The 56,412-nt window shown below is 72.4% G+C and carries 53 protein-coding genes and 1 tRNA gene (1 of these 54 only partly in view); 27 read left to right on the top strand and 27 right to left on the bottom strand.

Annotated features, from left to right (window positions below):
- Positions 1-411 carry the beginning of a glycogen debranching N-terminal domain-containing protein gene (locus L2K70_RS00540; RefSeq protein WP_236397425.1) on the bottom strand. Its footprint begins 1,653 nt before the window's first position, so the window shows 411 of its 2,064 coding nt (coding positions 1-411); the start codon lies at positions 409-411; the stop codon falls past the left edge of the window.
- 177 nt (positions 412-588) lie between these two features.
- Here L2K70_RS00540 and L2K70_RS00535 point away from each other — a divergent pair, with 177 nt between their 5' ends.
- From L2K70_RS00535 to L2K70_RS00520, 4 genes are all read left to right on the top strand, one after another.
- On the top strand, positions 589-1,602 hold the full coding sequence (locus L2K70_RS00535) for a LacI family DNA-binding transcriptional regulator (RefSeq protein ID WP_236397422.1): 1,014 nt from the start codon (positions 589-591) through the stop codon (positions 1,600-1,602).
- Positions 1,603-1,678: 76 nt separating this feature from the next.
- Positions 1,679-2,968: a sugar ABC transporter substrate-binding protein gene (locus L2K70_RS00530; RefSeq protein ID WP_236397420.1), complete on the top strand. Its 1,290-nt coding sequence runs from the start codon at positions 1,679-1,681 to the stop codon at positions 2,966-2,968.
- The gene (locus tag L2K70_RS00525) at positions 2,965-4,074 is read left to right on the top strand and encodes a carbohydrate ABC transporter permease (RefSeq protein ID WP_236397417.1); all 1,110 of its coding nucleotides are present in this window, start codon (positions 2,965-2,967) and stop codon (positions 4,072-4,074) included. Before L2K70_RS00530 ends, L2K70_RS00525 begins: the two co-directional genes overlap by 4 nt.
- Positions 4,071-4,976, top strand: a complete 906-nt coding sequence (locus L2K70_RS00520; protein ID WP_236397415.1) for a carbohydrate ABC transporter permease — start codon at positions 4,071-4,073, stop codon at positions 4,974-4,976. Before L2K70_RS00525 ends, L2K70_RS00520 begins: the two co-directional genes overlap by 4 nt.
- Before the next feature lie 75 nt (positions 4,977-5,051).
- On the opposite strand, the gene L2K70_RS00515 is transcribed toward L2K70_RS00520, so the two are convergent.
- The 6 genes from L2K70_RS00515 to L2K70_RS00490 form a co-directional block, all read right to left on the bottom strand.
- The gene (locus L2K70_RS00515) at positions 5,052-5,822 is read right to left on the bottom strand and encodes a sucrase ferredoxin (protein ID WP_236397412.1); all 771 of its coding nucleotides are present in this window, start codon (positions 5,820-5,822) and stop codon (positions 5,052-5,054) included.
- A 28-nt stretch (positions 5,823-5,850) separates the two neighbouring features.
- Positions 5,851-6,915 (bottom strand): hypothetical protein, encoded by a 1,065-nt coding sequence (locus L2K70_RS00510; protein ID WP_236397410.1) that lies wholly within the window; start codon positions 6,913-6,915, stop codon positions 5,851-5,853.
- A gap of 72 nt (positions 6,916-6,987) precedes the next feature.
- Positions 6,988-9,981, bottom strand: a complete 2,994-nt coding sequence (locus L2K70_RS00505; RefSeq protein WP_236397407.1) for a helix-turn-helix transcriptional regulator — start codon at positions 9,979-9,981, stop codon at positions 6,988-6,990.
- A gap of 277 nt (positions 9,982-10,258) precedes the next feature.
- Positions 10,259-11,422, bottom strand: coding sequence for an imidazolonepropionase (hutI, locus tag L2K70_RS00500; protein WP_236397404.1), 1,164 nt, complete (start codon positions 11,420-11,422; stop codon positions 10,259-10,261).
- Complete coding sequence (locus tag L2K70_RS00495) at positions 11,419-12,744, bottom strand: formimidoylglutamate deiminase (protein WP_236397401.1); 1,326 nt, start codon at positions 12,742-12,744, stop codon at positions 11,419-11,421. The genes hutI and L2K70_RS00495 overlap by 4 nt, the downstream gene beginning before the upstream one ends.
- The gene (locus L2K70_RS00490) at positions 12,741-13,946 is read right to left on the bottom strand and encodes an allantoate amidohydrolase (protein WP_236397398.1); all 1,206 of its coding nucleotides are present in this window, start codon (positions 13,944-13,946) and stop codon (positions 12,741-12,743) included. Before L2K70_RS00490 ends, L2K70_RS00495 begins: the two co-directional genes overlap by 4 nt.
- 170 nt (positions 13,947-14,116) lie before the next feature.
- Here L2K70_RS00490 and L2K70_RS00485 point away from each other — a divergent pair, with 170 nt between their 5' ends.
- Genes L2K70_RS00485 through L2K70_RS00475 form a run of 3 tightly spaced genes read left to right on the top strand, consistent with a single transcriptional unit; the run spans position 14,117 to position 17,580 of the window.
- On the top strand, positions 14,117-14,731 hold the full coding sequence (locus tag L2K70_RS00485) for a nitroreductase family protein (protein WP_236397395.1): 615 nt from the start codon (positions 14,117-14,119) through the stop codon (positions 14,729-14,731).
- Between the two features lie 42 nt (positions 14,732-14,773).
- Positions 14,774-16,120 (top strand): M20/M25/M40 family metallo-hydrolase, encoded by a 1,347-nt coding sequence (locus L2K70_RS00480; protein ID WP_236397392.1) that lies wholly within the window; start codon positions 14,774-14,776, stop codon positions 16,118-16,120.
- Positions 16,117-17,580 carry an MFS transporter gene (locus L2K70_RS00475; RefSeq protein ID WP_236397389.1) on the top strand — a complete coding sequence of 488 codons (1,464 nt, stop codon included), beginning with the start codon at positions 16,117-16,119 and terminating at the stop codon, positions 17,578-17,580. Before L2K70_RS00480 ends, L2K70_RS00475 begins: the two co-directional genes overlap by 4 nt.
- Positions 17,581-17,660: 80 nt before the next feature.
- Here L2K70_RS00475 and L2K70_RS00470 read toward each other — a convergent pair whose 3' ends face one another.
- Together L2K70_RS00470 and L2K70_RS00465 are read right to left on the bottom strand one after the other, a co-directional pair.
- A complete protein-coding gene (locus L2K70_RS00470) occupies positions 17,661-17,912 on the bottom strand; it encodes a PspC domain-containing protein (protein ID WP_236397386.1) in 252 nt (83 codons plus the stop codon).
- Positions 17,913-17,980: 68 nt separating this feature from the next.
- Complete coding sequence (locus tag L2K70_RS00465; RefSeq protein WP_236397383.1) at positions 17,981-19,210, bottom strand: 4-alpha-glucanotransferase; 1,230 nt, start codon at positions 19,208-19,210, stop codon at positions 17,981-17,983.
- Between the two features lie 68 nt (positions 19,211-19,278).
- On the opposite strand from L2K70_RS00465, the gene L2K70_RS00460 reads away from it, so the two are divergent.
- The 4 genes from L2K70_RS00460 (at position 19,279) to L2K70_RS00445 (ending at position 22,212) form a co-directional block, all read left to right on the top strand.
- Positions 19,279-19,857 (top strand): DnaJ family domain-containing protein, encoded by a 579-nt coding sequence (locus tag L2K70_RS00460; RefSeq protein ID WP_236397379.1) that lies wholly within the window; start codon positions 19,279-19,281, stop codon positions 19,855-19,857.
- A 54-nt stretch (positions 19,858-19,911) separates the two neighbouring features.
- Positions 19,912-21,024, top strand: coding sequence for an HpcH/HpaI aldolase/citrate lyase family protein (locus tag L2K70_RS00455; protein WP_236397376.1), 1,113 nt, complete (start codon positions 19,912-19,914; stop codon positions 21,022-21,024).
- A 1-nt stretch (position 21,025) separates the two neighbouring features.
- Entirely contained in the window at positions 21,026-21,895 is an 870-nt protein-coding gene (locus L2K70_RS00450; RefSeq protein WP_236397373.1) for an HpcH/HpaI aldolase/citrate lyase family protein, read from the top strand.
- A gap of 170 nt (positions 21,896-22,065) precedes the next feature.
- Positions 22,066-22,212 carry a hypothetical protein gene (locus tag L2K70_RS00445; RefSeq protein ID WP_236397370.1) on the top strand — a complete coding sequence of 49 codons (147 nt, stop codon included), beginning with the start codon at positions 22,066-22,068 and terminating at the stop codon, positions 22,210-22,212.
- 111 nt (positions 22,213-22,323) lie between these two features.
- Here L2K70_RS00445 and L2K70_RS00440 read toward each other — a convergent pair whose 3' ends face one another.
- Positions 22,324-23,298: a methyl-accepting chemotaxis protein gene (locus L2K70_RS00440; RefSeq protein WP_236397367.1), complete on the bottom strand. Its 975-nt coding sequence runs from the start codon at positions 23,296-23,298 to the stop codon at positions 22,324-22,326.
- Positions 23,295-23,858: a PAS domain-containing protein gene (locus L2K70_RS00435; protein ID WP_236397364.1), complete on the bottom strand. Its 564-nt coding sequence runs from the start codon at positions 23,856-23,858 to the stop codon at positions 23,295-23,297. The genes L2K70_RS00440 and L2K70_RS00435 overlap by 4 nt, the downstream gene beginning before the upstream one ends.
- Positions 23,859-24,013: 155 nt before the next feature.
- Between L2K70_RS00435 and L2K70_RS00430 the strand changes: the two genes are divergently transcribed.
- Positions 24,014-25,333, top strand: coding sequence for an MFS transporter (locus L2K70_RS00430; RefSeq protein ID WP_236397361.1), 1,320 nt, complete (start codon positions 24,014-24,016; stop codon positions 25,331-25,333).
- A 4-nt stretch (positions 25,334-25,337) separates the two neighbouring features.
- Here L2K70_RS00430 and L2K70_RS00425 read toward each other — a convergent pair whose 3' ends face one another.
- Positions 25,338-26,369: a M48 family metallopeptidase gene (locus tag L2K70_RS00425; RefSeq protein WP_236397359.1), complete on the bottom strand. Its 1,032-nt coding sequence runs from the start codon at positions 26,367-26,369 to the stop codon at positions 25,338-25,340.
- A gap of 73 nt (positions 26,370-26,442) precedes the next feature.
- On the opposite strand from L2K70_RS00425, the gene L2K70_RS00420 reads away from it, so the two are divergent.
- From L2K70_RS00420 to L2K70_RS00400, 5 genes are read left to right on the top strand one after another with little or no spacing between them, the layout of a single operon-like run.
- Positions 26,443-27,084: an LbetaH domain-containing protein gene (locus L2K70_RS00420; RefSeq protein ID WP_236397355.1), complete on the top strand. Its 642-nt coding sequence runs from the start codon at positions 26,443-26,445 to the stop codon at positions 27,082-27,084.
- Positions 27,069-27,923, top strand: coding sequence for a beta-keto acid cleavage family enzyme (locus L2K70_RS00415; protein WP_236397353.1), 855 nt, complete (start codon positions 27,069-27,071; stop codon positions 27,921-27,923). Before L2K70_RS00420 ends, L2K70_RS00415 begins: the two co-directional genes overlap by 16 nt.
- Positions 27,920-29,017 carry a DegT/DnrJ/EryC1/StrS family aminotransferase gene (locus L2K70_RS00410; protein ID WP_236397349.1) on the top strand — a complete coding sequence of 366 codons (1,098 nt, stop codon included), beginning with the start codon at positions 27,920-27,922 and terminating at the stop codon, positions 29,015-29,017. Before L2K70_RS00415 ends, L2K70_RS00410 begins: the two co-directional genes overlap by 4 nt.
- Positions 29,007-29,351, top strand: a complete 345-nt coding sequence (locus tag L2K70_RS00405) for a WxcM-like domain-containing protein (RefSeq protein ID WP_236397347.1) — start codon at positions 29,007-29,009, stop codon at positions 29,349-29,351. Before L2K70_RS00410 ends, L2K70_RS00405 begins: the two co-directional genes overlap by 11 nt.
- On the top strand, positions 29,348-30,358 hold the full coding sequence (locus tag L2K70_RS00400; RefSeq protein WP_236397345.1) for a glycosyltransferase family 2 protein: 1,011 nt from the start codon (positions 29,348-29,350) through the stop codon (positions 30,356-30,358). Before L2K70_RS00405 ends, L2K70_RS00400 begins: the two co-directional genes overlap by 4 nt.
- On the opposite strand, the gene L2K70_RS00395 is transcribed toward L2K70_RS00400, so the two are convergent.
- From L2K70_RS00395 to hutH, 4 genes are all read right to left on the bottom strand, one after another.
- A complete protein-coding gene (locus tag L2K70_RS00395; RefSeq protein ID WP_236397342.1) occupies positions 30,355-30,936 on the bottom strand; it encodes a DinB family protein in 582 nt (193 codons plus the stop codon). The two genes, L2K70_RS00400 and L2K70_RS00395, sit on opposite strands and share 4 nt — an antisense overlap.
- Before the next feature lie 42 nt (positions 30,937-30,978).
- Positions 30,979-32,688 carry a urocanate hydratase gene (gene hutU / locus L2K70_RS00390; protein WP_236397339.1) on the bottom strand — a complete coding sequence of 570 codons (1,710 nt, stop codon included), beginning with the start codon at positions 32,686-32,688 and terminating at the stop codon, positions 30,979-30,981.
- 92 nt (positions 32,689-32,780) lie between these two features.
- Positions 32,781-33,077, bottom strand: a complete 297-nt coding sequence (locus L2K70_RS00385) for a hypothetical protein (RefSeq protein ID WP_236397336.1) — start codon at positions 33,075-33,077, stop codon at positions 32,781-32,783.
- Between the two features lie 81 nt (positions 33,078-33,158).
- Positions 33,159-34,712, bottom strand: coding sequence for a histidine ammonia-lyase (hutH, locus tag L2K70_RS00380; protein WP_236397333.1), 1,554 nt, complete (start codon positions 34,710-34,712; stop codon positions 33,159-33,161).
- Between the two features lie 156 nt (positions 34,713-34,868).
- On the opposite strand from hutH, the gene L2K70_RS00375 reads away from it, so the two are divergent.
- The 3 genes from L2K70_RS00375 to L2K70_RS00365 all read left to right on the top strand — a co-directional run bounded on the left by L2K70_RS00375 (position 34,869) and on the right by L2K70_RS00365 (position 38,918).
- Positions 34,869-35,480 carry a hypothetical protein gene (locus tag L2K70_RS00375; protein ID WP_236397330.1) on the top strand — a complete coding sequence of 204 codons (612 nt, stop codon included), beginning with the start codon at positions 34,869-34,871 and terminating at the stop codon, positions 35,478-35,480.
- Positions 35,481-35,501: 21 nt separating this feature from the next.
- The gene (locus L2K70_RS00370) at positions 35,502-36,269 is read left to right on the top strand and encodes an IclR family transcriptional regulator (RefSeq protein ID WP_236397326.1); all 768 of its coding nucleotides are present in this window, start codon (positions 35,502-35,504) and stop codon (positions 36,267-36,269) included.
- A 66-nt stretch (positions 36,270-36,335) separates the two neighbouring features.
- On the top strand, positions 36,336-38,918 hold the full coding sequence (locus L2K70_RS00365) for an amidohydrolase family protein (RefSeq protein ID WP_236397323.1): 2,583 nt from the start codon (positions 36,336-36,338) through the stop codon (positions 38,916-38,918).
- Between the two features lie 4 nt (positions 38,919-38,922).
- Here the strand turns inward: L2K70_RS00365 and L2K70_RS00360 are convergent, their stop codons facing one another.
- From L2K70_RS00360 to L2K70_RS00340, 5 genes are read right to left on the bottom strand one after another with little or no spacing between them, the layout of a single operon-like run.
- Entirely contained in the window at positions 38,923-40,236 is a 1,314-nt protein-coding gene (locus L2K70_RS00360; RefSeq protein WP_236397320.1) for an ADP-ribosylglycohydrolase family protein, read from the bottom strand.
- A gap of 11 nt (positions 40,237-40,247) precedes the next feature.
- Positions 40,248-40,991 (bottom strand): hypothetical protein, encoded by a 744-nt coding sequence (locus L2K70_RS00355; protein ID WP_236397318.1) that lies wholly within the window; start codon positions 40,989-40,991, stop codon positions 40,248-40,250.
- Positions 40,984-41,709 (bottom strand): hypothetical protein, encoded by a 726-nt coding sequence (locus L2K70_RS00350; protein WP_236397316.1) that lies wholly within the window; start codon positions 41,707-41,709, stop codon positions 40,984-40,986. Before L2K70_RS00350 ends, L2K70_RS00355 begins: the two co-directional genes overlap by 8 nt.
- Positions 41,706-43,358, bottom strand: coding sequence for a putative T7SS-secreted protein (locus L2K70_RS00345; protein WP_236397314.1), 1,653 nt, complete (start codon positions 43,356-43,358; stop codon positions 41,706-41,708). Before L2K70_RS00345 ends, L2K70_RS00350 begins: the two co-directional genes overlap by 4 nt.
- A gap of 1 nt (position 43,359) precedes the next feature.
- Entirely contained in the window at positions 43,360-43,683 is a 324-nt protein-coding gene (locus tag L2K70_RS00340; protein ID WP_236397312.1) for a hypothetical protein, read from the bottom strand.
- Between the two features lie 128 nt (positions 43,684-43,811).
- Here L2K70_RS00340 and L2K70_RS00335 point away from each other — a divergent pair, with 128 nt between their 5' ends.
- From L2K70_RS00335 to L2K70_RS00315, 5 genes are all read left to right on the top strand, one after another.
- Positions 43,812-44,132, top strand: coding sequence for a WXG100 family type VII secretion target (locus L2K70_RS00335; RefSeq protein ID WP_236397310.1), 321 nt, complete (start codon positions 43,812-43,814; stop codon positions 44,130-44,132).
- Positions 44,129-44,428 (top strand): hypothetical protein, encoded by a 300-nt coding sequence (locus L2K70_RS00330; protein WP_236397308.1) that lies wholly within the window; start codon positions 44,129-44,131, stop codon positions 44,426-44,428. The genes L2K70_RS00335 and L2K70_RS00330 overlap by 4 nt, the downstream gene beginning before the upstream one ends.
- Positions 44,429-44,554: 126 nt before the next feature.
- Positions 44,555-48,076, top strand: a complete 3,522-nt coding sequence (locus tag L2K70_RS00325; RefSeq protein ID WP_236397306.1) for a (Fe-S)-binding protein — start codon at positions 44,555-44,557, stop codon at positions 48,074-48,076.
- A 109-nt stretch (positions 48,077-48,185) separates the two neighbouring features.
- Complete coding sequence (locus L2K70_RS00320) at positions 48,186-48,734, top strand: toxin-antitoxin system HicB family antitoxin (protein WP_236397303.1); 549 nt, start codon at positions 48,186-48,188, stop codon at positions 48,732-48,734.
- A 125-nt stretch (positions 48,735-48,859) separates the two neighbouring features.
- Positions 48,860-49,699, top strand: coding sequence for a DUF4097 family beta strand repeat-containing protein (locus tag L2K70_RS00315; RefSeq protein ID WP_236397300.1), 840 nt, complete (start codon positions 48,860-48,862; stop codon positions 49,697-49,699).
- A gap of 131 nt (positions 49,700-49,830) precedes the next feature.
- Here L2K70_RS00315 and L2K70_RS00310 read toward each other — a convergent pair whose 3' ends face one another.
- The 6 genes from L2K70_RS00310 to dcd all read right to left on the bottom strand — a co-directional run bounded on the left by L2K70_RS00310 (position 49,831) and on the right by dcd (position 55,454).
- Positions 49,831-50,778, bottom strand: a complete 948-nt coding sequence (locus tag L2K70_RS00310; RefSeq protein WP_236397297.1) for a siderophore-interacting protein — start codon at positions 50,776-50,778, stop codon at positions 49,831-49,833.
- A complete protein-coding gene (locus L2K70_RS00305) occupies positions 50,775-51,608 on the bottom strand; it encodes an ABC transporter ATP-binding protein (protein ID WP_236397294.1) in 834 nt (277 codons plus the stop codon). Before L2K70_RS00305 ends, L2K70_RS00310 begins: the two co-directional genes overlap by 4 nt.
- The gene (locus L2K70_RS00300; protein WP_236397291.1) at positions 51,605-52,663 is read right to left on the bottom strand and encodes a FecCD family ABC transporter permease; all 1,059 of its coding nucleotides are present in this window, start codon (positions 52,661-52,663) and stop codon (positions 51,605-51,607) included. Before L2K70_RS00300 ends, L2K70_RS00305 begins: the two co-directional genes overlap by 4 nt.
- Before the next feature lie 5 nt (positions 52,664-52,668).
- Positions 52,669-53,694: a FecCD family ABC transporter permease gene (locus L2K70_RS00295; protein ID WP_236397288.1), complete on the bottom strand. Its 1,026-nt coding sequence runs from the start codon at positions 53,692-53,694 to the stop codon at positions 52,669-52,671.
- A 21-nt stretch (positions 53,695-53,715) separates the two neighbouring features.
- Positions 53,716-54,768, bottom strand: coding sequence for an iron-siderophore ABC transporter substrate-binding protein (locus tag L2K70_RS00290; protein WP_236397285.1), 1,053 nt, complete (start codon positions 54,766-54,768; stop codon positions 53,716-53,718).
- 110 nt (positions 54,769-54,878) lie between these two features.
- Positions 54,879-55,454 (bottom strand): dCTP deaminase, encoded by a 576-nt coding sequence (gene dcd / locus L2K70_RS00285; protein ID WP_236397283.1) that lies wholly within the window; start codon positions 55,452-55,454, stop codon positions 54,879-54,881.
- Positions 55,455-55,530: 76 nt separating this feature from the next.
- Between dcd and L2K70_RS00280 the strand changes: the two genes are divergently transcribed.
- The gene (locus tag L2K70_RS00280; RefSeq protein WP_236397280.1) at positions 55,531-56,292 is read left to right on the top strand and encodes an SGNH/GDSL hydrolase family protein; all 762 of its coding nucleotides are present in this window, start codon (positions 55,531-55,533) and stop codon (positions 56,290-56,292) included.
- Positions 56,293-56,332: 40 nt separating this feature from the next.
- Positions 56,333-56,408, top strand: a tRNA-Gly gene (locus tag L2K70_RS00275).
- The last annotated feature ends 4 nt before the right edge of the window (positions 56,409-56,412 follow it).

The following is a 56,412-nucleotide window of genomic DNA, read 5'->3' as shown; positions in this document are numbered from 1 at the left end:
GGGGGCGAGGTCCGCGCCGACGAGCAGGCCGAGGGTGCACGCCACCGGCTCGGCCGCGGTGCTCGAGATGATGTAGCGCTCGCGGACCAGCCCGGGCTCGACGTGGCGCTGCCGCTCGACGCGCACGGTCGGGTCGGGACCGGGGTCGCCGAGGTGGCGCGGCACGGCGACGTAGGTCGTGGAGTCCCCGCGCACGCTGTGCGAGGCGACGGCCGCGGGCTCCCGTCCGTCCACGTCGAGCCGCAGCACGGAGATCACCCGCCTCTCGCCGTGGAGCACCCCCTCGAGGCCGCTCCGGGCGCCCGGACCGCCCACCTGCCCGTCCGCAGCCGACCACACCTGAGTCGGCGCGGCCAGGGTGAGCGACAGGTCGTGCAGCCACGGCTGCTGCTGGACGTCGTCGTGCTCCATCGAGGGACCCTTCGGTTCGGAGGTGCAGCCCGTCACACGTTCGGGGGGTGACAGCCAGTGTGACGTGGGTTACGGTTTGAGCGCTCAAACATTTGAGCGCTCAAACACAGTAGTGGTCCGCAGCCCCACCCGCCACCACCCCTGTCACGGATCGACCACCAGCCGAGGAGGACCGCGATGGCATCCCACGAGCCCGCCACGCTCGACTCGGTCGCTGCCCGCGCGGGCGTCTCGCGCCAGACGGTCTCCAACGTGCTGCGCCACCCGGCGCGCGTCGCCGACGCGACCCGCGAGCGGGTGCTGGCCGCGATCCGGGAGAGCGGCTACCGGCCCTCGCTGCCGGCCCGCCAGCTCGCCACCCGCCGCGCCCACGCGATCGCCGTACGCGCCGAGCGGCAGCAGGACGGCATCTCGGGCCTCGTGCTCGACGCGTTCTACCACGGGCTCGCGGAGGCCGGGCAGGACAACGGCCTGCGGGTGGTGCTCTACGCCCAGCCCGCCGACGAGGCCACCGAGCTCGAGGTCATCGACGACCTCGTGCAGACCGGCGCTGCCGACGCCGTGGTGCTCACCGCGACGAGCGCCGACGACCAGCGACCGGCCTACCTCTCGGGCAGCGGTACGACGTTCTGCGCCTTCGGCCGGCCCTGGGGCCACGACGACGACCCGCACGACTGGGTCGACGTCGACGGCGCGGTCGGGACCGGTCTCGCGGTCGAGCACCTGCTCGGCCTGGGTCGCCGCTCGATCGCCTACCTCGGCTGGCCCGGCGACGGTGCCGAGCCGAGCACCGGCAGCGACCGCCGCCGGGGCTGGCTCGAGGCGATCAGCGCCGCCGGGACCGGAACGCCCCTGGAGGTCCACAGCGTGAACGACGTCGCCGCCGCCGAGACCGCGGTCGCCTCCCTCCTCTCCGGCGCCGACGCCCCGGACGCGATCGTGTGCGCCAGCGACACCCTCGCGCTCGGCGCGCACCGGGCCGCGCTCGCCGCGGCCGGCGTCGGGATCCCGGCGACGGTCGTCGGGTTCGACGCCACCCCCGTCGCGGCGGCCCTCGGTCTCGCCAGCGTCGCGCAGCCGATCGACCAGGCCGCCCACCTCTGCATCGACCTGCTGACCGGTCGTTTCGAGTCTCCGGACCGACCGGCTCGCGGCGTCCTCGTGCCGCCCGTCCTCCGCCTCCCCACCTGAGAGCCCCGAACCGCCCCCGTCCACGCCCGCACCATCCCTCCCCCGCACCTCCGATCCACCCATGAAGGAGCACCACATGTCCGCCACCTCCCGCACCACCCGCACTGGCCGCACCGGCCGCACCGGCCGCCGCCGTACGTCCCTCGTGGCGCTGGCGCTCGGCTCGTCGATCGCGCTCGCCGCCTGCGGTGGCGGCGGGTTCGAGGACGACTCCGCCGACGAGCCGGCATCCTCGGGCGACGGTCCCGCCGAGCTGCAGGTCCTCATCGCCAGCAGCGGTGACGCCGAGACCAAGGCGGTCGAGGACGCCGCGAACGCGTGGGCCGAGGAGAGCGGCAACGAGGTCGAGGTCGTGGTGGCCAACGACATCGGCCAGCAGCTCTCGCAGGGCTTCGCGGGCGGCAACCCGCCCGACGTCTTCTACGTGGATGCCAGTGTGTTCGGCGACTACGCCGAGGCCGGGAACCTCTACCCCTACATGGACCAGCTCGAGGGCGCCGATGACTTCTACCCCAACCTCGTCGACACCTTCACCCTCGACGACCAGGCCTACTGCGCCCCGAAGGACTTCTCCACCCTCGCGCTCGAGATCAACACCGCGTCGTGGAAGAAGGCCGGCCTCACCGACGCCGACATCCCCACCACGTGGGACGAGCTGTCCGACGTCGCGCAGAAGCTGACCACGCCCGACCAGGCCGGCCTCGTGCTGGGCATCGGACGCGACCGCGTCGGCGCCTTCCTCGTGCAGAACGGCGGTTGGTGGGTCGACGCCGACAGCGGCGAGGCGACCGCGACCGAGCCGTCCAACGTCGAGGCGCTCGAGTACGTCCAGGGCCTCCTGAAGGACGGCTCGGCCGTCCTCGCCCCCGACGTCGACGCCGGCTGGGGCGGCGAGGGCTTCGGCACCGAGAAGGCCGCGATGACGATCGAGGGCAACTGGATCCGCGGCGCCATGGAGAACGACTACCCGGACGTCGACTACACCGTCGCGGAGCTCCCGGAGGGCCCGGCCGGCAAGGGCACGCTGCTGTTCACCCAGTGCTACGGCATCGCCGCCGACTCCCCCAACCAGGAGGCCGCCGTGTCGCTCGTGGAGGCGCTCACCACCCCTGAGCAGCAGCTGAAGAACGCCGACGCCTTCGGTGTCATGCCGAGCCGCGAGTCCGCCCAGGCCGACTACGTCGACCAGTTCCCGGAGGACGCGCCGTTCATCGCCGGTGGTGACTACGGCCAGGGCCCGGTCAACCTCCCCGGTCTCGGCCCGGTCGTCGCCGACCTCGACTCGCAGCTCGAGCAGCTCAAGACCGCCGACGTCACCGGCATCCTCGAGTCCTTCCAGAAGAACGCCGACGCGGAGCTGCAGTGAGCCGCTCCTCGAGCATCCGCACGGGCCAGGCCAGGGCGGGGTGGGCATTCGTCTCCCCCACCCTGGTGGTCCTGGGGCTGTTCCTCGCGGTCCCGGTGCTGATGGCTCTGTGGGTCTCCTTCACCGACTGGAACGGCCGGGGCAGCCCGTTCGCGTCCGGCACCGGCTTCGTCGGGCTCGACAACTACCGCGAGCTCGTCGGTGAGCAGGGCGGCCTGACGCGGTCGGACTTCATGACCTCGCTGCGCAACAACTTCTTCTACGTGCTGCTGGTCGTCCCGCTGCAGACGGCGTTCGCACTGTTCCTCGCGCTGGTGCTCAACCAGCGGATGCTCAAGGGGGTCGGCTTCTTCCGCACCGCCTTCTACTTCCCGTCGGTGGTCAGCTCGGTCGCGATCAGCCTGGTGTTCCTGTTCCTCTTCAGCGGCGGCGGCGTCATCAACACGCTGCTGGACGCGATCGGCATCGACGGGCCCACGTGGTTCAACGACTCGCGCGGCCTGCTGCACCTGCTCGGCGACGGGCTGGGGCTGTGGAACGCCTCGGCCCCGCCGTCCGGGCTGACCGACGGAGGAGTCCTGGGCCTGACGTGGTGGGACTGGCTCGCCGGCCCCAGCGTCGCGCTGTCGGTCATCATCATGCTCGTCGTCTGGACGACCGCTGGCACCTTCATGCTGATGTTCCTCGCCGCGCTGCAGGACCTCCCGCTCGAGGTCGAGGAGGCCGCGCGCATCGACGGCGCCGGGCGCTGGGGCGTGTTCCGCAACGTCACGCTGCCCCACCTGCGGCCCACGATGCTGCTCGTCACGACGCTCGGACTGATCGGCACGTGGCAGGTCTTCGACCAGGTGTACGTCATGACGAAGGGCGGGCCGGGCAAGACGACCCTCACCCCCGCCTACCTGTCGTACTCCTATGCCTTCGACAACCAGAAGTGGGGCATTGCAGCGGCCATGGCGTTCGTGCTGTTCCTCATCATCTTCGCGATGACGACCTTCCAGCGGTTCCTCTTCCGCGACAAGGACGCCATCGAGACCAAGCGGCAGGAGCGTCGTACGCGCAGGCTCCGCGCGCGCAGCGCCGCCGAGGGAGGTACGGCGTCGTGAGCACGCAGACCACCGAGACCGCCACCGCGGTGGCGGCCACCGGCAAGCCGCCGGAGACCAAGCCGATGGTCGGTGACCGCACGGCGCTGTGGCTGTTCCTGGGCTACGTCGTGCTGGTCTTCTTCTCCGTCGTCTACCTCTACCCCTTCGTGGTCCAGGTGACGACGTCGTTCAAGACCAACCCCGATGCCGTGGCCAGCCCGCTGTCGCCGGTCGCCCACCCGTTCACGCTCCAGGCGTTCCGGCGGCTCTTCGACACCGACTTCCCGCTCTGGTCGCTCAACTCGATCATCGTCACCCTGCTCGTCACAGCCGGGCGGGTGTTCTTCTGCTCGCTCGCCGGCTACGCGCTCGCGCGCATCAAGTTCCGCGGGCGGCAGGCGGTCTTCACCTCGATCCTCGCGGTGATGGCGGTGCCCGGGGTCGTGCTGCTGATCCCGAAGTTCCTGGTGCTGCGCTACCTCGGCCTCTACGACACGTTCCCGGCGCTCTTCCTGCCCCTGCTGGTCGACGCCGCGGGCGTCTTCATCATGAAGCAGTTCTTCGAGACCATCCCCGAGTCGGTCGAGGAGGCGGCCCGCATCGACGGAGCCAGCACGTTCCGGATCTTCTGGTCGGTCGTGCTGCCGATGGCGAGGCCGGCGCTCATCACGCTCACGATCCTGTCCTTCCAGGGCTCGTGGAACGAGCTGCCGCACTTCCTGATCGCCTCACGCGACCCGGACCTGTTCACCCTCACCAAGGGTGTCGCGACGCTCACCAGCGGCCAGCTCGGCTCGGGCAACCAGTACCCGATCTCGATGGCCGCGGCGCTGCTGATGACCATCCCGGTCGCGATCGTCTTCTTCGTCTTCCAGAAGTACCTCGTGCGTGGAGGTACGGCAGGGGCGGAGAAGGGCTGACCCACCGACTCCGGCGCCGGGCGGGTCCGCCTCCTAGCACCGCCCGGCGCCGGCACACCTCGTCGGAACGGTCGATCAGGCGAGCGCGCGTACCTCGTAGCGCATGGTCCCCTTGAGCTTGTCGTCGCCGCACGACTGCCGTCGCGGCGGGCCGGGCACGGCGACGAGCTCGTCGGCCGGGTCGCCGCCGGCGAGCACGTGCAGCTCGTGCGCCTGCTCCACACCGGACCGGCCCGCACGGCCGCGGACGTGGTCGAGCGGCACCTCGCCGCGTGCGACGGCCTCGCAGGCGGCGAGCGCGGTCGCGGTGTCGAGACGACCCAGCGTCAGCCCGCTCGGCAGGGCGAGCAGCGTGCCCGAGAAGCGGTGGCCGCCGAGGTGGGTGGTCTCCCACGTGCCGTCGGGCCACTCCTCGCTCAGGAGGCCGGCGATGGGCCGGCCGATCTCCGCGCAGCAGCGGTCGCGCTTGCCGTTGGTGCAGACCAGCCAGAGCGGGTCGTCGTACGGCGTCAGGGTGGCCGAGCCGGGCCCGAGGTCGAGCCCGACGAGGTCCTCGGGGCGGTCGAGCACAGCGCGGCGGACGTCGTAGCCGTCGGCGGTGGCACTCGCGTGGAAGACGTGGGTGCCGGGTCCGGCGCTGCCGTCGTACCGCCGCAGCAGGAAGACCTTCAGGTCGAGCCCGGCGAGGTGGTCGCGCACGACCTCGGGGAGGCGGTTGTCGGTGACCGCCTCGCGTCCCCACGGGCCGGGGCACTCGACGAGCAGGATCTCGGGGTCGGTCGGTGCGGTGCCGATGATGGGCTCGGCGTCCTCGACGCTCGCGACGGAGCAGCGGAAGTCAGGCACCGCACCAGTCTCGCCGACGGGGCACCGCTCAGTACTTCTGCCCCTGCCAGAGCAGACCCGCGGCGGCCGACTCGGTCGGGTTGCACCAGCCGCCGTAGGTGCGCTGGGCACCCGAGGTGACGAGGAAGGTCGCGCAGTCGGCTGCGTGCTCGAGCGGCGCCCAGTCGGGCTGCATCGGAGCGGTCGGGCCGCTGGGGTTCGTGTCGGCGACGAAGACCTCGCCGGACCGCTTCTCCATCGCCCGGAAGCCCTTGAGCGTGCCACCCCAGTTGTAGAACTGGCGCCAGTGCGCGCACTCGTGGATGGCCACGGCGAGCTTGGACGCCTCCGTCTCCGAGGTGACGGCGTTGATCTCGGCGACGTCGATGGCGATGCCGTACTGGAAGTCGAAGACCGCGTCGCGCTTCTGCGCGATGGTGTGCCCGGTGTCGAGGGTGATGCTCGCGCTGGGGCAGAGGTCCTTGATCGGCGCGTAGAAGCGGGCCTGGTCACCGGTGTACATCGACTGGTTCTCGAAACGCACCGACACCGGATCGGAGACGATGCTGCGGCGCGCCTTGCGCGGTCCGGAGGTGATCCTCTTGGTCTTGAGCCGGTAGTCGACGGTCTGCACCGGCACGCCGGCCGGGACGACGTGGGCGGGCACGGCGGCCAGCACGAAGCCCGACTTCCTGATCCTGCCGCGGGCGCCGGGCACCGTGGTCCACGTCCCGCCGTCGACACGGGACTGGACGAACACCTTCTTCGGGAGGATCGGCCTGACGCCGCGGTAGGTCTTCCACGCCACGCCGAGCTGGATGCCCGTCCCGGAACCGCGGACCGCGGCCTGGAAGGTGAAGCCGTCGATCCGGTTGTACTTCTGCCCCCAGAAGGCGAACAGCGGGCGGCGGGCGGCGCGCAGCGAGGTCGCCCGGGGCTCGAGCGTCCTGGGTGACGCGGGTCGGAGCAGGGTGTCGCGCGTCACGAGGGGCGCGTCCGCGACGCGGTCGTCACCCCCCGACGGGGTGGCCGACGCCACGGGCGCCACCAGGACCGGGGTGAGGGCCACCGCGGCTGCGGCGACTGCGACGGTCAGGCGACGACGTACGTGCATGGGGGCTCCCCGGGTCTCGAGATCGGTCCCGCCCACCTACCCGCTGGGCGCGGACCGAAACGCTCCCGCCCCTCAGATCAGGCCGCGGCGGCGGGCGACGGCGGCTGCCTCGGTGCGCGACGCGGCGTCGAGCTTGGCCAGGATGTTGGACACGTGCACCGACACCGTCTTGGTGCTGATGAAGAGCTGCTTGCCGATCTCGCCGTTGCTGCGGCCCTCGGCGACGAGGGCCAGGATCTCGGACTCGCGCGGCGTCAGGGCCACCTCGCCCGACGCGGGCTCCGGGGCGGGCGCCGACCCCTGCGCCACCAGCTCGTCGAGGAGCGGCCGGGCGCGCAGCTCGTGCGCCGCCCGTCGGGCGAGGTCGGCGACCTCGCGGGCACCGGCGGGGTCGCCGGTCGCGCGCAGCACGCCCGCGAGGCGCACCCGCGCCTGCGCGATCTCGGGCACGCTGCCGTAGGTCACGGCCGCCTCCTCGGCGGCCCGCCAGGCCGCGACCAGCTCGTCGCCGGACGGCGGGTCGACCTGGGCGAGCCAGCGCCATCGCAGGTGCTCCGCGCTGCGGCGGGCCACCCACATGCGGTACTCCGGGCCGTGGCTGTCGTCGTAGGGCGCGTAGAAGTCGATGACCCGTCCGCCGTCGGAGAGCATCCGCTCGACCTCGGCGCGGGCCGACTCGCGCTCGTCGACCGACTGGCGAGCTGCGGCGGTGGCGAGGGCGGCGATGACCAGCGTCGCGAGCCGCAACCGCGCTTGGAACCAGTCGTGCCACAGCGGCACGACGGTCGCTACGACCTGGTCGTAGACCTCGATCGCGGTCTCGGCGTCGCCTGCGGCGTTGGCGCGTAGGAGCTCCGCGCTGGCGGACGTGACGGCGGTGAGCCCGTCGGTGCCCCAGTAGTCGCGCAGCCGCTCGAGCGCCTGGGGCTTGGGCTCGCCGCGGATGCCGATGAGGATCAGCATCTGGTGGGCGAAGAACAGCCACTCGAAGACCATCGGCGGGTTCTGGCCGCTCACGTCGAGCAGGTCCCACGCCTCGTCGAGCCTGCCCTGGTGGGTGAGGGCGACGGCGAGCAGCAGCCGCGCCTCGGCCGGGTAGGGCGACCAGACCAGGCCGCCGACCTCGCTGCGCTCGATCGTCTCGCGGTAGACCGCGATCGCCGTGTCGAGGTCGCCCTCGTCGTGGTGCAGGCGGCCCAGCAGGTAGAGCGCGCGCAGCTCGGGCTCGAGGAGCCCGGCGTGACGGGCCCGCTCGGCCGCGGCGCGCCACCCGGCACTGGCGCTCGAGCCGCCGGCCGGGTCGAGGCCCGCGACGGTGGTGTGCAGCTCGACGGCCAGGCTGGTGAGGTCGTGGCGCTCGGCGAGCTCGAGGGCGTCGAGGGCGATCGCCCGCGCCTCGTCCTGGTGCCACCCGGCGAGGCTCTGGGCCTGGACGAGCAGCGCGCGCACGAGCAGCTTGGGCGGGGCGTTGTGGAGCAGGTCGACCGCCTGGGCGGCGATCTCGCGGGGCGAGTCGGGCGTGTCGGTGAGCATCAGCGCGGACGCCAGGGCGGTGAGCAGCTGGCCCCGGTCGACGTCCGCGCCGTCGGCCGGGAGCGTCGCCAGCCGCGCCCTCAGCACCTTCACGGCCTTGTAGACGCGCCCGGACGCGATCAGCGCCTCCGCGCAGCGACGGGCGAGGACGGACGCGTCGACCTCGCCGACCGGCGTGCGGGAGGTGTCGATGAGCTCGAGCGCGTCGAGGAAGTGGGTGGCGGCCTCGGACGGGCCGCCGACGGCGAGCGCCTCCTCGCCGGCCTCGATGGAGGCGCGGACGGCGACCGGACGGTCGTCGGCCCGGCGGGCGTGCTGCGCCAGCTCGGCCGCCGTACCGACGACGCGGCCCTCGCCGAGCGCCGACACGAAGTCGGCGTGCAGCCGGATCCGCTCGCCGGGCAGCAGGTCGTCGTAGACCGCCTCCCCGAGCAGGGCGTGGCGGAAGGCGTAGGTGCCGCCGCGCGAGGCGACGAGCACGTGGGACTCGACGGCGTTGCGCAGCGCCGTCTCCAGCTCGGCGGCGCCGAGGTCGGACACCGTGGCGAGCAGCTCGTGGCTGACCTGGCGACCGGCGACCGAGACCAGACGCACGACCTGGCGGGTGGTGTCGTCGAGGCGGTCGAGGTGGACGAGCAGGACGTCGGCGAGCTCGCCGGGGACCTGGCCGGACCACGCGGCGCCCACCAGCTCCTCGATGAAGAACGGGTTGCCCTCGGCGCGGTCGACGATCGAGGTGTACTCCGCCTCCGACATCGTCGAGGGGTGCAGCGCCCGGACGAGGAGGCGTACGTCGTCGTCGTGGAGGGGCTCGACCTGGAGCCGGTCGACGCCGCGCAGGCGCATCCACTCGGCCACCTGGCGCCGCAGCGGGTGGCGGCGGTGGAGGTCGTCGGATCGGTAGGAGACGACGAGCGAGACGCCCGGGGCCGGGCGGGAGAAGAGGAAGCTGAGCATGTCGCGGGTCGACTCGTCGGCCCAGTGCGCGTCCTCGACCATGACGAGGACGGGAGCATCGTGCGCGACGGCGGAGAGGAGGTCGCCGAACGCGTCGTAGATGTTGCCGCGGTCGAGGGCCTGGTCGCCCGACGCGGTCTCACTGGTGCGGATCCGCCGGCCCGGCTGGAGGCGGGCGAGGGTGGGGTGGGCGTCGAGGACGCGGGTGGCGACGTCGGGCTGGTCGGTCATCAGCCGGCCGAGGATCTCGGAGAAGGGGAGGTAGGGCAGCGAGCTGTCCGCGAGGTCGAGGCAGTGACCGGCGACCACGTGCCAGCCCGCCTCGATCGCGACGTCGCGCAGCGCCATCAGGACCCGGGTCTTGCCGACCCCGGCGTCCCCGGCGACGAGCATCGCGCGGACCGTCTGCTCCACCCCCGACGTCGTACCGCCTCCGGACGCACGAATGCCGAGCTGGGAGCTCAGCTGCTCCAGCTCGGCATCGCGTCCGATCAGATCGGTGGTCCTCAGCGCCGGCACGGACGACATCATGTCGTGCCGCTCCGACACCTCGGCGCCGATCGCGCCGCGCGTCACTTCTCGTTCGTCGTGACGACGTTGCGGCGGACCCATCGGCGGGCCCTGTAGTCCTGGCGGACCTTGTCCTGTCGGTACTTGACCTCAGCACCCAGGAAGCTGTCGGTGGTGAACATGTGCTTCTCCTCTTCTCGTCCGGCCCCGTGGTGGGCCGGTGGGAAGAGATTCGTCCGCTGAGGTAGGGGCGGGCATCGGGCACGTGCCCTATCTCCGCGTGATCGCCTACCTCAGACGGGTGCGCGGGCGGGGTACGAGCGTCGTCTGAGGTAGGTGCGGACTACCCCAGTCCGGGGCGGCCGCCCTGCCAGACGCCCGCGACGAGCGGGACGCCGGGGCGGTAGGCGAGGTGGACGTAGGACGGTGCCTCGAGGAGCACGAGGTCGGCGGCCTTGCCCGGGGCGAGCACGCCGACGTCGTCGCGGTCGAGGGCTGCGGCGCCGGTCGCGGTGGCGGCGTGCAGCGCCTCGGCCGGGCTCATCCGCATCTCCCGGACCGCGAGCGCAATGCAGAGCGCCATCGAGGAGGTGAAGCACGAGCCGGGGTTGCAGTCGCTGGCGAGCGCGACCCGTACGCCGGCGTCGATGAGGCCGCGCGCGTCCGGGTAGGGCTGGCGGGTGGAGAACTCGACGCCCGGCAGGAGCGTCGCGATGGTGCCCGACTCGCTGAGCGCCGCGACGTCGGCGTCGCTGAGGAAGGTGCAGTGGTCGACGGCGACCAGGCCGAGCTCGCAGGCCAGCCGGACCCCGCCGCCGTACGTCAGCTGGTTGGCGTGGAGCCGTCCACGCAGGCCGCTGTCGGCCCCCGCCGCGAGGACGGCCCGCGCCTGGTCGACGTCGAAGGCGCCGTCCTCGCAGAAGACGTCGATCCAGCGGGCGTGCGGCGCCGCCGCCTCCAGCATCGGACCGGTGACCAGCTCGACGTAGTCCTCCGGGGAGGTGTCGGCCGGTACGACGTGGGCGCCGAGGAACGTCGTCTCCTCGGTGAACTGCCGAGCGACCGCGAGGCTGCGCGCCTCGTCGTGGACCGACAGGCCGTAGCCGCTCTTGATCTCCAGCGTCGTGGTGCCCTGGGCGCGCATCTCGGCGACGAGCCGGGCGACGTGGGAGGTGAGCTGGTCGTCGGAGGCCGCCCGCGTGCGCGCGACCGTCGTGCGGATCCCACCCGCGGTGTAGGGCTGCCCCGTCATCCGCGCCTCGAACTCCGCCGAGCGGTCACCGGCGAAGACGAGGTGGCTGTGGCTGTCGACGAAGCCCGGGATGACGGCCCGACCGCCGGCGTCGACCTGCGCGTCGGCGGCGGGCGCGTCGGCAGCGGGCCCGACCCACGCGACCGTGGCGCCGTCGAGCACGACGGCCGCGTCGTGGACGAGGCCGAGAAGGCCCTCACGCTCCGGGTCGTTGGTGACGAGCTCGCCGATGCGGGTGATGACTGTGGTCGTCACGTGTGATCCCTCCAGATGCGCTCGACGACCTCGTCCAGCTCGCGCCCGATCGCCGCCCGGTCGCCGTCGTCGACGATCCACCGGCCGTCGGCCATGACCCGTCGTACGTCCTCGGCGGTGGCCGCGAAGACGACGCTGTTCTCGTCGCGGCCGGTGCCCGCAGTACGCGGCGACGCCGGGTCGAGGACGACCAGGTCGGCCCGCTGCCCGACGGCGATCTCGCCCGCGTCGTCCCAGCCGAGGGATGCATGGCCGTCGGCGGTGGCAGCCGTGAGCAGCTCGCGCGCCGTCCAGTGACCGCGCTGCTGCGAGGCGAGGCGCTCGTCGAGCTCGACCGCGCGCATCTCCTCGAAGGGGTCGATCACCGCGTGGCTGTCGGAGCCGAGCGTCAGCCGGGCACCGGCGTCGCGCAAGCGTCGCGAGGGGCCGATGCCGTCACCGAGGTCGCGCTCCGTGGTCGGGCAGAACGACGCGTAGCACCCGGCCCCGCCGATCAGCGCGACGTCGTCGTCACCGAGGTGGGTGGCGTGCACGAGCGACGTCGTCGGGCGGAGCAGGCCGTGGTCGGCGAGCAGCCGCGCCGGGGTGACGCCGTACGCCTCGAGGCAGGCGTCGTTCTCGGCGACCTGCTCGGAGAGGTGCACGTGCAGCGGGCGGTCGCCGACCCAGCCGGCCACGACGTCGAGGGCGTCCTGGGGGACCGCGCGCACGGAGTGGACCGCCGCACCCACCGTGCTGCCGCCGATCGGCGCGAGCGCGTCCACCCGCTCGGCCCACGCGTCCGCCGATCCGTCGCTGTAGCGGACCTGCGCGCCCTCGGGCGCAGCGCCGAAGCCCGAGGAGAGGTAGAGCGTGTCGAGCAGCGTGATCCGGATGCCGGCCTCGTGTGCCGCGTGCACGAGTGCGAGACCCATCTCGTTGGGGTCGGCGTAGGGGGTGCCGTCGGACTGGTGGTGCAGGTAGTGGAACTCCCCGACGCTGGTGATCCCGGCGGCCGCCATCTCGCGGTACGTCGCCCGCGCGAGGGCGAGGTAGGTGTCCGGGTCGAGCCGCGCGGCGACGTCGTACATCTGGTCGCGCCAGGTCCAGAACGTCCCGCGCTCGCGCTGGGTGCGCCCGCGCAGTGCGCGGTGGAAGGCGTGGCTGTGGGTGTTGGCCAGGCCGGGCACGACCAGCCCGCGAACGGGGACGGCGCGCGGCGGGTCGGCGTCGGGCGTCACCGCCGTGAAGCGACCGCCCTCGACCTCGACCAGCACGTCGTCGGCGAAGCGACCCCCCGTCTCCGACGGCAGCCAGGCGTGCTCGAGGAGGTACGCCGTCATGGCTGGGCGGGCCCGGTCAGCTCCGCGAGCACGTCGGCGAGGGCCTCCACGCCGGCGAGGCAGTCGGCGGTCTCGGCGTGCTCGTCGGGCGAGTGCGAGACGCCGGTCGGGTTGCGGACGAAGACCATCGCGGTCGGGATGCCGGCGTCGGACAGGATGCCCGCGTCGTGGCCCGCCTGCGTCGGGACGACCGGCCAGTCCCCGAGCCCGGCGAGGCGGGCGGCGAGGTCGGGGGCGAAGGCGACCGATCCGGACACCGACTCGGGGGTCACCACGAGCGACGTCCCGTCGCGACCGGCGCGGTCGGTGCCCTGCCGCTCGACCTGGTCGACGAGCGCGGCGAGCTCGTCGTCGGAGGACGCGCGCGCGTCGAGCCAGGCGGTCACCAGCGACGGGACCGCGTTGGTGCCGTTGGGCTCGACCTGCACCCGGCCGAAGGTGGCGCGCTGGCCGGAGAGGCGGGCCTGCTTGTTGGCGGCGAGCGCGGTCATCGCGAAGGTGAGCATCGGGTCGTGCCGGTCCTCCATGCGCGTGGTGCCGGCGTGGTTGGCCTGGCCGGCGAAGTCGAAGCGCCAGCGACCGTGCGGCCAGATCTCGCTCGCCAGGCCGACCGCGACGCCGCGGTCGACCAGGTCGCGGCCCTGCTCGACGTGCAGCTCGACGAACGTCCCGACCCGCTCGAGGTCCAGCAGTCCGCGCGACGGGTCGAGCCCCGAGGCGGCGACGGCGTCGGCGAGGAAGACGCCGTCGCGGTCGCGCAGCCCGCGCGCGTCGTCCCACGTGGTCGCGCCGGTCACCAGCCGCGACCCCAGGCAGGCCCGGCCGAACCGCGAGCCCTCCTCCTCCACGAACACGCCGATCCCGATCGGCCGGTCCGCGACGACGCCGCGGGCGCGCAGGGTGTCGAGGGCCGCCAGGGCGGACACGACGCCCAGCGGGCCGTCGTACGCACCGCCGTCGAGGACCGAGTCGAGGTGCGAGCCGGTGAGCACCCCCTGGTCACCATCGCCCCACCAGGCGACCTGGTTGCCGATGCCGTCGGTCTCGACGGTCAGCCCCCGGGCGGCGCACTGCTCGGCGAACCACGTCCGCAGCTCGACCTCGGCGGCCCCCCAGGGCTGGCGGAAGTAGCCGCCGGACGAGGCCGACCGGCCCACCGGCACGAGGTCGCGCCACATCGCCTCGAAGTCGTCGGCCGCCATGCCCGCAGTCCATCGAAGTCCCACCACGCGGTCAACGCACGCGCCCGGCAAGTCGTCTCGGATCCCAGACCCTCGCCCGACGTCCTCGCGGGTTGCTCGACCGGCGATCAAGACCGAATCTTCGGTCCCCGTCAGGGAAACGCGTGAGGAACACCCGTGATGATGGCCCGATGGAGTTCCGTGACGTCGTACGCCGTCGGCGGATGGTGCGCCGCTACTCGTCCGAGCCGGTGGACCCCGCCGCCGTCGACCGGATGGTCGAGCACGCCCAGCGCGCGCCCAACGCGGGCTTCAGCCAGGGATGGGCGTTCCTCGTCCTGGACACGCCGACCGACGTGGACCTCTTCTGGTGGGCGACCGGCGCTCGGTCCAACGGCGCCCACTCCCGGCCCAACGCGTGGCTGGAGGGCATGCGGACCGCTCCGGTGATCATCGTCCCGCTCGCCTGCAAGGACGCCTACCTCGACCGCTACGCCGAGCCGGACAAGGGCTGGACCGACCGCAGCGAGGACAGGTGGGCCGTGCCGTACTGGTACGTCGACACCGGCATGGCGTCCCTGCTGATCCTGCAGACGGCCGTCGACGAGGGCCTGGGCGCCTGCTTCTTCGGTGTGCCGGCGGACTACGTCGACGACCTCCGGGCCGCCTTCAGCATCCCCGCGGACCACACGCCGGTCGGCGCGATCACCGTGGGCCACCGTGCCGAGGACACCGGATCCGCCGGCTCCCCGGCCCGGCGCGCCCGACGTCACGACGTGGTGCACCGGGGACGCTGGGAAGCCTGACGCCCGCCTGACGAGAGTCCCTCGAGGCACTACGGTCAGCGCATGACCGACCACGCCTCCGACCGGGTGGTCACCGCGCTGCAGGCCCTCGTCCGCATCCCGACCGTCTCCGACCGCGACCCGAGCCGGGTCGACGCGGAGGCGTTCGACCGGCTGCTCGCCGAGCTGAAGGACCACTTCCCCCTCCTCCACGAGCGCCTGACGCTCACGGTCGTCGGGACCCACGGGCTGCTCCTCAACTGGCCGGGCGCCAGCGCCGACCGGCCGGTCGTGCTGATGGCCCACCTCGACGTCGTACCCGTCGACGCGGAGGCTCCGTGGCAGCACGACGCCTTCGGCGGGGAGATCCACGACTCCCCCAGCGGACCGGCGATCTGGGGGCGCGGCACCCTCGACGACAAGGGGTGCGTGGCCGCGATCTGCGAGGCGGTCGAGTCGTTGCTCGAGGCCGGCCACGTCCCGGCCCAGGACGTGTGGCTGTCGTTCGGCTGCGACGAGGAGGTCAGCGGCACCGCCGCCCCGGAGGCGGTGGAGGTGCTCCGCGAGCGCGGCGTCACCCCGTGGCTCGTCGTCGACGAGGGCGGCGCGATCGCCGGCGGCGCCTTCCCCGGCGTGAAGCCGCCGCTCGGCGTCATCGGGGTCACCGAGAAGGGCACCACCTCCCTCGAGCTCGTCGCGGAGGGCCGCGGCGGACATGCCTCCACCCCGGCGAGGAACGGCCCGACCGCGCGGATCGCCCGGGCCATCCTGCGGATCGAGAAGTCGCCGTTCCCTGCCTCGGCCCCCGCTCCGACCCTCGAGCTGATGCGCCGGATCGCACCGCACGTGCCCCTCCCCCTGCGACCGCTGCTGGGCCGCGCCGACCAGCTCGCGCCGGTCGTCACCCGCGCCCTCCTCGCGGCCGGCCCGGAGGCCGCAGCCATGACGCGTACGACGGTCGCGGCCACCACGCTCAGCGGATCACCTGCGCTCAACGTGATCGCCTCGACCGCGAAGGCCGGGCTCAACATCCGCGTGATGGTGGGCGACACGGTCGCCGGGGTCGTCGAGCACGTCCGCAAGGCGATCGCCGACGACTCGGTCCGCATCGACGTCATCGAGTCCGGCGAGCCGTCCCCGATCTCGCCGATGGACGAAGCCTTCGAGCTGCTCGAGTCGTGCATCTCCGAAGTCTTCCCCGACGCGGTCTCCACGCCCTACGTGATGATGGCGGCCACCGACTCGCGCCACTTCACCGCCATCAGCGAGCACGTCTACCGCTTCGCGCCCTTCCGGATGACCAAGGCCCAGCGCCAGGCGATCCACTCCTACGACGAGCACATCGGCGTCGCCGACCTCGTCGACGGAGCCCGCTGGTACCAGCTGCTGATCGAGAGGCTTCCCTCATGAGCACCACTGCCAGGCCCGCAGCCCCGACCGCGGTGAAGGGGCTCGCGGCCATCGTCGGCTTCCTCGTCCTCGTCGAGTTCGCCAGCGGCATCCTGCAGGGCTACTACACGCCGATCTACCCGCAGATCGCCGAGCACCTCTCGATCCACGAGGGCGACACCAACTGGTTCGAGGCCGCTCAGCTGATCGTCAGCGCGCTCTGCATCCCGCTGCTCGCGCGGCTCGGTGACCTCATCGGCCACAAGAAGGTGCTGCTGATCTCGACCGCCGTCACCGCGCTCGGCTCGTGGTGGCTGGCCTTCGCGCCGGGCTTCACCAGCTTCCTCGTCGGGTGGGCGATCCAGGGCGCGTACGTCGTCTGGCTGCCGCTGGAGATCGCGATCATCCACCGCCGCACGCGCGACTCGGGGCGCCAGGAGCTGCTGACCCGTCGCGGGGCCGCGATCCTGGTCGGCTCGCTCGAGCTGGCGGTCATCGTGGGCGCGCTGACCAGCGGACTGCTCGTCGACTCACTGGACATGAACGTCCTGCTCGCGCTGCCCGCCGTCGTCGTCACGGCCGTCTTCTTCGTCATCCTGGTCGGCATCGAGCAGGCTCCCGGCGACGACACCGGCGGCATCGACTGGGGTGGCCTCGGGCTCATCACCGTCGCGCTCGGCGTGCTGATGGGCGGACTGGTGTGGCTGCGCCTCGACGGTGGCGGCAACGTGCTCGGCTGGCTGACCATCCTGGTCTCGTTCGCCGTCTTCGCCGCCTTCTGGCGCTTCGAGCAGCGCCACCCCGAGCCGATCGTCGACGTGCGGCTGTTCTCCAGCTCGGCCCAGTGGCCGGTGCAGCTCACGGCCTTCCTCTTCGGCGTCCCCGTGCTCGGCGGTCAGATCCCGCTGTCCACCTACGCCCAGGCCGACCCGGCCGTGCGCGGCTACGGCCTCGGTGCCGACTCGGCCTTCATCTCCACCCTCATCGGGCTCTACGTCGTCACGCTCGCGATCGGCGCCTTCACCCTGCCGCTGACGACGCGGCTCCTCGGCGGCGTACGACGTGCGCTCGTCGTCGCCTGCTGCCTGGTCGGCGTCGGCTACCTGCTGTGGCTGCCGTTCCACGACCACACCTGGCAGGCGCTGGTCAACATGGCGATCGCCGGCCTGGGCTCGGGCGCCCTCGTCGCCGCGCTGCCTGCGGCGGCGGCCGCCGCCGCTCCGCCCGAGCGCACCGGGATCGCCACCGGGATGACCAACGGCACCAAGACGGTCGGCGGCGCGATCGCGTCGGCGATCTTCGCCATCGCCCTGACGGCGACCGGCTCGCTCGAGGCCACCGCCAAGAAGGTGGCGCCACTCAGCGGCTACCTCACGGTGTGGGCCGTCTGCGCCGGGGCGTCGTTCCTCGCCGCGCTCGCGCTGCTGGCCGCGCCGAAGCACGCCTTCAGCGACGCCCCGCGCGCGACCGTCGGCCCCTGATCGGCACGGACCCACCGGGACGTCATACGGACGGGGCCACCGCTCGTCCCGGACGTATGACGTCCGGGGCGGCACCAGCGTCAGCGGGCGCCGTACGGCGCGTGGGTGGCGGTCACGGTGCTGTCCTCGGACGGCATCACGAACCACAGCAGCGGGTAGACCAGGACCTGGCTGCCGGGGACCACGACGAGCGTCACCAGGAACAGCAGCCGGGTCACCCACGGGCTGAGGCCGAGCCGGCGACCGACGCCGGCGCAGACACCGCCGATGATCGCGCGGTCGGTCGAGCGGACGAGGCCCTGGCGGGCGAGGGCGGTGCGGATCTTCTCCATGCCTCCAGCATGCGCCGCACGGCCGTGCCGCACCATCCGGGTCACCCCCGGTCGGACCCCGAAACCCGTCAGCGCAGGCGGTCGGTCTCCTTCGTCGCCTCGCGGAGACGAGCGGCGAGCCCGTCGGTCAGCATCCCGGGCTCCAGCTGCCACGACCACGTGGCGGCCGTGCCGGGCGTGTTCATCCGCGCCTCGGAGCCGAGAGAGAGCACGTCCTGCGCCTGGACCATCGCGAGCCGGCACGGCGTGGAGTGCGCCAGCCTCACCATCGCCCACGCCGGGTCGGCCTCCTCGATGCCGGCCGCCCGCCACGCCCGCTGCGCCTCGCGTCGACGCCGGGCGGGCAGCGTCGCCCACCACCCGACGACGGTGTCGTTGTCGTGCGTGCCGGTGTAGACGACCTGGTCGCGACGGAGGTTCTCCGGCTCGTGGCGCCGGTCGTCACCGTCCGGGTCGAAGGCGAACTGCAGGACGGCCATCCCGGGGAAGCCCAGCGCGTCGCGGAGCCGCTCGACCGGGGCGTCGATGACGCCCAGGTCCTCCGCGACGACAGGCATCGGACCGAGCTCCGCGGTCGCGGCGTCGAACACCGCTCGACCGGGCCCCCGCTCCCACCGTCCGTGCTCGGCCGTCGCGTGGCCGGCGGGAACGGCCCAGAACGCGGCGAAGCCCCGGAAGTGGTCGATGCGGACCAGGTCGTAGAGGGAGAGGCTGCGGCGGAGGCGCTCGACCCACCAGCGGTAGCCGTCGGTGGCCAGCGCGTCCCAGTCGTAGAGCGGGTTGCCCCACAGCTGACCGGTCTCGGTGAAGGCGTCCGGCGGGACGCCGGCGACGGCGTCGTCCCTGAAGTACTGCGGCCAGGCGACCGCGTCGGCGCTCCCCGCGGAGACGTAGATCGGCACGTCCCCCATCACCTGCACCCCGTGGTCCGCGGCGAACGTCCGGAGCGCCCGCCACTCCCGCTCGAAGCGCACCTGGTCGGCGAGGTCGCCGCCGTGGGCCGCCCACGACCCGGCCCAGTACCCGTGCTCCTCGGCGAAGGCGGCCACCTCGTCGTCCTCGACCGGCGCGTCCGGGTCCTCCAGCAGCCCGGGCCACGCCGCGAACGCGGACGGCGAGGCGTACGGCGATCCGTGGGCGTCCGGGACCGCGACGGGCAGCACCTGCCACACCGACTGACCGGCATCGGCCAGCCAGCGCACGAAGTCGCGCGCCGGCTCGCCGAGACGGCCGCCGGGCAGCGAGGTGACATGCAGCTGGACGCCGGCGACCCGGTCCGAGATGCCTGTGGTGACCATGCCGCCAGCGTGTCACGCGTCCAGCCTCACCCAGCAGGTCCCGACGGGCGGGCTCGTACAGTGGACGCATGCCGGACACAGGCCGGGACGACGAGTTCACCACCGCGGACGCCGAGTCCGTGCGCCGCGAGGTCGAGCGTGACGAGCGCACCGGCCGGTCGGCGGCCGCCGCGCGCATCCAGCACCAGGCGAGCTGGGTCGACCAGCAGATCCGGATCGCGATGGAGCGCGGCGACTTCGACGACCTCGCCGGCTACGGCAAGCCGATCGAGGACCTCGGCGTGGAGCACGACCCCGACTGGTGGATCAAGAAGCTCGTCGAGCGCGAGAACATCGCGATCCTCCCGCCCGCCCTCGCCCTGCGGAAGGAGGACGCCGAGCTCGACGAGCGGCTCGACCGGATCAACGTCGAGTCGGAGGTACGACGCGAGGTCGAGGACTTCAACGCCCGCGTCCGCAAGGCGATCTACACGCCACCGACGGGACCGTCCGGCCCGCCAGTGATCACCCGGCAGCGCGACGTCGACGACGAGGTCGCCGCCTGGCGCGAGCGTCGTACGGCCCGGATCGAGGCGCAGCGTGCGGCCCGTGCAGCAGCCGAGGCGGCCGAGCCGGCGAAGCGCCGCTGGTGGCAGCGCCGCTCCTGATCCGCGAGAGATCCGTCATATCGACAGCCGCCCGCCCGACGGTAGTTTGCGCGCATGACGCGTACCGCCAAGGACTTCTTCGCCCCGCTGGCCGTCGGGGCGCCCGCACCGCTGCGCGAGATCCCGGCCAGGCCGAGCCGCGCGATCCACTTCTTCGACCCGGGCAACGAGAAGATGGCGGCCAAGGTGCCGGACATGGTCGGCACCGTCGACGTCCTCCTCGGCAACCTCGAGGACGCGGTCAAGGCGGAGAACAAGGAGAAGTCACGCCAGGGCCTGGTCGACATCGGCAGGGCCACCGCCAATCTCGGCGGCACAGTCGGACCGACCCAGCTCTGGACCCGCGTCAACTCCCTGGACAGCCCGTGGGGCCTCGACGACCTCGTCACCCTCGTGACCGAGATCGGCGACAAGCTCGACGTGGTCATGGTGCCGAAGGTGCAGGGCGCCGAGGACATCCACTACGTCGACCGCCTGCTCGCCCAGCTCGAGGCCAAGGCCGGCCTCGACCGGCCGATCCTCGTGCACGCGATCCTCGAGACGGCGCGTGGCGTGGCCAACATCGAGGAGATCTGCGCGGCCAGCCCGCGCATGCAGGGCCTCTCGCTCGGCCCGGCGGACCTCGCCGCCGACCGGCGGATGAAGACCACCCGCGTCGGTGGCGGCCATCCCGGCTACCTCGTGCGTCAGGACCCCGAGCGCGACGACCTCGGCGTCCCGCAGTACGACGGTCCGCGCACGACGTACCAGCAGGACCTGTGGCACTACACGATCGCCCGGATGGTCGACGCGTGCGCGATGCACGGGATCTACCCCTACTACGGGCCGTTCGGGGACATCAAGGACACCGTCGCCTGCGAGGACCAGTTCCGCAACGCGTTCCTGCTCGGCTGCGTCGGCGCCTGGTCGCTGCACCCGGCCCAGATCGCGATCGCGAACAAGGTCTTCTCCCCCAGCGTCGAGGACGTCGCACACGCGCGACGGGTCATCGCCGCGATGGGCGACGGCACGGGCGCGGTGATGATCGACGGCAAGATGGAGGACGACGCGTCGGTGAAGCAGTGCCAGGTGATGGTCGCCCTCGCCGACGAGCTGGCCGCCATCGACCCCGAGCTCAAGAAGCAGTACGACGCCATCCCCGACCAGCACAGCGGCACGGAGGCCTGAGATGAGTGACTTCACTCCGCTCCGCTCCGTGCTCTACATGCCCGGCTCCAACGAGCGGGCGCTGGAGAAGGCCGAGGCCATCCCCTGCGACGCGCTGATCCTCGACCTCGAGGACTCGGTCGCACCCGACGCGAAGCCCGCCGCGCGCGAGGCCGCGGCCGCCGCGGCCGCCAGCGGCGACTACGGTCGTCGTACGGTCACCATCCGCGTCAACGGCATCGGCACCGAGTGGCACGAGGCCGACATCACCGCGGCGGCACAGGCCGGACCGGCCGCGGTCGTCGTGCCCAAGGTCGAGAGCCCCGAGCAGGTGGCCCGGCTCGTCGACCTGCTCGAGGCGGCCGGTGCGCCCGACCACACCCGGCTCTGGGCGATGGTGGAGACCCCCGTGGCCGTCCTCGACGCCCTCGCGATCGCCAGGTCCTCCGAGCGGCTCGGCGCCTTCGTCCTCGGTACCAACGACCTGGTCAAGGAGCTGTACGCCGAGCACGTCCCGGGTCGCGCTCCCCTCCTGCCCAGCCTGCACACAGCCCTGCTCGCCGGCCGCGCCGCGGGGATCGCGGTCATCGACGGCGTCTACAACGACGTGAAGGACGCCGAGGGCTTCCTCGCGGAGTGCGAGCAAGGACGGCAGATGGGCTTCGACGGCAAGACCCTCATCCACCCCGGCCAGGTCGAGGGCGCGAACACGACCTTCGCGCCGAGCGAGGAGGCCGTCGAGGACGCCCGCGGGCTCATCGCGGCCTTCGAGGACGGGAGGGGGTCGGGAGTGGTGACCTACCGCGGCCGGATGGTGGAGAACCTGCACGTGGAGTCCGCGCGCCGCACGCTCTCCATCCACGAGGCGATCCGGGCACTCGACGCCTCGTGAGGGCTCTCCGGCCCGATTGGTCCGACCCCGGGTCCGACTTGTGTCTGACCATGGACAAACTGTGGACAAAATTCACCCGCAGGGAGGGTCGTCGGCTTTCCAAACGCCCCGGCACGCGGCAGAGTGCAGGCGCCGCCCACACCTGGGCGCTTCACTAGGAGGCGAAACACATGGTTGTCCTCGGACTGATCCTGCTCATCATCGGCCTGCTCGTCGCATCGGCGAAGATCCTGGTCACGATCGGCCTGATCCTCATCGTCGTGGGCCTCGTGCTCAACCTCGTGCCGATCGGCGGCACCCGCCGACGGGTGTTCTGACACCTCAGACTCCAGGCCCCGGACACCTCGGTGTCCGGGGCCTGCTGTGTCTGGGGCCACGTCCGGGCGCGGACCGAGGGGAACCGGTGCTCGCCCTTCGAGGAGGTGGCCTCAGGCGGCGCCACTCCGCATGACCCCGAGGAACGACACGACCTCCTCGCGCAGCAGCTCGGCCATCTGCGCCAGGCCCTGGGCCGGGGCGTCGAGGCCCTCGACGGCGCCACGGAACTGTCCGTCCACCGCCGTCCGCACGGCGTCGACCATGGGGGACATCTCGCGCACGGTGCCCTCCACGCTGGTCATCGCCGCGGTACTGGAGGTCACCACCTGCTGCATCGACTGGACCTGGCCCACGATGCGCTCGGTGGACTTCGCGGTGGTGTCGGCGAGCGTCTTGACCTCGCTGGCGACCACGGCGAACCCGCGACCCGCCTCGCCGGCGCGAGCCGCCTCGATCGTGGCGTTGAGCGCGAGCAGCTGGGTCTGGGCGGCGATCTGGGAGATCACGCGGACCACGTCCTGGATCTCCTGGGCGGCACCGTCCAGGCTCTCGCCGGTGGTGCTCGCAAGGTCGGCCTGACCGACGGCGTGGTGGGCGGCGTCGGAGAGCCCGGCGGCCGTCGCGCTGAGCTCGGTGGCGGCAGCGGCCACCTGCTCCGACACCGACATGACGGTGTCCTCGAGGCGGTTGGCCAGCTCCTGCCGAGCGCCCTCGGCGAGGTCGATCTCCCGCTGGGAGGCGGCCATCTGCGCGCTCGCCCCGTTGATGGTCGTGGCACCGCTGCGGAACGAGCCGCTCATGCCGCTGGTCAGGAAGGTGCGGTGGAAGCGTCCCTCGCTGGCCGCCTCCAGCGAGGCGGCCGACTCACGGACGTAGGCGTCGGTCCGGTCGAGCAGCAGGTTGAGGGCCGCTCGCAGCTCGGCGACGTCCTCCATCCCCTCGCTCCCCGGCACGGCCATCGCCCGCGCCTCGAAGTCACCCGAGGCGGCGTCGCGGCAGGTGGCGAGCCACTGCTGGACGACCGCGCGGTAGACCTCTGCCTCGTCGACGACCGGCGCGCGGCCGACACCGCGCAGCCTGCTCATGCCGCCACCCCGTTCGCCAGCGACCACACGAACTCGTCGTAGGAGGTGCCGCGCTCGGAGAGCAGGTCGTGCAACAGCGCCTCGCCGGCCCGGGCGGCGTCGGTGGAGCGCGAGTGCCGGCTCTCCTCCGCCACCAGGCGGCGATAGATCGGCTCGACCTCGCGGATCGCTCGCGGGTCCGGCAGCCGGCGGTTGGAGTGGTAGCCGACCAGGTTGCCGGCCGGCCCGAGGCTCGGGGTGACGTGGGCGAGGACCCAGTAGTGGGCGCCGTCGCCGGCGAGGTTCACGACGTACGCGAACAGCTCCTGCTTGCTGCCGAGGGTGTCCCACAGCAGCTTGAAGACCGCCTTCGGCATCTCCGGGTGCCGGATGATGCTGTGCGGTTGGCCGAGCAGGTCGGTCTCGGCCATCGCCGAGACGCGGCAGAACACGTCGTTGGCGTAGGTGATCCGGCCCTTGAGGTCGGTCTTGGTGACGATGACCTCGTCACGACCGAACGACCGCTCCACCCCGGTGGGGCGGACCCCTCGCAGGAGCGGGGTCTCCGTTGTCGTTGTCACGTGTGCACCTCCAGCTGCGCCGGGCTCCGTGCCCCGGTCGACGGGGTTATCGGCCCCGACAGCCCCGGGTTGAGGAGTCCGACCGAAGTCGTACGCCACCGGTGAGGTCCGAAACCCGCGTGCGGACTGTCGGTGCCCGGCGACAGAATCGTCCGGTGAGCTCATCGGTGACCCTGCGGCAGTTCTGGGCCCAGCTGGCGCCCGAAGGACGCTGGCTGCTCTCGACGGTCGCGGTCCAGACGCTCGGGCGCGGGCTGACCCTGCCCTTCACGGTGATCTACCTCCACGAGGTCCGCGGGTTCTCCCTCGACCTCGCCGGCACCCTGATGGCATTCATCGCTGTCGTCGCGCTGCTGGTCACGGGACCGGGCGGCGCCCTCACCGACCGCCTCGGGGCGCGGCGGGTGCTCCTCGCCTCGACCACGTGCCAGCTGGTCGGGTGCGCCGTGCTGGCCTTCGCGACCACGCCCGTCGTCGCGGTGGTGGCGATGGCGTTCCTCGGCATCAACTTCGGGATGTCGTGGCCGGCGTTCAACGCGCTCATCGCCGCGGTCACCACCGGCGAGCAGCGCCAGCAGTACTTCGGCATCAACTTCGCGCTGGTCAACCTCGGCATCGGGGTCGGCGGCATCATCGGTGGCCTCTACGCCGACGTGTCGCAGCCGCACACCTTCACGGTGATCTTCCTCGCCGACGCCGCCAGCATGCTGGTCCCGATCGCGCTGCTGCTCGGCCCCCTGCGCCACGTCACCGGCCAGCACGCGGCACCCGAGGACGACGACGCGACGAGCGGGTCCTACCTCGCCATCCTGCGCACCCCGGCAGTGATCGGGATGACGGGCCTGACCTTCATCGCGGTCTTCCTCGGCTACGGCCAGCTGGAGGCGGGGTTCCCGGCCTTCGCGCGCCAGGTCGGTGACGTCTCGACGGGGGTCATCGGGGTCGCCTTCGCGATCAACACCGCCGTGATCGTGCTGCTGCAGTTCCTCGTGCTGCGTCGCATCGCCGGTCACCGCCGCACGCGCGTCATGCTGGTGATGTGCGCGATCTGGGCGCTGTCCTACGTCGTGCTCGGCGCGACGGGGCTGGTCCCGGACCGGTTCGCCGCCGTCGGCGTGCTGACCTTCATGGCCCTGTTCGCCCTCGGCGAGACGATGATGCAGCCGACCATCCCCGCCATCACCAACGACATGGCGCCCGACCACCTCCGCGGGCGTTACAACGCGGTCAACGCGGGCGCCTTCCAGGCGGGAGCGATCGGCGGGCCACTGTTCGCCGGGTTCGTGCTCGACCGCGGGTGGGCGACGGCCTACGTCGCGGTGCTCGTCGCGGGCTGCGCGCTGATCGCCGTGCTCGCCCTCGTCGTCGAGCGGCTGGTCAGCCCGGCGGTCAACGGGGTGCCCGACGAGCAGGTCCCCACCGCCGACCCCGCGACGGGCGAGCCGGCTCCGCAGGCCCGGACCGGTCGGGACTGAACCGTCAGGCGCTCTCGTTGCCGCGGCGGAAGCGGTCGTTGAGCCAGGTGCTCGCCGTGCCCATCCAGCCGGCGAGGTCGTGGACGAGCCGGCCGAGCGTGTCCTGGGTCCGCTCGAAGGCAACGGCGTAGCTGGCTGCGGCCTCCTGCGCGGCCTCGCTGACCGAGGCGTCGTCGTCACCCTCGCGGCGCGGGTAGGCGCCGCCGAGGATCGCGGTGTAGGCACCGGAGTCGATCCACCGGCGCAGCTCGGTGGCCCGGACCACGGCGAACGGGTGGGTCTGCTGCTGCAGCAGCGACAGCTTGATGAGCGACTCGCGCACGTCGCCGCCCTCGTCGTACTCAGCCCCCTGCGCGAGGAACGACGTCACGTCGAGCTCGTCGAGGGTGCCGCCGCTGGCGAGCTTCATGTGGGTGCGCAGCGCGGCGGTCGGGTCCTGGCTGGCGAGGAGACCGGCACGGTCGGCCGACAGCTCGGCCTTGCGCGACCACTCGAGCAGCCCGACGGTCACCATCCGGATGCCGAGCGCGCCGCCGGGCACGGCGTTGAGCAGACCCCCGAGGCCGAGGAGTCGCAACAGCAGCGTGCGGTAGACCGCATGGCCGCTGATGGCGTGCCCGAGCTCGTGGCCGATGACGAAGCGCAGCTCGTCGTCGTCGAGGTGGTGCACGAGGCCGGACGACAGCACGATGACCGGCTTGTCCATGCCGACCGTCTGGGCGCCGAGCGTCGGGTCGGCCTGGACGTACATCTCGGGCAGCACGGTCGCGTCGAGGCTCTGGCCGACCTCGGCCAGGAGCCGGTGCAGCCGGGCGAACTGCCGCTCGTCGACGCGAACCGCCGAGCCGAGCAGCGTCAGCCGCCACGCGCGCTCGCGGAACACCCCCGACATCGTCTTGAGCAGGACGTCGAAGCCCTTGAGCTTGCGCAGCGCGACGAGCGCGCCCTTGTCGGCGGGGTGCTCCCACGCCCGTGAGCTGATGTCCGTCAGGACGACGCGCGCACGCGCCGGCTTCTTCCTGTCCCCCGATGCCATGGGGGGATCCTGCCCCATCGAAGGGGTGGTGCGGCAGGTGTTCGGCCATGTTCGCACCCACTACTGTCTGGCCATGCCACAGCCGCTCTCCGTGTTCGGTGTCGCCTCGCCGTACGCCTTCGACGTGGTGGAGTCTGCTCGCCGGTCAGGTCGTGACGTCGTCTGCGTCGACAACCACGGCGGCGCGGACGACCGGCTGCCGCGGCTCACCACCCTCGGCGACGACACCGCGCGTACGCCGTTCACGCTCGGCCTGTCCTCGGCCGCCGGCCGGTCGGGCGCGGCCCACGCGGCGCGGGACGGGGGGTGGGACCGGCCCGAAGCCATGGTCGACCCCACGGCGATCCTTCCGTCGACCGCCGAGGTCGCGCACGGGGCGTACGTCAACGCCGGGGTCGTCATCGGGTCGTGGGCCTCGATCGGCTGCCACGCGAACGTCAACAGGGCCAGCACGATCGGTCACGACGCCCGGCTCGGCTTCGCCGCCGCGACCGGACCGGGTGTGGTCCTCGCCGGCGGCGTCGTGGTCGAGGCGGGCGCGTTCGTGGGCTCGGGCGCGACGGTCCTGCCCGAGGTGACCATCGGGACCGGCGCCACCGTGGGGGCCGGAGCGGTCGTGACGCGCGACGTCGCCCCCGGCGACGTCGTCGTCGGCAACCCGGCCCGCGTGCTCAGGTCGCACACCGTGGAGGAGCTGACGTGTCCGCACTGCTGAGTGCCCTGGACGAGCCGGCACCGATCGTGCTGGCGCCGACCGGGATGGTGCCGACCAGGGCCATGACACCCCACGTGCCGCTCACGCCGGCCGAGATCGCCTCCGACGTCGCGGCGGCCGCGGCGATCGGGATCACATCGGTGCACCTCCACGCCCGCGGGGAGGACGAGGCGCCCACGTGGGAGCGCGAGGTCTACCGCCGGATCGTGGGAGCGGTCCGCGAGGCGGCCCCGGACGTCGTCATCAACGTCAGCACGAGCGGACGCACCTGGTCGGAGGTCGAGCGACGGGCGGACTGCCTGGCGCTCGAGGGCGACCTCAAGCCCGACCTCGCCTCGCTCACCCTGTCGTCGCTGAACTTCCTGACCCAGGCCTCGGTGAACAGCCCCGACACGATCCACGCCCTGGCGCAGATCATGCTCGAGCGCGGCATCGTGCCGGAGCTCGAGCTCTTCGACTTCGGGATGGTCAACTACGTCCACGTCCTGCGGCGCAAGGGCCTGCTCCCCGGGCCGGTCGTCGCCAACGTCTTCTTCGGCAACGTCGCCGGCATGCAGGCCTCGCTCGCCGAGATGGGTCTCGCCCTCGACCGGCTCCCCGACGGCACGATCTGGTCGGGCGCCGGGTTGGGCGACTTCGGGCTGCCGGTCCAGTCGCACTCGATCGCTGCCGGTGGCGGCGTACGGGTCGGGCTCGAGGACGGGATCTGGTTCGACCGCGGCCGCACGCGGCTGGCGACCAACCCGATGCTCGTCGAGCGGGTCCACGAGCTGCTGGCCCTGCACGACCGGGCGATGATGACGCCGGCGGAGCTGCGGGAAAGGCTGACTGCCCGATGAGGGTGCCGGCAGCCGCGCCGGCCCGGCTCGGCGACGCCGAGGCCCGAGCCGTCCGCGAGGCCGTCGAGCGCGTGCTGCGCGACGGGCCGTGGATCCTCGGCCCCGAGGTCGAGGGTTTCGAGGAGGCGTTCGCGCGCTACACCGGTCTGCGGCACGCCGTCGGCGTCGGCAACGGGACCGATGCCCTCGTCGTGGCGTTCACGGCGCTCGGCCTGTCGCCCGGCGCGGGCGTGCTGGTCGCTGCCGACGAGGGCGGGTACGCCGCGACGGCAGCGCGCATCGCCGGGCTGGTCCCCGTCGTGATGGACCTCGACCCCGCCTCCCTGACCGTCACGGCCTCGACCGCGGAGCACGCGCACCGGCCGGACGTCGAGGCCGTAGTGGTCACCCACCTGCACGGCGACGCCGTACCGCTGGACGGGATCGATGCCTGGCGCCGGCGCCGCGGGCTCGCGCTCGTGGAGGACTGCGCGCAGGCCCACGGCCTGCGCGTCGACGGTCGCCACGTGGGCGGCACCGGCGACGCGGCGACCTTCAGCTTCTACCCGACGAAGAACCTCGGCGCGATCGGTGACGGAGGGCTCGTGGCGTTCGCCGACGAGGAGGTCGCGGAACGCGCCCGCGCCCTGCGGCAGTACGGCTGGGCCGAGGAGCGGTTCCGCGTCGACCTCCCCCACGGCCGCAACACCCGGCTCGACCCGCTCCAGGCCGCCGTCCTGTCGGCCCGGCTGCCCCACCTCGACGAGCGCAACGCGCGTCGGCGGGCGATCGCCGACCGCTGGCGTCACGCGCTCTCCGGACGGGCCGCGCTGTGGGGCGACCCGCTGACGACGGTGGCCCACCACGCCGTCGTGGTGACGGTCGACCGCGACGACCTCGCCCGCCACCTGGCCGGTCACGGTGTCGAGACCGCGGTCCACTACCCGCACCTGGTCGGCGACATGCCGGGCCTGCGTGTCGAAGGACGTGGGACGCCGGTGGCCGCCGACACCTCCCGGCGGATCCTGAGCCTGCCCTGCTTCCCCGAGCTCACCGACGAGGAGGTGCACCATGTCGAGACAGCCCTCCGCGAGTGGGAGCCCGGTGCGCAGTAGGCGGTTCCCCTCCCACCGCGACGCGCGAGGCGAGCTGGTCGTCGTCGAGGGTGACGACCTCGGCTTCCCGGTGCGCCGGGTCTTCACCGTCACCGGCGTCGACGGCGGCGGACCGCGCGGTGGCCACCACGCGGTCTGCACCGAGCTCGTGGTCCTGGTGGCGGGCTCGGCCGACCTCACGCTCGGCACGCCACGAGGGACCGAGCACCACGAGCTCAGGACGCCCGGGGACTCCGTCACGATCACTGCCGGCGACCACGTCGACTACCAGCTCGACGGGTCCGGGTCCGTCGTCGTCGTGCTGTGCGACGAGCCCTTCGAGGTGCGCGGATGACCCGGGCGTCGGTGCTGATCCCGATCCACGACAAGGAGACGACGCTCCCGCTCGCCGTCGACACCGTGCTGCGCCAGAGCGTCGAGGACGTCGAGGTGCTGCTCATCGGCGACGGCGTCACCGACGGCGTACGTCGAGTGGCGGGCAACCTCGTCGCCGCCGATCGGCGGGTGCGGTTCCTCGACTTCCCCAAGGGGCCGTTCCACGGCGAGCGCTACCGCCACGACGCGATCCAGGCCGCGGACAGCGACGCGATCTTCTACCTCTGCGACGACGACCTGCTGCTGCCGGACCACGTCGCCGACCTGCTCGAGCTGCTCGAGGACCACGACCTCGCGCAGTGCCTCAACGGCTACCTCACGCCCGCCGGCGAGGTCCGTCTCTTCGCCTCGGACCTGTCCGACCCGCACGTGGCCGCGCTGCACCTGCGCGACGACCTCGACTACAACGCGATCTCGATCACGGGGACCGCCCACACCCGGTCGGCGTACGAGCGCGTCTCGCGCTGGGACACCACTCCGACGGGCTTCTGGCCGGACCGGTGGCAGTTCCGCAAGATGCTGGCGCCGGGCTTCCGCGCCGCGACCTCGGCGCGGATGACGGCCCTCCAGTTCCCCACCAGCAGCGGTGGACGGGACACGTGGGAGCCGCAGGCGCGCACCGACGAGATCGTCCCGTGGCACACGCTCGTCACGTCGCCGGGCGCCCAGGACGACATCGACAGGCGCGTCCGCGAGGGCATGCTCCGCCAGCTGATCGAGGACCGCGAGGAGCTGGCCACCCTGCACGCCTCGCTGGCCTCGACCCGGGAGTACTTCACCGTCCAGCTCGAGTCGAAGGAGACCTACTTCGGCGAGCTGGTCGCCGCCCTGCGCGCCGAGCCGGCGGCGCTGCGCGAGGAGCTGGACACCCTGCGCGGACACGTGGACCGCCTGCAGGAGATCCGGGCGGCCCAGGAGGCCAAGATCGAGGCGCTCCGCGAGCGCCTGCGCGCCCGGCGGGGCTAGCGACCGGCGGCGCGAGCCGCTGCCTCGATCCGCTCCCGCCGCTCGACCCAGAAGGCCGGGTCGTGGCCGGCGGCGGCCATCGCCTCGGCATCGGTGCCCACCGCACCGTCGAGCTCCTCGCGCAGGATGTCGGCGTGGCCGGCGTGCCGGCTCGTCTCGGCGAGCACGTGGACGAGCACGTTGAACAGGGGTACGTCGTCCGCGCCCCACCACTCGACCCGACCCGTGTCGCCCAGCGCGAGCGCCTCGATCGTCGCGTCGCTGTGCGACCACACCCGCTGGTAGCGCTCGACCACCTCGGCGCGGGACTCGTCCTCGGTCGCCCACAGGTCGGCCAGCCGCTCCTCCTCGACGTCCCAGCGCGGCAGCGGCTCGGGGAACGGGCGGCCGAAGACCTCACCGAGGTACCGCGCCTCCCATGTCGCGAGGTGCTTCACCAGCCCGAGCAGGTTGGTGCCGGTCGTGGTCATCGGGCGGCGGACGTCGTACTCCGACAGCCCGTCGAGCTTGGCGAGCACCGCAGCCCGCTCGTGCCGGAGGTAGGAGTGGAGGTTGGTCTTGGCCGCCGAGTCGTCCATGCCGCCACCCTGCCAGCAACCGTCCACACGCGCGGCAGGCGGTCAGTCCCGCCGGTGCGGCTCGACCGGCACCCGGACGTCGCGCTCCTCGGCGACCTCGATCGCGCGGCCGTAGCCCGCGTCGACGTGGCGGATGACGCCCATGCCCGGGTCGTTGGTCAGCACCCGCTGGATCTTCTCCGCGGCGAGCTCGGTGCCGTCGGCGACGGTGACCTGGCCGGCGTGGAGCGACCGGCCGATGCCGACGCCGCCGCCGTGGTGGAACGACACCCAGGTGGCGCCGGAGGCGGTGTTGACCAGGGCGTTGAGGATCGCCCAGTCGCCGATGGCGTCGGAGCCGTCGAGCATCGCCTCGGTCTCGCGGTAGGGCGACGCGACCGACCCGCAGTCGAGGTGGTCGCGGCCGATCACGACCGGCGCCTTGAGCTCGCCACTGGCGACCATCTCGTTGAACTTCGCGCCGGCCTTCGCGCGGTCGCCGTACCCGAGCCAGCAGATGCGGGCGGGCAGGCCCTGGAACTGGACGCGCTCGGCAGCCATGTCGAGCCAGGCGTGGAGGCGGGCGTACTCCGGCTTCTCGTCGGCGGGGAACAGCTCCTTGATCGCGCGGTCGGTGGCGAAGATGTCCTCGGGGTCGCCGGAGAGCGCGGCCCAGCGGAAGGGGCCCTTGCCCTCGCAGAAGAGCGGCCGGATGTAGGCCGGGACGAAGCCCGGGAACTCGAAGGCCCGGTCGTAGCCGCCCTTGCGGGCCTCGTCGCGGATCGAGTTGCCGTAGTCGAAGACCTCGGCACCGGCGTCCTGGAGCTCGACCATCGCGCGGACGTGGCGGGCCATCGACTCCTGGCTGCGCTTGGTGAAGCCTCGCGGATCCTCGGTGCGCTCGCGCTCCCAGTCGTCGTACGACGTCCCGGCGGGCAGGTAGAACAGCGGGTCGTGCGCGGACGTCTGGTCGGTCGCGATGTCGACGCGCACCGAGCCGTCGAGGTGCCGCTCGAGGATCTCCGGCAGCAGCTCGGCGGCGTTGCCCAGCACGCCGATCGACAGGCCGCGACGCGCGTCACGCGCCTCGAGCGCGAGCTCGATCGCGTGGTCGAGGTCGCGCGCCTGCGCGTCGAGGTAGCGGGTCTCGAGGCGGCGGTCGATGCGGTGCTGGTCGCACTCGATGCAGATGGCGACGCCGTCGTTCATCGTCACGGCCAGCGGCTGCGCGCCGCCCATCCCGCCGAGGCCGGCGGTGACGGTGATCGTGCCGGCGAGCGTCCCGCCGAACCTCTTGTCCGCGATCGCGGCGAAGGTCTCGAACGTGCCCTGCAGGATGCCCTGGGTGCCGATGTAGATCCACGAGCCCGCCGTCATCTGGCCGTACATCGTCAGGCCGAGGTCCTCGAGCCGACGGAACTCCTCCCAGTTCGCCCAGTCGCCGACGAGGTTGGAGTTGGCGATCAGCACGCGCGGCGCCCACTCGTGCGTGCGCATCACGCCGACCGGCTTGCCCGACTGCACGAGCAGCGTCTCGTCGGCCTCGAGGTCGCGCAGCGTCCGCACCAGCGCGTCGTACGACGGCCAGTCCCGCGCCGCCTTGCCGGTGCCGCCGTAGACGACCAGGTCCTCGGGCCGCTCGGCGTTGTCGGGGTCGAGGTTGTTCATCAACATCCGCAGCGGCGCCTCGGTCTGCCACGACTTCGCGGTCAGCTCGGTGCCGCGGGCGGCGTGGATCGGCAAGCGGGGGTTCGCGGCGACGTCCGGGTTCATGTCCTCATGGAACTGCGGTGGCGACCCGACGCGATAGTGGCCGGAGCGCTCAGCAGTCTGTGATCCGAGACTGCTCGCTCGACCCTGGCGCTTCAGTGGTGGTGGTTGCGGGCACGCGCCCACGCCCGCGCCGACGCCATCAGCTCGTCACGGGTGATGTAGCTGTCGTGGGGCCGCAGGTAGGGACGCACCTGCTTCACGCCGTTCGAGCAGAGGGCGTCGTTGTGCCAGTCCTGGTCCATGGTCGGTGCCCAGCGGCACGTCCACAGGCCTGCCGACGACCCGGCGAACCGCCCGGCCGTCGAGCCCGGGTGGGCATGGGCCGCAGGCACGATTCCGGCGACCGCGAGGACGCCCAGCAGGACGCTTGCGCAGACATTCCTTCTCATGCGTCGCAGGCTAGGCGTCCGAAGTGGGCCGCGTCCGCGGAACGGTGACAGTCACGGCCCGAGCAGGCCGGCGTGAAGGGCTCAGGAGAGAGCGCCGATCACGGACTCGGCCGCGGCGAGGACCGCGCCGGACTGGACGAGACCGACGGCGGTCTCGATCTCGGGCGAGAGGTGGCGGTCGGGACCGGGTCCCTCGACGCCGGACCGGCGCATCAGCGCGACCACCGCGGCGGTCGCTGGCGACGGCGTGAGCGGTGCGCGCAGGTCGAGCGCACGAGCCGCCGTGAGCACCTCGACGGCGATGACACGGGAGAGTCCGTCGACGGCGGTGCGCAGCTTGCGGGCAGCGTTCCACCCCATCGACACGTGGTCCTCCTGCATCGCACTGGAGGGGATCGAGTCGACGGAGGCCGGGACAGCGAGCCGCTTGAGCTCGGAGACGATCGCCGCCTGGGTGTACTGCGCGATCATGTGGCCGCTGTCGACGCCCGGGTCGGAGGCGAGGAACGGCGGCAGGTCGTGGCTGCGGGCCCGGTCGAGGAAGCGGTCCGTACGACGCTCGCTGATCGAGGCGACGTCCGCGGCGACGATCGCGAGGAAGTCGAGCACGTAGGCCACCGGGGCGCCGTGGAAGTTGCCGTTGGACTCGACCCGGTCACCGATCACGACCGGGTTGTCGATCGCGCTCGCGAGCTCGCGGCCGGCCACGCTCGCGGCGTGCTCGACCGTGTCCCGGGCAGCACCGTGCACCTGCGGCGAGCAGCGCAGGGAGTAGGCGTCCTGCACCCGGTTGCACTGGGCCCCACCTTCTGGCCCGGTGCGGTGCGACGCCACGATCGCGGAGTCGGCCATGAGGGCGGTCAGGTTGGCGGCGGACAGCGCCTGGCCGGGGTGCGGCCTGATCGCCTGGAGCTCGGGGGCGAACACGCGATCGGTGCCGAGCTGGCCCTCGACGCTCATCGCGGCCGCGACGTCGGCGGTGCGCAGCAGCATGCGCAGGTCGGTGATCGCCAGGACGAGCATGCCGAGCATGCCGTCGGTCCCGTTGATGAGGGCCAGGCCCTCCTTGGCCGCGAGCTCCACGGGCTCGAGCCCGGCGGCGGCGAGGGCATCTGCGGCCGGCATCAGCGTGCCGTCGGGGTCGCGCACCTCGCCCTCCCCCATCAGCGCGAGCGCGCAGTGGGACAGGGGCGCGAGGTCGCCCGAGCAGCCGAGCGACCCGTACTCCCGCACGACGGGGGTGATCCCGTGGGACAGCAACCCGGCGAGCAGCTGCGCGGTCTCGCGACGTACGCCGGTGTGCCCCGTCGCCAGCGTCGAGAGGCGCAGCAGCATCAGGCCCCGCACCACCTCGCGCTCGACCTCCGGGCCGGAGCCGGCGGCGTGCGAGCGGACCAGCGAGCGCTGGAGCTGGGCGCGCATCTCGGTCGGGATGTGACGGGTGGCGAGCGCGCCGAACCCGGTGCTGACGCCGTAGGTGGGCGTCTCGGCCGCGGCGAGGTCCTCGACGACCTGCCGGGCCCGGTCGATGGCGCCGAGCGCCTCGTCGGTCAGCGCGACGGGCGCCCCGTCGCGTGCGACGTGGACGAGGTCGTCGAAGGAGACGGGGCCGACCCCGACCTGGACGGTGTGCATGGCCACATCGTGCTCCCGGCGCTCACCGCGCCACCACCGCTTGGGAGCCGCCAGGGTCTGACATACGAGACTCACCCGCGCGGGTGTCGATCCGCTGGACAGGACGCCCGGGGCTGCCAGACTGGCAGTCCCCTGTCGAAGTGAAGAAGGAATCCCGTGACCACCCTGATCATCGTCATCGTCGTCGTCCTGGTCGTCGCCGCCGTGGCGGCCTTCCTCGTCAACAAGCGCAACAAGGACGCCAAGATCGCCCGGGCCGAGGAGCTGCGCAGCCAGGCCGCCACCCAGGCCCAGAGCACCATCGCGCCCGCCCAGCAGGACGCCGCCGAGGCGGAGCGCCGCGCCGAGGAGGCCCGCGCCCAGGCACAGCGCGCGGAGGCCGAGGCCCGCGAGGCGCAGGTCGCCGCCCAGCAGGTCGAGGCCGAGCACGAGGCCCAGGTCCGCGAGGCCGACCAGCTCGACCCCCGCGTCGACACCAGGGCCGACGACTACTCGCCGCAGGTCCCGGGCGGCGTCGACCAGCAGCCCACCCCGCCGTCCGAGGTCAACCGCACTCCCGACCCCGCCACGACCGACTCGACCGACTCGACCGACTCGACCGGGACGACGGCCACAGCCACCCCCGCCGACGAGCACGCCGCCGCACCCGGTCTCCCGCAGCGCACCCGGGGTGCCCAGGAGATGCCCGGCCAGCCGATCGAGAAGACCGACGACGGCGGCGGCTGGTTCACCAAGAGGGACTCCTCGAGCGACCCCGACAAGGCCTGACGACCAGCTCCGGAGACAACCGTGAGCCAGGTCCCGGCGGCGACCCGTACCCTGCGGGTGCTGCGGTTCCTGGCCACGCAGGCCGACCCGGTGCCGCTCGACCGGGTGATGCGGGCGTGCGACCTGCCGCGCAGCACGGCGTACCACCTGCTCAACGCGATGATCGACGAGGGCTTCGTCGTGCACCTGCCCGACGAGCACCGCTACGGACTCGGGGTCGCGGCCTTCGAGGTGGGCAGCGGCTTCACCCGGCAGGAGCCGCTGGCCCGCCTCGCCCGGCGGCCGCTCGCCGAGCTCGTCGACCGCACCGGCCACGGTGCCCACCTCGCCGTGCTGCACGGTCGCGACGTCCTCTACGTCATCGAGGAGCGGGCGCCGGGCCGACCACCGCTGGTCACCGACGTCGGCGTACGCCTGCCGGCCCACCTCACCGCGTCGGGCCGCACGATCCTGGCCGCGCTGCCGCCGAGCCAGGTGCGCGCCCTCTACCCCGACCGCAGTGCGTTCGTGGACCGCCACGGCAAGGGCCCGACGTCGTTGAGCGCCCTGCGCACCGTCCTGGCCGAGACACGCCAGCGCGGGCACGCCACGGAGGACGGGGAGGTGACCCCCGGCCTGCAGAGCGTCGCTGCACCCGTGCTCGACCACAACGCCCACCCGGTGGCGGGGGTGGCGGTGACCTTCCCCAGCGGCGTGACGGCCCACGTCGCCGCGATCGCGGCCGCGGTCACCGAGACGGCACGGCGCCTGACGAGGAGGGTCAGCGGCGGCCGAGCGCCTGCCACGTGACCCGCCGCGGGCGAATGTCGTTGCACCCCCGACGCATCCTGCCGCCGACGTGACTCGAGGACCGCCGTGACCCAGACGCCCCGCCACCCGCGCCGGATCCTCCTCTCGCTGCTCACCGCCGGTGGGCTCGTGGTCGGCGGCGTGGTGTCGGCCGAGCCGGACGGCTTCCCCTCCCCCGACCTCTTCTCGATCTACGACGCCGAGGTGGGCGCCCGCGCCGACGCCCTGGCCGGCCCGCCGCCGATCACCGACGCCGGCGCCGCCGCGATCGCCCAGGTGGCGGGCACCGCCACCCTCGACGGGCACGGGCACGTGCACAACGACCCGACCACGAAGAACGCCCTCAGCCGCAGCGGTGAGGCCACGGCCGCCCCGGACCGGACCACTCCCGCCGAGCGCGCTGCGAGCCGCGCCCGGGTCGCCGCGCAGCGCACCCAGCGCGAGCCCCGCCTGGTCGGGGTACCTCTGCGCAGCGCGAGGAAGCGGGTGCCCGAGGACGTCTACGCGATGGCCGGCGGCTGTTACTCCCTCGGCGGCCAGCCGCTCACCTTCCAGGCCACCGGCCTCGGCCGCTATCTCCTCTACGCGCCCGACCGCACGTTCCTCGCCGCGTCGGCGTCCGGGACGGGCGGAGCCGTGTGGGCGGCGTCCCCGTCACCCGACGCGGACTGGACGGTCCGCCGGACCGGCCGCGGCTCGTTCACCTTCACCCTCGCCGACGGCCGCGCGCTCCGCACGACGGGTGGGGCCTTCGCCACCGGGTCCGCCGAGCCGTTCGCGGTGCGCCGCACGACCGGCTGCGCCCCGTTCCCCGAGGTCGAGACCAACGTCAGTGGCCGGCCCTTCGGCGGCGTCACCGGCTACCAGGAGGTCCGTGGGTGGGTCGACCCGCACGTCCACGGGCAGACCCACGAGTTCCTCGGCGGCCGGGTCATCTGCAGCCCGCCGTTCCACAGGTACGGCGCCCCCGCAGCGCTCGTGGACTGCCCCGACCACCAGCTCGCGGACGGCCGCGGCGCCGCCCTCGAGGACGTGCTGGCGGGGAAGGCCCCGGGCAGCGGCCACGACCCCGTGGGCTGGCCGACGTTCTCCTACTGGCCCAACCCGCACTCGCTGACCCACCAGCAGGTCTACTACAAGTGGCTCGAGCGCTCCTGGCGCGCGGGGCTGCGCATCCACACCAGCCTGCTCACCGAGAACCACGTCCTCTGCACGGTCTACCCGCTCAAGAAGAACTCCTGCGACGACCGCGACTCCGTGCGCCTGCAGGCCGCGGACATGCGGGCGATGCAGGACTACATCGACGCGCAGTACGGCGGCCCCGGCCGTGGCTGGTACCGCATCGTCACCGACCCCTTCGAGGCGCGCGAGGTCATCAACGCCGGCAAGCTCGCGGTGGTGATGGGGATGGAGACGTCCGTACCGCTCGGCTGCAACGTCCAGCTCGGCCGGCCGACGTGCACCGAGGAGCAGATGCTCGCCGAGCTCGCCGAGATGAGGAAGCTCGGGGTCAGCCAGATGGAGCTGACCAACAAGTTCGACAACGCCTTCACCGGCGTCGCGGGCGACGCCGGCTCGACGGGCACGCTGACCAACAGCGCCAACTTCCTCAGCACCGGGTCGTTCCTGCGGATGCAGACCTGCCCGTCGACCTACGCCCCCGGCACCGAGGACCGGCTGCAGTCGCCCAACCTGGGCGACCTCGGGTCCCCTCCGCAGGGAACGCCCGACCAGGACGCCATCTTCGGGGCGATCTGGAAGCTCTTCGGCGACCTCGGCGTGCAGCCCGCGCCGATCTACCCGAGGGGCCCGCACTGCAACCAGCTCGGCCTCAGCCCGCTCGGGCAGAAGCTGCTCTCGGCGATGATCGACCAGAAGATCCTCTTCGACCCCGACCACATGAGCGTCGCCGGCCGCAACGCCGCGCTCGACTACATGGAGCAGCAGCAGGCCGCGGGCCGCCCGGTCGGTGTCGTGTCGTCGCACTCGTGGTCCACCCCCGACGCCTACCCGCGGATCTACCGCCTCGGCGGCTTCGTGGCGCCGTACGCCGGCGACTCGACGGGGTTCGTCGAGAAGTGGCGCCAGCACCTCGGCTGGACCGACGAGCGGTTCTACTTCGGCTTCGGCTTCGGCTCGGACATGAACGGCTTCGGCGCGCAGGGCGACCCGCGCGGCGCCGACGCGCCGGCCCCGGTGACGTACCCCTTCACGGGGCTCAACGGCGTGACCGTCAGCCGGCAGCGCAGCGGCGAGCGGGTCTTCGACATCAACCGCGACGGGGTCGCCCACTACGGGATGTACGCCGACTGGGTGGAGGACGTCCAGCACGTGGCGGGTGCCGATGGGGCGGCGCTCGGCGCCGACCTGAGCCGGGGCGCCGAGGCCTACCTCCAGACGTGGGAGCGGGCGTGGGGCATCGCGCCCGACTCGTGCCGCAACCCCGGCCTGCGGAAGTCGGTGCGCGCCTTCACCCGCGCGGCCGACGAGGGACTCCGGGCCAAGGCGCTGATGCAGCGCGTCGGCCAGCCCTGGCAGAGGCTGGGCCAGGAGTTCACCTACTGCGCGAGGAAGCCGGGCACGAAGCGGGTCCTGATGACCGTCGAGCTGTCCCGCGCGGGCAAGGTGGTCGGCGTACGACGCGGGTGAGCCGTCAGCGACGCTTCCACCGGTGCCGTCGTGGTGCCTTCCAGTCACCGCGCGACGCACCGAGGAGCTCCACCTCGTCGACGAACCGCTGGCGCGCGACGGCCCAGTCAGGGGTCTCGACGTAGGTGCGCGGCGTGCCCCGGTCGCCGGAGTACCAGACCCGGTAGGAACCGTCGTCGAGGACCCGGAGACCGATGTACTCGCTGGACCGGCCCCCCCGCACCGGGCGCCCGTGGACCACGAAGTGGTGGCCCTCTCCGAGTCCACGCGAGACCAGGTGCTCCGCGACCTCGTCGAGCTCGTCCGAGACCTGGAGGTCGACCGCGGCCGGGTCTCCGCGATCAGCCACGCGGCGGGCGAGGTCACGCAGGTCGTCGGCTCGGAGACCCGGCCAGCCGTGCACGGCATCGAGCCACTCAGCGGAGAGGGCCGAGGCACCGTGGGCAGCGCCGAGCAGCGAGCCCGCGATGGCGGCCACCGTGTCGGTGTCGTCCCCGGCATGCACGGCGGCCGACAGCGACGCCACGACCAGCGGCCCGTCGCCGAGCGGGTGGCAGATCGCCGACCAGGCGGCCTGGAGCGCGGTGACGACGTACCCGTTGGGCGCGAACGCGGACGGCGTGCGTCGCTCGGCGTCGGCGATCCACCCAGCCCACTGGTCGCGCCGGGCGTGAGGCAGCTCGACGACGTGCTCCGCCAGGTCGGGCACGTCTCCGTCGAGCACAGCGCGGCGGATCGCGTGGCACCACAGCACGCACGCGTCGCCGGCGAGCGGATCCGCGTGCGTGAGACCCGAGATCGCGCGCGCCTGCTCGCCCAGCGCTGCCGGGTCGTCGAGGAGGGCGAGCGCCACCGGCGCGGTGCGCATCAGCGATCCGTTGCCGGCAGTGCGACCGGTCTGCGCGTGCAGGGCGTACGACGCCAGGCGGGCCCGCTCGGCCGCGCGCGCTCCGTCGACATCGGCTGCCACCTCGCCTAGCACCTGCCGGGTCTGGGTGCCGACGTCGGAGGCGCCGGAGGCCAGCCAGTCGACCCACCCGGTGACGACGGCGTCGAGCGCATCGACCGTGCGCAGCCCGTGCTCAGCAGCTGCTCGGGCGATCACCACTGCCATCTGGGTGTCGTCGCTCCACTCGCCGGGTGCGTACGGCCCGAGCCCGCCACCGATCATCCGCGGCACCTCACCGGCAGCGAGCGGTGCCGAGCCGAGCTCGTACGGCACCCCGAGCGCATCGCCGCACGCGCCGCCGAGGAGGGTTCCCTCGACCCGGTCCTCCCGGGCGTCGGATGCCCGCGCCCTCGGGTCGGCGTCGCTCATCACGCAGCCGGTCAGTCGAGGACGAGGCCGTGAGCGGGCACGTCGACCAGCTCGGCCAGCTGCACCGGGCGGTTTTCGATGAGCAGCACGATCGGCACCGCCGCGGCGCGCTGCACCGCATCGCTGAGGACCATCGGGTCCTGGACGGTCCCGGTCACGGAGTAGACGGGCCACGTCCGGCCGCCGATGCCCGCGAGCCTCGCTGCCGCGCGCATGATCCGCGCCGCGGGGTTCGCGTCGACGACGACCCTCTTGACCCGCTGGTCCAGGTCGGTCACTTCGTCCGGGCCCGTCTCGACGACGAGCTCCTCGCCCTCCCCCGGCGTGAGGGCGGCACGGACCGGCAGGCCCGCGGCGACGGACAGCACCTCGGTCGCCATGTCAGGCGGAACGACCTGCTCCGACGCCAGGCCGGGGTCGATGCGGATGCCGAGGCGGCCGCCCGCCTGGTTGACCAGGTCGGCGACGAACACCTCCTGGATGGTCAGCTCCTCGACGTCGACGGCCAGGCCCGCGGTGAGTCGCAGCGGTGAGGAGTAGACGTGGACGTACTCCTCTTCGTCGGCCCGCGACGTCTCCACCCGGCCACCCTCGGCCACCCGCAGGTAGACCGGTGTGACGACGAGGGCACGCACGAGGATGGGCCACGGGGAGGTGGCGTCGGCGACGGTGCGCACGACGTCCAGGACGGAGGCGGTGTCGGACGACGTCGCCGCTTGCTGCCAGCGGGCATGGGCACCGGTCTCGTCAGCCACGTGGTCCTCCTCTGGCGGCGAAGGCCAGCGACGACAGCCGCCAGGCGAGCGGGTGCACGGCATGGCGGTGGAGCTCCTCGACAGGGACGAGGGCCTGCCACTCCTCGTCGGAGAATCGATGCTCCTGGACCGATCGCTGCACGGCGGCGAGACCGAGCGGGTCGGAGTAGCCGATGAAGGTCCGGGTGTCACAGCCCGGGTACCAGCGGACCTGGCCCAGGGCGCGGTCGGGGTCGAGCTGCACGGCCCGCCACGGCTGCACGCGTGCCGCCGCCGTACGCCACACCTGCTCGGCCTCGCGGTGGCGCTGGTCCCGCTCCGGGAGCGCGGCGATCGCGGCCGGGTCCCGCAAGACCGCCTGGACCGTCGCCCGCCAGCTCTCGCGGGTGGAGTCGGACAGCACCCCGAGGCGACGACCCGCCAGGCCGGCCTCCGCCGCGAGGAGCGGCTCGGTCCTCGCAGGGTCCTCACCGAGCGCGCCGAGCAGGTCGGCGAGACCGCTGGCCGTCGGCTCGTGACCGAACCACGGCGAGGACGGCGGGTCGGCCAGGGACTCGCCGAGGACCGCGACGACCAACCGGCCAGCGGGGCCGAGGTCGGCGCAGGCCTGCAGGGCGGTGACCACCCACTGCTCGAGCCCGTCGTCGACGGGCGGCGGGTCGGCTGCCGGCGGTGGCGGGTCGGACGACCGGCCCAGCAGGCGGTCGAGCAGGCTCACTGACCGTCCTCGGCGGCCGCGCCGACGACCATGCTGCCGCCGAGACCGGTGGCGAAACCCTGCCCGAAGCCCGACCAGGCGCCGTCCGGGACCGCGCTGACCCAGGGCGAGGGCCCCGTCCACTGCGAGGCCGCGCCCTGCGAGTAGAAGGGTTCGTCGAGGCCCATCACGTGCTGGGTCGCGCCGCCGCCGGTCGTCGGCTGCGGACCGATGGTGCCCTCCTGGACGCGCATGCCGTCTCCCTGGGTGAAGTCGCGCACGGTGATCTCGTCGCGGGGACGGTAGGTCCCGTCGCCATTGTCGTACCAGCTCTTCTCGAGCGCGAGACGGTCCATGCCCTGCGTCTCCGTGCGGAGCGCTGCGGCCTCACGGGTGTCGGTCCAGAACGTCCCGGTGCCGGGATCGCCCTTGCCGTGCAGGTTGACCAACGTCTCCGAGCGCGGCACGGAGCCGTGCTCGGTGTGCCCGCCGGCCCACGAGTTCGCGATGTCGGGCCGGTTGTAGTCCGCATCGAACCGGTGCGGCCCGAACACGTCCTCGAAGGTGCCCAGCTCGGGCTCTGCCCCGCGGCGCAGGAGGCGCGCCTGGTCGGCGGGCGACAGTCCGTCGAGGTGCCGGCCGAGGGCCAGGTCGTCCATCTTGGACAGCCCGGTGAGGTCGCCGAGGTCGAGGCCGCGCAACGACTTGAGGCCGTGGAGCGGGCGGGCGAGGAGCGAGATGTCGTGCAGGCCGTTGAGCCCGCGCAGCGCCTTCAGGCTGGCGCCGGCGCCACCGGTCGCGATCGCCGCGACGGCGTCGGGCACGAGGTGACCGATGGCGCGCGCCGGGTCGTCGGCCCACGTGTCCCAGTCGAGCAGGCTCTTGCCGAGGTTCTTTCCGAAGCCGATCGGGTCGGTCGTCAGCCCGGTGTAGATGCCGGTCGCCATGTCCCAGGCGTTCTCGGCGGACAGCTCGTACTTCTTCATCAGCTCCTCGGGCGTGATGTCGCCCGTCGCGAGCTTGTAGGAGTCGATGACCATGTTGACGGGGCTGAACGGCACCATCGTCAGCAGGTCCCAGACCGCCTCGCCGGCGCCCTCGAGGATCCCGCCGACGAACTTGAGCCCGGACTCGAGCCAGTTGGGCTCCTCCGGGGCGTCGGCGCAGCCCGCCTTGATCTCGCCCGCACAGACGTGGGCGGCGTTGTCGAGGTCGGACCGGGCGGATGCGAGCTCCTCCAGGGCACCCTGCTGGATCGGGTTGCCCGAGTCGACGAACGGCTCGGCCTGGTCGGTCCCGCCGTTGGCCCAGTACGTCCGCATCCGGCCCATGTAGGAGTCGTACCGGGTGCGCGCGTCGGCGGACTCCTGCTGCCCGCGCTCGTACTCCTTGCGCGCCCACTCGGCCCGCGACTGCGCGTTCTCCAGCGCACCGGCGTACGTCGTCAGCCCGGCGGCCGCCCGCTTGAAACCGTTGCCGGACTTGTACCAGCGCTCCGGCTCGAGGTCGTGGGCCTCGCGGAACTCGTCGGCCGCGCGTCCGGTCCAGCCGGACACGTCGATCTTCGACAACGCGTCGCCCGTGTCGTAGAAGAGCTGTCCCTTCTGCTCCATGGTGACGGCCTTGGACCGGATGTTGCCCGGGTTGCCCTCGATCTCGAAGTCCGGCATCTCACAGCACCTTCACCGAGGCGATGGTGCCCTTGAGCGCCGAGAGGGCGTCGTACCCCGCCTTGTCGGTCTCGAAGTAGTTCATCGCGATCTTGCCGAGGCGGCCGGCCATCTCCTCGACGTCCTGGCAGAGGTTGTTGACGCCTTCTTCCCAACGCCCCTTGAACTCGTCGAGCGCGTCCCAGACCACGTCGTGACCGACGTCGCCCTTGGACGGCACGAGGTCCTCGACGTCCTTGTCCTTGAAGAGCTGCAGCGTCTCGTTGAGCCCTTCGGCGGCCTTGCCCATGCTCTGGAGATCGACTTCGTAGTCGTACGACGGCATGGCTCCTCGATTCCCCGTCGGCCGGTCCCTCAAACCGTACGATCTCGCGCGCCGGTCGCGGGTGTGAAGATGGCGTGACGGGGGTAGGAGGCCTGCCAGCACCCGAGTCATCGCGAGAGGAGGCGGCCGTGGCCGTCGGACTTGTCTACGCCGAGATGCAGGCAGCCGCCCAGGCCGTCGCCGAGGCGGTCGAGCCGCTGCAGCAGACGTTGAGCGACCTCGGCTCTACCATCGAGACCGAGGCAGGCTCGGGCTTCAAGGGCCAGGCGGCCGCCGGCTTCGGCGAGGCGATCAACGAGTGGTTCACCGTCGCCGTCACGCTCGGCCCGATCCTCGACGGCTACGCCCAGAACCTGATGTACGTCGCCCAGGAGCACCAGACCAACGACGTCGCCCAGGCCCAGCGCGCAGGCCAGCTCGCCGACCGGCTCGGTGGAGGTGCCCAGTGAGCGAGCGAGGACTGGTCGTGCACCAGGGGTCGCTGTCAGCGATGGAGACCGCGCTCGCGGACGCAACGACGGCCATCACCACACAGATCACCGAGCTCCTCGAGCAGGTCGAGAAGGCCACCCCCGGCTGGGACGAGACGAGCGACTCCCACGCCGCCCACCTCGAGTACCAGCAGAAGCTGCGCGACGGCGTCCAGAAGCTGACCGAGGCGCTCGACCAGGTGAGGTCCAAGCTGTCGACCTACCGCGAGGACGCCCGAGAGATCGAGGTCGAGAACATCGCCATCGTGAACTGACCCACGTCTCCTCGCCCCGCCAAGTTACCTGCGGGTAGGCTCAGCGTCACCCGGACGGCCCTGCCGTCGGCCCTGAGTCGGTCCTATGCTCCGGCTCAGTACGCCCGATCCGAGGAGCAGCCCTTCATGCAGATGTTCGCGATCGTCGTCTCGTTCGCCCTCACCGTCGCCGCCGTCGCGATGCTGGTGCCGGCCGTACGACGCATGCTGGGCGTGATCCGCAGCGGCCAGCCCGATGCGAGCCGGGGCGAGAACCCGTCGGGGCGCGCCGTCACGATGCTCAAGGAGACGTTCCTCCACACCCGGATGCTCCAGTGGCACTGGGTCGGCATCATGCACTGGTTCGTCTACGCGGCGTTCCTCTTCCTCAGCACGGCCGTGCTGGCGGCGTACTTCCAGCTGTTCTCGCCGTCGTTCGCCTGGCCGCTCGTCGGCCACTGGTACCCCTACGAGTGGTTCAGCGAGCTCATCGGCCTGCTCAGCACGATCGGCATCGCCTACCTCATCGTCTACCGCCAGAAGCACCACCCGCGGTCCGAGGGGCGCCGGAGCCGGTTCTTCGGCTCGACCTTCTGGCAGGCCTACTTCGTGGAGGCGCTCGCCCTCCTCGAGGGCTCCGCGATCCTCTTCGTCCGCGCCGCCGAGTGGAAGCTCGACGAGGACGCCGGACGCAGCCACTACCCGATCGCGTCGTGGATCGGTGACGCCTTCTACTCCAACGACGCCTCGACCCTCGAGAACACGATCTACGCGATCGCGGCCTTCAAGATCGCGCTGGCGATGATCTGGCTGATGGTGATCGCGCGCAACATCACCATGGGCATCGCGTGGCACCGGTTCACCGCGTGGTTCAACATCTACTTCAAGCGCGAGCCCGACGGCCGTACGGCGCTGGGCGCGATGAAGCCGCTGACGTCGGCCGGCAAGCCGATCACCCTCGACGACATCGACGACCTCGACGAGGAGTCGGTGCTCGGCGTCGGCAAGGCCGAGGACTTCTCGTGGAAGGGGATCCTCGACTTCACGACCTGCACCGAGTGCGGCCGCTGCCAGTCGCAGTGCCCGGCGTGGAACACCGAGAAGCCGCTGTCGCCCAAGCTGCTCATCACCTCGCTGCGCGACCACACCTACCTCAAGCACGACGGTGACGAGTCGCACGCCTCGCGCGAGCTCGTGGGCGCCGGGTCCAAGGGCGAGTCGGCCGGCAGCGGCACGGACGTCCTCGACTACTTCTACAACCCGGCCGACGGCGACTTCGTCATCGACGAGGACGTCCTGTGGAGCTGCACCTCGTGCGGCGCCTGCGTCCAGCAGTGCCCCGTCGACATCGAGCACGTCGACCACATCATGGACATGCGGCGCTACCAGCTGCTCGTCGAGTCGAACTTCCCCGCCGAGCTCAACCAGCTCTTCAAGGGCCTGGAGAACAAGGGCAACCCGTGGAACATGTCGGCCTCGGCCCGCATGGACTGGGCGAAGGGCCTGGACTTCGATGTGCCGGTCGTCGGGGAGGACCTGGAGTCCCTCGAGTCGGTCGACTGGCTGTTCTGGGTCGGGTGCGCGGGCGCGTACGAGGACCGCGCGAAGAAGACCACCCGCGCGGTCGCCGAGCTGCTGGACATGGCCGGCATCTCCTTCGGCGTCCTCGGCAACGGCGAGACCTGCACCGGTGACCCGGCCCGGCGCGCCGGCAACGAGTTCGTCTTCCAGGGACTCGCCCAGCAGAACGTCGAGACCTTCAAGGAGTACAAGGTCAAGAAGGTCGTCTCGACCTGCGCCCACTGCTTCAACACGCTGAAGAACGAGTACAAGGACTTCGGCATCGAGCTCGAGGTCGTGCACCACACGCAGCTGCTCAACCGCCTCGTGCGCGAGGGAAAGCTGACGCCGGTCAAGGACGGCGCGGGCGCGGCCAAGCGGTCGATCACCTACCACGACCCGTGCTACCTCGGCCGCCACAACCAGGTCTACTCGCCGCCGCGCGAGCTGCTCGAGATCCTCCCCGGCGCCGAGTTCGTCGAGATGGAGCGCAACTCCGAGCGGTCCTTCTGCTGCGGCGCCGGCGGTGCCCGGATGTGGATGGAGGAGAACCTCGGCGAGCGGATCAACATGAACCGCACCCGCGAGGCCGTCGGCACCGGTGCCGACCAGATCGCCGTCGGCTGCCCCTTCTGCCGGGTGATGCTCTCCGACGGCCTCACCGCGCAGCAGGCGGCCGGCGAGGCCCGAGAGGAGGTCGAGGTCCTCGACGTCGCGCAGATGCTGCTCGCATCGGTGAAGGGTGAGCAGGCGACCAAGGCCGCGCCCTCGTCCGCTCGCGCAGCCGCCCCCGCTCCGGCCGCGTCCTCCGGGACCGACGTCGCGACGAAGGACGAGCCCGAGGCCGGCGACGTGACGGTCACCGACGACACCGTCACCGAGACGGCCGACGCCGGTCCTGCCGCCAAGGCCTCCGGCGGTACGTCGCTCTTCGACACGCCCGCGCCCGAGGAGCAGGCCCCGTCGTCCGACGCCGGCGGGTCGCTCTTCGACACGCCCGCACCCGAGGAGCAGGCCCCGTCGTCCGACGCCGGCGGGTCGCTCTTCGACACGCCCGCACCTGGGGCCGAGCCGACTCCCGCCGCGGCGTCCTCCGACTCGGCGCCCGCCTCCACCGACCTCGGCGCCGGCGGGTCGCTCTTCGACGTGGGCGGCTCCGACGCCGACCCTGCCCCCGCTCCCGCGGCGGCGCAGGGTGAGACGCCTGCTCCTGCCGAGGCCGCTGAACCGAAGCCCGCGCAGGCGGACCTCGGCGCCGGTGGGTCGCTCTTCGACCTGGGGACGCCCGAGCCCGCGCCCGCCGCGCCCTCCGCACCGGCCCCCTCGGCCGAGCACGAGACCGCGGCCGCCGAGCCACCCGCGGAGCCCGCCGCCGACCTCGGCGGCGGGGGCTCGCTCTTCGACATCGCGGCACCCGACCCGGTGCCGGCGGCCTCCGAGGCGACCCCCGAGGCGACCCCCGAGCCCGCACTGGCCGTTGAGTCTCCCAGCGACTCAGCTCCCAGCGAGGCCGGGACGAGTGACGAACCGGCTGCCCCGACGACCGAGTCGTCACACGCTGCGGCGTCGAGCGGTGCGACGTCGACCCCCGCGACCGACGTCGACCTCTCCAGCGGCGGGTCGCTGTTCGACATCCAGGCACCCGCGGTCGCCGCTGAGTCTCCCAACGACTCAACGCCGACCGAGCCCGAGGCCGAGCCCGCCGAGGAGGTCGAGTCTCCCAGCGACTCAACGCCGAGTGAGTCCGGAGCCGAGCCCGCCGAGGAGGTCGAGTCTCCCAGCGACTCATCCGCCACCGCGCCGCCGAGCGGGGCGGACCTCAGCCGCGCTGCCCTGTTCACCGACCCCGACGAGGGAGCGACGGACGAGGCGGACGACCCGGACACCATCCTCGACGCCGACGACCAGGCCGACGACGAGGCCGACGACGAGGCCGACGACGAGGCCGACGACGAAGCCGACACCGAAGTCGAGGCCGCCGCGAAGGCGGACCCCGCAACGGACGCCGGGGAGAAGCCCACCGCCAGGCCAGCGTCGACAGCGGGCGACAGCCCCGCCCCGCGCACGGACGTCGACATCAGCAGCTCGGGCTCGCTGTTCGACCTCTGACCTTGTCAGGCATTCCCTAGGGGTGTGACGTCACACGACACCAATTGTGACATCGAGTGACGTCACTCTGCTGTTGACATGACGTCATAGTGATGTCAGAGTGGTGCACATGGACATCACCCCCTACGTCGAGACCCTGCGCCGCGACCTGGTGGCCGCGGCCCAGGCGGGGAGCGACGACCTCAAGCAGGCGGCGGAGCGGCTGGCGTTCGCGCTCGACCCCAGCGCCCGGCTCGCGCTGATGGAGGCGATCTCCCACGCCGCGGCCGAGATCACCGCCGAGCTGCCCGACGGCAGCGTCGACGTACGGCTCAGCGGGCGTGAGCTCGACTTCGTCGTCGAGGTCGCGCCACGGGTCGAGCTGCCCGCACCCCCTCCTCCGCCGGCGCCGCCCGCGCCGACCGACGAGGAGGACGGCGACCTGGCCCGTGTGACGCTGCGCATCCCCGAGGCCGTCAAGGCACGGGCCGAGGAGAAGGCCGCAGCGGCCGGCCAGAGCCTCAACACGTGGCTGGTCGGCATCGTGCGCAGCGCGACCAACGAGCACGCCATCAACGTCGACATCGACCTCAGCAGCGTGCCCTTCGTGGGTTACGACCCCTTCGCCGCCAACCGCAAGGGCCAGGGCAACAACCGCCGGATGACCGGCTGGCTCTGACCCACCCACGCCGTCACGGCTGACGGCCCGACCCACCGCACCAGCGGACCGGCACCTCGCCGGCCCGGCGGGCGAGCACACCCTCGACCCGGTCACCGATCCCACCATCCAGAGCTGGAGAGACCATGCACACCTCGATCGACCACACCTTCGACACCCCCGAGCCGGTCGTCCTGCACGTCGAGAACGGCCGTGGCCTCGTCGACGTGACCGCGACCGACACGACGCAGACGACGGTGCGCATCACCGGCGACCGCGCGGAGGAGTTCGACGTGCGCTACCTAGGGGACCGCATCGCGATCATCGCGCCGCACCGCAGCGGCGGCATCTTCGGCAAGGACAGCAAGGCCGAGATCGTCGTCGAGGTCCCGGTCGCGAGCGGCCTCAGCGTGAAGGTCGGCAGCAGCGACGTCGTCACGCACGGCCGGTTCGACGACACCCGCGTCGACTCCGGCTCCGGGGACATCACGCTCGACGTCGTCGACGGCGACACGGCGGTCCAGTGCGGCTCGGGCGACCTCGTCGCCGAGAACCTCGCTGGTGACACCCGGGTGAAGACCGGGTCCGGCGACATCCAGATCGGGCGCGCCGACTCCGACGTCCTCATCACCACCGGGTCCGGCGACGTCCGCATCGAGCGCGTCGTCGGCGAGCTGGCCATCAAGACCGGGTCGGGCGACGCCGAGGTCGCCGAGGCGCTGGGCGATGTCGTCTTCACGGCCGGCTCGGGCGACCTCTCGATCGGCCGGTCCTCCTCGGGACGGATCACCGCCAAGACCGCGAGCGGCGACGTGAGCATCGGTGTCGTGGGCGGTACGCCGGTGTGGACCGACGTCCGCACATCGAGCGGCCGGCTCTCGTCCTCGCTCCCCTCGACCGGCGAGCCCGCGGAGGGTCAGCCCTTCCTCGAGGTCCGCGCCACGACCGCCTCCGGCGACGTCACCCTCCACCAGAGCCAGAACTGATCCACACGACCCCCAGGAAGGAGCACGGCCATGTACGACTCACTCACCGACATCGAGCTCATCGCCCGCCACCGCATCGCCGAGCGCGTGCGCTACTCGCCCCGCGCACCCAAGCGCCGCTGAACCGGACGTCAGGACTTCATCGCGACGCCACGGCGCCAGTAGCCCATGAAGGCGACCTGCCGGCGGTCGAAGCCGAGCTCGTTGACCAGGTGCCGCCGCAGGCCCGTCACGACCTTCGACTCCCCGGCGATCCAGGCGTACGTGCCGCCGACCACGGCGACGTCACCGGGCACCTCCTCGCCGGACGAGGAGTAGTACGGCGTCTCCCACAGGTCGGGGTCGACCTCGTCGGCCGCCACGTCGACCTCCGCATCGGGTATGCCGAGGTGCGCGACCACCGCGTCGTGCAGCGGCTGCCCGAGCGGTGAGTCCTCCCGCGCGAGCCAGGAGATGGAGACGCCGGCGGGACGACGTACGTCCTGGACGTCACCGGCGTGCGGCACCTCGAGGAACACCGCACCGCGGGCGTCGTCGGGCAGCTGCTCGAGCACGGTGCAGACCGCCGGGACGGCGGTCTCGTCACCCACCAGCAGCAGGTCGGCGCCGGGGGCCGGCGTGAACTCGATCCCTCCGTAGGGGAACCCGCGCCGCGGCGCCATCAGCACGATCCGGTCGCCCACCGTGGCCCGCGAGGCCCACGTCGACCCCGGCCCGACGAGGTCGCCCTCGAGGTGCAGCACCATGTCGACCACGAAGGTCGTCCGCTCACCGGTGCCGCGCACGTCGCGGATCGTGTAGGTCCGCATGTGTCCACGCTCGGTCGCGGGCCGTTCGAACCACCTGGACAGCCACGTCTCGTCGGCGCCCTCCGTCGTGGTGATGCCGCCGGTGACGGGGTCGGGGAAGACGAGCTTGATCCGCTGGTCCCACCGCGGGCCGTCGACGCCGAACTCGGCGAGCGCGGGGCTGCCGAGCTCGATGCGGGCGAACGACGGCGAGAGCCGCTCGACCGAGACCACCTCGACGTCGGTGAACAGCATGGGGAGGCCGGTCTGGTGGGACGCGGTGACGGTCATCGGAGCTCCTGGTGGTCGAGACGGGCGGGGCGGGCGGGGACGTGGCGGCCGACGGGCACCACGAGCGGGGTGTGCGAGACGGGGTCCTCGATGACGCGGTTGTCGAGGCCGAAGACGGTGCGTACGACGTCCTCGGTGACCACCTCGGCCGGAGTTCCCTCGGCCACGATGCGGCCCGCGTGGAGGGCGACGAGGTGGTCGGCGTAGCGAGCCGAGAGGTTGAGGTCGTGGAGCACCATCACGATCGTGGTGCCGCGCCGGGCGTTGAGCTCGACCAGCAGGTCGAGCATCTCGACCTGGTGCGCGACGTCGAGGTAGGTCGTGGGCTCGTCGAGCAGCAGCAGGTCGGTGCCCTGCGCGAGCGCCATCGCGATCCAGACGCGCTGCCGCTGGCCTCCGGACAGCTCGTCGACCGCACGGTCGGCGAGCTCGTAGGTGTCGGTGAGGACCATCGCCTCCTCGACGGCGGCGCGGTCCTCGGCGGTCCATCGCGTGAAGACGCCCTGGTGCGGGTGCCGGCCGCGACCGACGAGGTCGGCGACGACGACCCCCTCGGGCGCGACGGGGTTCTGCGGCAGGAGGCCCAGCACCTTGGCCACCTCCTTCGTCGGCCGGCGGTGGATCGCCTCGCCGTCGAGCAGCACGACGCCGCCCCGGGGTCGTACGAGCCGGGCCAGGCCCTTGAGCAGCGTGGACTTGCCGCACGCGTTGGGCCCGACGACGACGGTCACCTTGCCGTCGGGGATCTCGACGCTGACCTCGTGGACGACCTGACGGTCGGCGTAGCCGAGGGTCAGCTCCCGGGTCTGCAACCTGCTCGAGTGGGTCATCCGGTCCTCCCGGTCGCGGCGCCGCGCGCCAGTAGCCAGAGCAGGAACGGCCCGCCGACCGCTCCGGTGACGATGCCGACGGGGAGCACGACATCGGGGACGAGGTACGCCGCGACGTGGTCGGCGAGCAGCATCAGGACCGCCCCGACGAGCGCACCGGCGAGCAGGCTGTGCCGTCCGCCCAGCAGCGCGCGCGCGATCGGGCCGGACATGAAGGCGACGAAGGCCACCGGCCCGGCGGCCGCGACCGCGACCGCGGTGAGCAGCACACCGACGAGCAGGAGCGCGTCGGTACGGTGCCGTCCGACTCCGAGCCCTGCGGCGGCCTCCGGGCCGAGCTCGAGTGCTCCGAGCGAGCGCGACAGCACGGCGAGGGTCGGCAGCAGCACCGCGAGGCAGGTCGCGAGCAGGCCGATCGTCGACCACGGGACGTTGTTGAGGCTGCCGACCAGCCAGCGCAGGGCGAGCTGGACGTCCCACGTGCTGGAGCGAGCGAGGAGGTACTGGATGACCGACGTCATCGCCGCGGCTACCCCGACGCCGACCAGCACCAGGCGGTAGCCGCCGGTGGTGCCGGCGACCCATCGCACGACGGCCGAGACCACGACCGCTCCGACGACGGCGAACGCCGACACCGCACCGTCGCGCAGGCCCAGCGTCAGCAGGGCGAAGATCCCGGCGGCACTGGCGCCCAGGCTCACGCCCACGATGTCGGGACTGGCCAGCGGGTTGCGCAGGAGGGCCTGGAAGAGCGACCCGGCCGAGCCGAGCGCGAGGCCGACGAGCACCGCGAGCACCGCTCGTGGCAGCTTGCTCTCCATCAGGATGAAGGTCGAGACCGGCAGCTGCTCGCCGAACAGGATCCGGAAGAAGTCCGGGACGGTGAAGGTGTAGTCGCCGAGCAGCACGCGGACCGCGAAGGCGGCCAGGAGCGCGAGGGCGAGCCCGCTGATCACGAGGCGGCGACGGCGCCGCGGTCGCCTGGTCGCGGCGCGGAGGTCAGGGCGGACCTCGGGCTCGTCCGGCAGTGCAGTGGTTGCCCGCGTGGAAGTCATCGTCACTAGAGGCCCATCCGTCCGCGTCGCACGAGGAGCAGGAAGAAGGGGACACCCACGACCGCGGTCATGATGCCGACCTGGACCTCCGACGGCGGCAGGACGACCCGTCCGACGGTGTCGGCCAGCAGCACCAGCACGGCGCCGTACCCCGCGCTCAGCGGCAGCAGGTGGCGGTGGTCGGAGCCCGTCCGGGTGCGGACGAGGTGGGGCACGATCAGGCCGACGAAGGCGATCGGCCCGGCCGCGGCCGTCGCCGTGCCGGCGAGCAGGACGATCGCCAGGCCGACGAGCAGCCGGTCGCGCGTCGTGTGCCGACCGAGGCCGGCGGCCATCTCGTCGCCCAGCGCGAGGGCGTTGAGGGTGCGGCTCAGGACCAGCGCGAGGACGGTCCCGGCCGCGAAGACGGGCGCGAGCGAGACGACCAGGTCCCACGACCGGCCGCCGATCGAGCCCACCTGCCAGCGCCGCATCACGTCGAGTGTCGTCTGGTCGACCAGCTGCACGGCGACCGTCCAGCTGCTCGCGGCGGCGGCAAACGCAGCGCCGGCGACGGTGAGCTTGGCCGGGGTGGCGCCGTCGCGGCCGATCCCCGCGATCGCGTGCACGGCGAGCGAGGCGAGCGCGGCGCCGACGAGCGCGAGGACGACGTACGCGGTCATGCTGCCGACCCCGAGGTAGGCGATGCCGAGAACGATCGCGAGGGCGGCGCCGGAGTTGACGCCGAGGATGCCCGGGTCGGCGAGCGGGTTGCGGGTCAGGCCCTGCATGCACGCGCCGGCCAGCCCGAGCGCAACGCCGACCAGCACACCCAGGACCGTGCGGACCGCCCGGACCTCGAGCACTGTGCGGTCCGCGCCGGCCTCCAGCAGCGCGGTCGGCGCGACGAGCCGCGAGCCGATCAGCACCGACGCGGCGACGGCGACCACCAGCAGCCCGAGCAGGACGGCGTACGCCGTCACCGGTCCGGCCGCGGAGGTGCTCCTCGGCCGGGCCGGTCGCCCCAGCTGCTGCGTGGCGGTGGTCGTCATCGTCGGGTCAGCGCTGTCGGATCAGGACGGGGTGGAGCCGTCGCCGTCGACGGCCGCGGCGACCTGGGGGATGTAGCGCTCCATGCCGACCGGGATCGAGAGCGGGGACGGCGCGGAGAGCCCGATGGCCTCGGTCAGCTCGACGGTGGCGTACCAGCGGTTGTCGGCCACGGCCGGGATCTGCTGGAACAGCGGGTCGTCGGCGAGCTCCTGCACGTTGTCCTCGGAGGTGGCGTAGGTCAGGAACACGTCGGCGTCGAGCTGCTCGGTGCGCTCGGCGGAGATGTTGAAGAGGAACTGGCCGGGCTCGCTGCGCTCCTCGACGAACGGCGAGTTGACCATGCCGAGCTCGGCGAGCAGGCGCGGGCGGTTGTCCATCTTGGTGTAGACGTAGAACGACGACGGGTCGGCGTTGGGTCCGGCGAAGGTGAAGGTCTTGCCCTCGAGCTGGGGGTACTTCGCAGCGGTGTCGGCGATGACCTGCTCGGTCTCGGCCTTCAGCTCGTCGGCCACGTCACTGCGGCCGAGTGCCTCGCCGACCATCTCCAGCGACTCCTGCCACGTGGTGTTGTAGGGCGCGTTGGGGTAGGCGACGACGGGGATGCCCGCCTCGGTGAGCTTGTCGTACTCCTCCTGCGTCATGCCGGACTGCGTCGCGGTCACCAGGTCGGGCTGGAGCTTGACGATCTCATCGACCGGCACGCCGTCGGTGGTGCTGAAGCGGGTCGGCTGCTCCGCGCCGTCGATGTCGGCCAGCGCCTCGTCGAACCAGTCGGACGAGCCATTGGCGTTGCCGGCGTACTCGATCTTGTCCGCGCCGACCGGCACGACGCCGAGCGACAGCGGGTAGTCGGCCTCCGCGTAGCCCACGGCGACGACACGGGTGGGCTCCTCCTCGATCGTGGTCTCCCCCAGGGCGTGCTCGATCGTCACCGGGAAGGCGTCGGACTCGACCTGCGTGGTGGCCGTCGGCTCGGCGGCCGTGTCCGCGGTGGTCGAGCCGGTGCTGCAGCCGGTGAGGGCCGCGGCGACCAGCAGGCCGGTCATGGTGGTCGCGGCGAGCGTGCGCTTCATCAATGCTCCATCGAGGTGAGGATGACCTAACTAAGGTCAGCCTAACCATGAGCGCCGGCATTAACGCAACGCGGGTGTGCCCTAATCCACGATGCGGGACCGGATCGGCGTCAGATCTCCGTGCGGTGGAAGTTCTGGAAGGACCGGCTCGGCGTCGGGCCGCGCTGGCCCTGGTAGCGCGAGCCGTACTTCTCGGAGCCGTAGGGGTGCTCGCTCGGCGAGGAGAGCCGGAAGAAGCAGAACTGGCCGATCTTCATGCCCGGGTAGAGCTTGATGGGCAGCGTCGCGACGTTGGCCAGCTCGAGGGTGACATGGCCGGAGAAGCCGGGGTCGACGAAGCCGGCGGTCGCGTGGGTGAGCAGGCCGAGCCGGCCGAGCGAGGACTTGCCCTCGACGCGCGCGGCGACGTCGTCGGGCAGGCTCACCACCTCGTAGGTCGAGCCCAGGACGAACTCGCCGGGGTGCAGGATGAACGGCTCGTCGCCCTCCGGCTCGACCTCGCGGGTGAGCTCGGACTGGTCGGCCGCCGGGTCGATGTGGGGGTAGCGGTGGTTCTCGAAGACGCGGAAGAACCGGTCGAGGCGTACGTCGATGCTGGACGGCTGCAGCATCTGCGGGTCCCACGGGTCCAGCGCGATCCGGCCGGCGTCGATCTCGGCGATGATGTCGCGGTCTGAGAGCAGCACGCGGCCAACCTAGCGCCCGCGCCGTTGGTCGAGGAGCGACGAAGTCGCGTCACGAGACCTCTTGCAGAATGTCCCGGTGACCTTCCACCGCTACGTCGCCATCGGCGACTCGTTCACCGAGGGGGTCGGCGACCCCGACCCGTCACGCCCCAACGGCCTGCGCGGCTGGGCCGACCGCGTCGCCGAGGTTCTCGCCACCCGGACCGACGACTTCGGCTACGCCAACCTCGCGATCCGCGGCCGCAAGCTCGGCCCGATCGTCGCCGAGCAGGTCGACGCGGCCATCGCGCTCGAGCCCGACCTCATCACGATCCACGGCGGCGGCAACGACGTGCTCCGCCCGCGCGTCGACATCGACGCGATCGCAGCGACGTACGACGCCGCGGTCGCGCGCCTGGTCGCGACGGGCGCGTGGGTCGTGATGTTCACGGTCTACGACCCGGGCGCCGGTGGCATCTACGGACCCGTCCGCGGCCGGATGGCGATCTTCAACGAGTGGGTCCGCGAGATCGCCGACCGCCACGGCGTGACCCTCGTCGACATGTGGCGGATGCGCGACGTCGAGATCGCCGCCGCGATGGACGCCGACCGGATGCACCTCAACTCCTTCGGCCACACCTACATCGCCCGAGCCGTGCTCGACGCCCTCGGCGTCACGCACACCATCCCGCCCGTCGAGCTCGACCCGCTGCCCGTCCTCGGACGCCGGGAGACCTGGGCGGCCAACGCCCAGTGGACCCGCGAGTTCCTCGTCCCTTGGGTCCACCGCCGGGTCACCGGCCGCTCCTCCGGGGACACCGTCTCCGCCAAGCGACCCGGTCTGTCCGAGGTGCGCTGAGCGGTCCGGTATCGTTCGGCCAGCCGTCGTCGTACGGCATGCGGATGTAGCTCAGTTGGTAGAGCGCGACCTTCCCAAGGTCGATGTCGCGAGTTCGAGTCTCGTCATCCGCTCCAGTCC

The sequence above is a fragment of the Nocardioides potassii genome (assembly GCF_021648885.1).
GTDB classification, from domain to species: domain Bacteria; phylum Actinomycetota; class Actinomycetes; order Propionibacteriales; family Nocardioidaceae; genus Nocardioides; species Nocardioides potassii.
The sequence above is the reverse complement of the archived record's forward strand: the minus strand, read 5'-3'. Positions and strand labels throughout refer to the sequence as shown.

Excerpts from the sequence above, each read along its gene's own strand:
- L2K70_RS00535 (WP_236397422.1), top strand. The coding sequence starts at position 589 with ATGGCATCCCACGAGCCCGCCACGCTCGACTCGGTCGCTGCCCGCGCG.
- L2K70_RS00480 (WP_236397392.1), top strand. The coding sequence starts at position 14,774 with ATGACCGACCACGCCTCCGACCGGGTGGTCACCGCGCTGCAGGCCCTC.
- L2K70_RS00400 (WP_236397345.1), top strand. The coding sequence starts at position 29,348 with ATGACCCGGGCGTCGGTGCTGATCCCGATCCACGACAAGGAGACGACG.
- L2K70_RS00295 (WP_236397288.1), bottom strand. The coding sequence starts at position 53,694 with ATGACGACCACCGCCACGCAGCAGCTGGGGCGACCGGCCCGGCCGAGG.
- L2K70_RS00475 (WP_236397389.1), top strand. The coding sequence starts at position 16,117 with ATGAGCACCACTGCCAGGCCCGCAGCCCCGACCGCGGTGAAGGGGCTC.
- L2K70_RS00490 (WP_236397398.1), bottom strand. The coding sequence starts at position 13,946 with ATGGCGGCCGACGACTTCGAGGCGATGTGGCGCGACCTCGTGCCGGTG.
- L2K70_RS00385 (WP_236397336.1), bottom strand. The coding sequence starts at position 33,077 with ATGAGAAGGAATGTCTGCGCAAGCGTCCTGCTGGGCGTCCTCGCGGTC.
- L2K70_RS00320 (WP_236397303.1), top strand. The coding sequence starts at position 48,186 with ATGGACATCACCCCCTACGTCGAGACCCTGCGCCGCGACCTGGTGGCC.
- L2K70_RS00450 (WP_236397373.1), top strand. The coding sequence starts at position 21,026 with ATGAGTGACTTCACTCCGCTCCGCTCCGTGCTCTACATGCCCGGCTCC.
- L2K70_RS00360 (WP_236397320.1), bottom strand. The coding sequence starts at position 40,236 with ATGAGCGACGCCGACCCGAGGGCGCGGGCATCCGACGCCCGGGAGGAC.
- L2K70_RS00340 (WP_236397312.1), bottom strand. The coding sequence starts at position 43,683 with ATGCCGTCGTACGACTACGAAGTCGATCTCCAGAGCATGGGCAAGGCC.
- L2K70_RS00420 (WP_236397355.1), top strand. The coding sequence starts at position 26,443 with ATGCCACAGCCGCTCTCCGTGTTCGGTGTCGCCTCGCCGTACGCCTTC.
- hutU (WP_236397339.1), bottom strand. The coding sequence starts at position 32,688 with ATGAACCCGGACGTCGCCGCGAACCCCCGCTTGCCGATCCACGCCGCC.
- L2K70_RS00345 (WP_236397314.1), bottom strand. The coding sequence starts at position 43,358 with ATGCCGGACTTCGAGATCGAGGGCAACCCGGGCAACATCCGGTCCAAG.
- L2K70_RS00495 (WP_236397401.1), bottom strand. The coding sequence starts at position 12,744 with ATGACGGCGTACCTCCTCGAGCACGCCTGGCTGCCGTCGGAGACGGGG.
- L2K70_RS00460 (WP_236397379.1), top strand. The coding sequence starts at position 19,279 with ATGCCGGACACAGGCCGGGACGACGAGTTCACCACCGCGGACGCCGAG.
- L2K70_RS00315 (WP_236397300.1), top strand. The coding sequence starts at position 48,860 with ATGCACACCTCGATCGACCACACCTTCGACACCCCCGAGCCGGTCGTC.
- L2K70_RS00485 (WP_236397395.1), top strand. The coding sequence starts at position 14,117 with ATGGAGTTCCGTGACGTCGTACGCCGTCGGCGGATGGTGCGCCGCTAC.
- L2K70_RS00455 (WP_236397376.1), top strand. The coding sequence starts at position 19,912 with ATGACGCGTACCGCCAAGGACTTCTTCGCCCCGCTGGCCGTCGGGGCG.
- L2K70_RS00325 (WP_236397306.1), top strand. The coding sequence starts at position 44,555 with ATGCAGATGTTCGCGATCGTCGTCTCGTTCGCCCTCACCGTCGCCGCC.
- L2K70_RS00395 (WP_236397342.1), bottom strand. The coding sequence starts at position 30,936 with ATGGACGACTCGGCGGCCAAGACCAACCTCCACTCCTACCTCCGGCAC.
- L2K70_RS00440 (WP_236397367.1), bottom strand. The coding sequence starts at position 23,298 with ATGAGCAGGCTGCGCGGTGTCGGCCGCGCGCCGGTCGTCGACGAGGCA.
- L2K70_RS00300 (WP_236397291.1), bottom strand. The coding sequence starts at position 52,663 with ATGACTTCCACGCGGGCAACCACTGCACTGCCGGACGAGCCCGAGGTC.
- L2K70_RS00290 (WP_236397285.1), bottom strand. The coding sequence starts at position 54,768 with ATGAAGCGCACGCTCGCCGCGACCACCATGACCGGCCTGCTGGTCGCC.
- L2K70_RS00470 (WP_236397386.1), bottom strand. The coding sequence starts at position 17,912 with ATGGAGAAGATCCGCACCGCCCTCGCCCGCCAGGGCCTCGTCCGCTCG.
- L2K70_RS00465 (WP_236397383.1), bottom strand. The coding sequence starts at position 19,210 with ATGGTCACCACAGGCATCTCGGACCGGGTCGCCGGCGTCCAGCTGCAT.
- L2K70_RS00445 (WP_236397370.1), top strand. The coding sequence starts at position 22,066 with ATGGTTGTCCTCGGACTGATCCTGCTCATCATCGGCCTGCTCGTCGCA.
- L2K70_RS00305 (WP_236397294.1), bottom strand. The coding sequence starts at position 51,608 with ATGACCCACTCGAGCAGGTTGCAGACCCGGGAGCTGACCCTCGGCTAC.
- L2K70_RS00510 (WP_236397410.1), bottom strand. The coding sequence starts at position 6,915 with ATGCACGTACGTCGTCGCCTGACCGTCGCAGTCGCCGCAGCCGCGGTG.
- L2K70_RS00530 (WP_236397420.1), top strand. The coding sequence starts at position 1,679 with ATGTCCGCCACCTCCCGCACCACCCGCACTGGCCGCACCGGCCGCACC.
- L2K70_RS00410 (WP_236397349.1), top strand. The coding sequence starts at position 27,920 with ATGAGGGTGCCGGCAGCCGCGCCGGCCCGGCTCGGCGACGCCGAGGCC.
- L2K70_RS00310 (WP_236397297.1), bottom strand. The coding sequence starts at position 50,778 with ATGACCGTCACCGCGTCCCACCAGACCGGCCTCCCCATGCTGTTCACC.
- L2K70_RS00425 (WP_236397359.1), bottom strand. The coding sequence starts at position 26,369 with ATGGCATCGGGGGACAGGAAGAAGCCGGCGCGTGCGCGCGTCGTCCTG.
- hutH (WP_236397333.1), bottom strand. The coding sequence starts at position 34,712 with ATGCACACCGTCCAGGTCGGGGTCGGCCCCGTCTCCTTCGACGACCTC.